Source organism: Photobacterium sp. DNB22_13_2 (genome assembly GCF_052873915.1).
Window position 1 is genome coordinate 1 of sequence record NZ_JBNNXU010000032.1, and the last position, 50273, is coordinate 50273.

The 50273-nt window shown below is 46.7% G+C and carries 37 protein-coding genes and 1 pseudogene; 23 read left to right on the forward strand and 15 right to left on the reverse strand.

Annotation, left to right across the window (positions count from 1 at the left end; translation table 11 throughout):
• Together ACVA58_RS26215 and melB are read left to right on the forward strand one after the other, a co-directional pair.
• A pseudogene (locus tag ACVA58_RS26215) lies at window positions 1-973 on the forward strand (glycoside hydrolase family 36 protein); the annotation flags it as partial.
• A 60-nt stretch (window positions 974-1033) separates the two neighbouring features.
• Window positions 1034-2386 (forward strand): melibiose:sodium transporter MelB, encoded by a 1353-nt coding sequence (melB, locus tag ACVA58_RS26220; RefSeq protein WP_446513197.1) that lies wholly within the window; start codon window positions 1034-1036, stop codon window positions 2384-2386.
• Window positions 2387-2515: 129 nt separating this feature from the next.
• Here the strand turns inward: melB and ACVA58_RS26225 are convergent, their stop codons facing one another.
• From ACVA58_RS26225 to ACVA58_RS26235, 3 genes are all read right to left on the reverse strand, one after another.
• Window positions 2516-4786: a heparinase II/III domain-containing protein gene (locus ACVA58_RS26225; protein ID WP_446513198.1), complete on the reverse strand. Its 2271-nt coding sequence runs from the start codon at window positions 4784-4786 to the stop codon at window positions 2516-2518.
• 1 nt (window position 4787) lies between these two features.
• Complete coding sequence (locus ACVA58_RS26230; RefSeq protein ID WP_446513199.1) at window positions 4788-5339, reverse strand: acyltransferase; 552 nt, start codon at window positions 5337-5339, stop codon at window positions 4788-4790.
• Between the two features lie 73 nt (window positions 5340-5412).
• Entirely contained in the window at window positions 5413-7194 is a 1782-nt protein-coding gene (locus ACVA58_RS26235) for a sodium:solute symporter family transporter (RefSeq protein WP_446513200.1), read from the reverse strand.
• A gap of 200 nt (window positions 7195-7394) precedes the next feature.
• Between ACVA58_RS26235 and ACVA58_RS26240 the strand changes: the two genes are divergently transcribed.
• From ACVA58_RS26240 to ACVA58_RS26275, 8 genes are all read left to right on the forward strand, one after another.
• Complete coding sequence (locus ACVA58_RS26240) at window positions 7395-8306, forward strand: LysR family transcriptional regulator (RefSeq protein ID WP_446513201.1); 912 nt, start codon at window positions 7395-7397, stop codon at window positions 8304-8306.
• 202 nt (window positions 8307-8508) lie between these two features.
• Window positions 8509-10056, forward strand: a complete 1548-nt coding sequence (gene gmtY / locus ACVA58_RS26245) for a gamma-mobile-trio recombinase GmtY (protein ID WP_446513202.1) — start codon at window positions 8509-8511, stop codon at window positions 10054-10056.
• Entirely contained in the window at window positions 10057-12867 is a 2811-nt protein-coding gene (gene gmtZ / locus ACVA58_RS26250) for a gamma-mobile-trio integrase GmtZ (RefSeq protein WP_446513203.1), read from the forward strand.
• Between the two features lies 1 nt (window position 12868).
• A complete protein-coding gene (gmtX, locus tag ACVA58_RS26255) occupies window positions 12869-13549 on the forward strand; it encodes a gamma-mobile-trio protein GmtX (protein ID WP_446513204.1) in 681 nt (226 codons plus the stop codon).
• Entirely contained in the window at window positions 13542-13988 is a 447-nt protein-coding gene (locus ACVA58_RS26260; protein WP_446513205.1) for a VPA1267 family protein, read from the forward strand. The genes gmtX and ACVA58_RS26260 overlap by 8 nt, the downstream gene beginning before the upstream one ends.
• A complete protein-coding gene (locus ACVA58_RS26265; protein WP_446513206.1) occupies window positions 13985-16186 on the forward strand; it encodes an ATP-dependent DNA helicase in 2202 nt (733 codons plus the stop codon). Before ACVA58_RS26260 ends, ACVA58_RS26265 begins: the two co-directional genes overlap by 4 nt.
• A gap of 334 nt (window positions 16187-16520) precedes the next feature.
• Entirely contained in the window at window positions 16521-16862 is a 342-nt protein-coding gene (locus ACVA58_RS26270) for a hypothetical protein (protein ID WP_446513207.1), read from the forward strand.
• Window positions 16863-17350: 488 nt separating this feature from the next.
• Window positions 17351-19747, forward strand: a complete 2397-nt coding sequence (locus ACVA58_RS26275; RefSeq protein ID WP_446513208.1) for a hypothetical protein — start codon at window positions 17351-17353, stop codon at window positions 19745-19747.
• Between the two features lie 690 nt (window positions 19748-20437).
• Here the strand turns inward: ACVA58_RS26275 and ACVA58_RS26280 are convergent.
• Window positions 20438-21889: a sugar porter family MFS transporter gene (locus ACVA58_RS26280; protein WP_446513209.1), complete on the reverse strand. Its 1452-nt coding sequence runs from the start codon at window positions 21887-21889 to the stop codon at window positions 20438-20440.
• 574 nt (window positions 21890-22463) lie between these two features.
• Here ACVA58_RS26280 and iolE point away from each other — a divergent pair.
• The 7 genes from iolE (at window position 22464) to ACVA58_RS26315 (ending at window position 30535) form a co-directional block, all read left to right on the forward strand.
• A complete protein-coding gene (gene iolE / locus ACVA58_RS26285) occupies window positions 22464-23357 on the forward strand; it encodes a myo-inosose-2 dehydratase (protein ID WP_428649963.1) in 894 nt (297 codons plus the stop codon).
• Window positions 23358-23466: 109 nt separating this feature from the next.
• Window positions 23467-25338 (forward strand): 3D-(3,5/4)-trihydroxycyclohexane-1,2-dione acylhydrolase (decyclizing), encoded by a 1872-nt coding sequence (gene iolD / locus ACVA58_RS26290; RefSeq protein WP_446513210.1) that lies wholly within the window; start codon window positions 23467-23469, stop codon window positions 25336-25338.
• Window positions 25339-25486: 148 nt separating this feature from the next.
• On the forward strand, window positions 25487-26662 hold the full coding sequence (locus ACVA58_RS26295; RefSeq protein ID WP_446513211.1) for a Gfo/Idh/MocA family protein: 1176 nt from the start codon (window positions 25487-25489) through the stop codon (window positions 26660-26662).
• Window positions 26663-26674: 12 nt separating this feature from the next.
• On the forward strand, window positions 26675-27670 hold the full coding sequence (gene iolC / locus ACVA58_RS26300) for a 5-dehydro-2-deoxygluconokinase (protein WP_446513212.1): 996 nt from the start codon (window positions 26675-26677) through the stop codon (window positions 27668-27670).
• 187 nt (window positions 27671-27857) lie between these two features.
• On the forward strand, window positions 27858-28727 hold the full coding sequence (locus ACVA58_RS26305) for a 5-deoxy-glucuronate isomerase (RefSeq protein WP_446513213.1): 870 nt from the start codon (window positions 27858-27860) through the stop codon (window positions 28725-28727).
• A 17-nt stretch (window positions 28728-28744) separates the two neighbouring features.
• On the forward strand, window positions 28745-29572 hold the full coding sequence (locus ACVA58_RS26310; RefSeq protein WP_446513214.1) for a class II fructose-bisphosphate aldolase: 828 nt from the start codon (window positions 28745-28747) through the stop codon (window positions 29570-29572).
• Between the two features lie 69 nt (window positions 29573-29641).
• Window positions 29642-30535, forward strand: coding sequence for a MurR/RpiR family transcriptional regulator (locus ACVA58_RS26315; protein WP_446513215.1), 894 nt, complete (start codon window positions 29642-29644; stop codon window positions 30533-30535).
• Window positions 30536-30742: 207 nt separating this feature from the next.
• Here the strand turns inward: ACVA58_RS26315 and ACVA58_RS26320 are convergent, their stop codons facing one another.
• From ACVA58_RS26320 to ACVA58_RS26345, 6 genes are read right to left on the reverse strand one after another with little or no spacing between them, the layout of a single operon-like run.
• Entirely contained in the window at window positions 30743-31489 is a 747-nt protein-coding gene (locus tag ACVA58_RS26320; RefSeq protein WP_446513216.1) for a PHP domain-containing protein, read from the reverse strand.
• Between the two features lie 38 nt (window positions 31490-31527).
• Window positions 31528-32262, reverse strand: coding sequence for a nucleoside/nucleotide kinase family protein (locus tag ACVA58_RS26325; RefSeq protein WP_446513217.1), 735 nt, complete (start codon window positions 32260-32262; stop codon window positions 31528-31530).
• Between the two features lie 9 nt (window positions 32263-32271).
• The gene (locus ACVA58_RS26330) at window positions 32272-32790 is read right to left on the reverse strand and encodes an MltR family transcriptional regulator (protein WP_446513232.1); all 519 of its coding nucleotides are present in this window, start codon (window positions 32788-32790) and stop codon (window positions 32272-32274) included.
• Between the two features lie 58 nt (window positions 32791-32848).
• Window positions 32849-34120: a zinc-binding dehydrogenase gene (locus ACVA58_RS26335; protein WP_446513218.1), complete on the reverse strand. Its 1272-nt coding sequence runs from the start codon at window positions 34118-34120 to the stop codon at window positions 32849-32851.
• Window positions 34121-34165: 45 nt separating this feature from the next.
• Complete coding sequence (locus ACVA58_RS26340; RefSeq protein WP_446513219.1) at window positions 34166-35587, reverse strand: PTS mannitol transporter subunit IICB; 1422 nt, start codon at window positions 35585-35587, stop codon at window positions 34166-34168.
• A gap of 13 nt (window positions 35588-35600) precedes the next feature.
• A complete protein-coding gene (locus ACVA58_RS26345) occupies window positions 35601-36044 on the reverse strand; it encodes a PTS sugar transporter subunit IIA (protein ID WP_446513220.1) in 444 nt (147 codons plus the stop codon).
• A 795-nt stretch (window positions 36045-36839) separates the two neighbouring features.
• On the opposite strand from ACVA58_RS26345, the gene ACVA58_RS26350 reads away from it, so the two are divergent.
• Window positions 36840-38105 (forward strand): RidA family protein, encoded by a 1266-nt coding sequence (locus ACVA58_RS26350; protein WP_446513221.1) that lies wholly within the window; start codon window positions 36840-36842, stop codon window positions 38103-38105.
• 160 nt (window positions 38106-38265) lie between these two features.
• Here the strand turns inward: ACVA58_RS26350 and ACVA58_RS26355 are convergent, their stop codons facing one another.
• On the reverse strand, window positions 38266-39576 hold the full coding sequence (locus tag ACVA58_RS26355) for an anaerobic C4-dicarboxylate transporter family protein (RefSeq protein WP_446513222.1): 1311 nt from the start codon (window positions 39574-39576) through the stop codon (window positions 38266-38268).
• Window positions 39573-40460: an alpha/beta fold hydrolase gene (locus tag ACVA58_RS26360; RefSeq protein WP_446513223.1), complete on the reverse strand. Its 888-nt coding sequence runs from the start codon at window positions 40458-40460 to the stop codon at window positions 39573-39575. The genes ACVA58_RS26355 and ACVA58_RS26360 overlap by 4 nt, the downstream gene beginning before the upstream one ends.
• Window positions 40461-40596: 136 nt before the next feature.
• Between ACVA58_RS26360 and ACVA58_RS26365 the strand changes: the two genes are divergently transcribed.
• The 3 genes from ACVA58_RS26365 (at window position 40597) to leuD (ending at window position 43631) form a co-directional block, all read left to right on the forward strand.
• Window positions 40597-41517 carry a LysR substrate-binding domain-containing protein gene (locus tag ACVA58_RS26365; RefSeq protein WP_446513224.1) on the forward strand — a complete coding sequence of 307 codons (921 nt, stop codon included), beginning with the start codon at window positions 40597-40599 and terminating at the stop codon, window positions 41515-41517.
• 99 nt (window positions 41518-41616) lie between these two features.
• A complete protein-coding gene (gene leuC / locus ACVA58_RS26370; protein WP_446513225.1) occupies window positions 41617-43020 on the forward strand; it encodes a 3-isopropylmalate dehydratase large subunit in 1404 nt (467 codons plus the stop codon).
• Window positions 43021-43022: 2 nt separating this feature from the next.
• The gene (leuD, locus tag ACVA58_RS26375; RefSeq protein ID WP_446513226.1) at window positions 43023-43631 is read left to right on the forward strand and encodes a 3-isopropylmalate dehydratase small subunit; all 609 of its coding nucleotides are present in this window, start codon (window positions 43023-43025) and stop codon (window positions 43629-43631) included.
• 94 nt (window positions 43632-43725) lie between these two features.
• Here leuD and ACVA58_RS26380 read toward each other — a convergent pair whose 3' ends face one another.
• Window positions 43726-44580 carry a patatin-like phospholipase family protein gene (locus tag ACVA58_RS26380; protein WP_446513227.1) on the reverse strand — a complete coding sequence of 285 codons (855 nt, stop codon included), beginning with the start codon at window positions 44578-44580 and terminating at the stop codon, window positions 43726-43728.
• A 448-nt stretch (window positions 44581-45028) separates the two neighbouring features.
• Between ACVA58_RS26380 and ACVA58_RS26385 the strand changes: the two genes are divergently transcribed.
• Entirely contained in the window at window positions 45029-46618 is a 1590-nt protein-coding gene (locus ACVA58_RS26385) for an ATP-binding cassette domain-containing protein (protein ID WP_446513228.1), read from the forward strand.
• A 67-nt stretch (window positions 46619-46685) separates the two neighbouring features.
• On the opposite strand, the gene ACVA58_RS26390 is transcribed toward ACVA58_RS26385, so the two are convergent.
• A complete protein-coding gene (locus ACVA58_RS26390) occupies window positions 46686-47186 on the reverse strand; it encodes an N-acetyltransferase family protein (RefSeq protein ID WP_446513229.1) in 501 nt (166 codons plus the stop codon).
• Between the two features lie 32 nt (window positions 47187-47218).
• Entirely contained in the window at window positions 47219-48325 is a 1107-nt protein-coding gene (locus ACVA58_RS26395; RefSeq protein ID WP_446513230.1) for an aminotransferase class I/II-fold pyridoxal phosphate-dependent enzyme, read from the reverse strand.
• Window positions 48326-48553: 228 nt separating this feature from the next.
• Between ACVA58_RS26395 and ACVA58_RS26400 the strand changes: the two genes are divergently transcribed.
• Window positions 48554-49939 (forward strand): serine hydrolase domain-containing protein, encoded by a 1386-nt coding sequence (locus ACVA58_RS26400; protein WP_446513231.1) that lies wholly within the window; start codon window positions 48554-48556, stop codon window positions 49937-49939.
• The last annotated feature ends 334 nt before the right edge of the window (window positions 49940-50273 follow it).

Sequence of the window (50273 nt, forward strand, 5' to 3'; positions counted from 1 at the left end):
GAATACATTAGCGCAAACCAACCCCGTTATCGCAATTTTTACCCTTGCAATAACGAGGCGGACCATACATTTTTATAGCGAGCAGAACCAAACTGGCACATTGGATCCAAGGTACCCGAAAGTCCGTGAATTTTTGGTCGGGACTTATACACGCTTGGTGCGGAAATATAACCTTGATGGGCTGAAATTGGACTTTATTGATGAGTTCGACATGAGTCTTGCCACAGGGAAAGCGCTAGAGCCTGATCCATTACGGGATACCGAATCATTGCCCGAAGCGGTAGACCAGTTGATGATGGCTGTCCGAGAGGCGTTGTTGGCAATCAAGCCGGATATTTTAATTGAATTTCGCCAGCGTTATATTGGTTCGATGATCCGCAAGTATGGCAATATTTTCCGTGTACACGATTGCCCTCATGACTCCATTACCAACAGAGCGGGGATCATGGATTTAAGGCTGTTCTCTGGTAGTACCGCGGTTCATTCCGATATGTTTATTTGGTCAGAGACGGATACCGTTGAAAGTGCCAGTTTGCAATTTATTAATACGCTATTTTCAGTACCTCAAATATCACCTAACTTACTCACCCTGCCGGATAAGCACTTAACAATGAGCAGGCATTGGCTTTCGTTTTGGAATGAACATAAAGATATTTTATTGAATGGTGAACTTAACTCCTGTTACCCGGAAATGCACTATCCCATTATTGACTCACGACTCGGTAAAGAAAAGCTTATCACGGTTCATGCTGCGATGGTGTGTGATGTATTTAATCACCAAGAAGAAAATATAACAGTGGTGAATGGCACAATGAACCATTCAGTATTTATTAAATCTGATGAGAATATTATTGCCAATATTACTGTGTTCAACTGTATCGGACAAAAAATTAACGAAATTCCGCAACAAGATTTGATTGGAGTCAGTGAAATTCCAGTCCCTCAATCAGGGTATATAAAAATTAAAAAATAAACATCTAACTACAGCAACCTCTAGTATCCAACAATAATAGGTAACGCTATGATTAATGCTATGAGTAATAAAGTAAACTTAGGTACAAAGATAAGTTTTGGTCTGGGTGGTTTTGGTAAAGACTTCGGGCTAAACGTGATTAATGTCTTTCTGTTTTTCTATTATACCGATGTCGTCGGTGTTTCCGCAGCCTTTATCGGAACCGTGTTTTTGATTGCCCGAGTATGGGATACCGTCAATGACCCTATGATGGGATATATTGTTGCCAAAACAAAAACACGATGGGGACGCTATAAGCCCTGGATTCTGATCGGTAACATCTTAAATGCCGTGTGTATAATCGCTTTGTTCTCAGCACATCAGTTGGAAGGTATGACCCAACTGATCTTCATTGCCGTTACCTATATTGCATGGGGCATGACCTACACAATGTTGGATGCACCGTTCTGGTCGTTAGTACCCACTATCACCCTTAATAAGTCAGAGCGAGAAGGCTTAATGCCTTACCCTCGACTTTTTGCAACAGGGGCGAGTTACTTAGCGGGTGGTGCCGGTGTGTATGCGGTCAATTACTTAGGCAATGGAGACCAAGGCCAGGGGTATATGTTATTTGGCGTTATCGCCGCTGTCTTGGCTATTGTCAGCGCAGTGATCACTTGTGTCTGGACTAAACAGAATTTTGAAGAAGATCCGGAAGCTGCTAGCAAGTTTGATTTGAAAAGTGCTCGCACCGCTATATTTAAAAATGACCAGTTTCTCGCACTGATAGTCATGGCACTGTTTTATAATGTGGCCGTGAATTTAATGAATGGCCTTAACCTCTATTTTTTCCAGTATGTACTTGGTGACTCGAAGCTGTTTTCTATTTCAATGTTGTGGGCCGGGATCTTTGGTGTGGCCTCACTCGTTGTATTTAAGCCTCTCGTAAGAAAATTCGGTCGTAAACGTTTATTTAATTGCTCACTGCTTATGCCGTTAATGGCGGCAGTCACTTTGTATATTACGGCTAATTTCGCCCCGACATCCACTGTGTTGGTCGGTTTGGCTGGTGTATTTAATGGTTTATCGTCTGCATTATATTGGTTGATAGTACTCGTCATGGTGGCTGATACGGTTGACTATGGTGACGATAAACATAATGTTCGTTCTGAAAGTGTGTTGTATTCGGTGAATACCCTTGTTAGCAAATGTTCGGGTGCGCTGACAGGCTTCCTTGTGGGGGTATCATTAACCTTAATCGGGTATGTACCGAATCAAATGCAAACGGAAGCGACAACAATGGGCTTACAAATTATATATTTAGCCCCTGCTTTGTTATGCATCGCCTCTTACTATATCTATAACAAAATGTACTTGTTGAACGACGATGAACTGGATCGTATTCAAAATAACTTAGAGCTAAAATATAGCTAAAATAGATTCTGAACAGGTATCAATGCTAAAACCCCACCGGATGAAAATCCGGTGGGGTTTGCTTTATCGCAATCTAACTATTAACTATTAACTATTAACTATTAACTATTAACTATTACGGCTCACATCTCACCCGACAGCGACTTTTTCAGCTGTCTGCTGAATATCAACACTGTCATTGTTAAGGTCAATCACGATTGTTTCTTGGTTGGCAAAAATCGTGAGGGTCTGATCTGTTCCAAGCTGATAGGCGATTGGCTGTTTCTCACAGCACGACACTATCAGGTGTTCTTTTTGTTCAGGCAGCGACCATTCAAGGTGGTACATGTGCTCGTTGGCATCCGATACCACTTGCTCATCATGTGATTTATCATCGTCGTAGCCATATGACAATTCAGGGCTGATGCGATCATGGCTTGGTAAACCAACGTGGTAGTCGGTACCTTGTCCTGCAAGGTTAATGTGGTTACCTTCAACGAGCGCATCAAGTGGGGAGTGCAATCGCCACTGCACTGCTTGGGGCTTGCCCAGCGAGATTTGATCACAAATCAACAGCCCTTTACCAGTTTGCATGACAACAGTACGGGTGAAGTGATCGGTCTCTTCATAAGCATGGCTCAGTTCGAGTTGAACCAGTGACCAATCAGCTCCTTGTTCTTGCCGCAGTACCTTGGCTGTCGCCGCTTCGTTATCCAAGATTTGGCCTTTGCCTCCCACTTCTGTGCCGCTCTCTTTGTTATCAACAAAGAGCGGTAAATTATGGGCTTGGGTCGTGCGGGTCCATTGGCTGTGGTGACCACTGCCAAACCGGTAGCCGTAGCTGCCACTTGGGGTGAGGATGCTCTCACCTTTATCAAACAAAGCGATGTTACCCTGATCGGCATGGCGGTGTGAGCTGTTACCGAATTGGCTTGCTCGGTAGTACAGCGCTAGCCCTTCGGTTTGGGCTTTGCCTAGGCCGGCAAAGGGGTAATATTGGTTGTAAACGGTTTCTTCTTGGCATTCTGTTTTGGCGCAAGTCGTCTTTTCAGACACCGCGGCGTCTTTAGCGAATACCAGCTGTTTAACGGTTGGGACGACATCAAGTAAATGCAGGTGGAACACGTCGATCTTCGACTCCAGCTGTTGGCTGGCTTTACGGGCGTACTCGTCACCGAAACGCTGAGCGTAGATCCGTAAAGGGTTCTGGGCAAAAAAGCCCGGCCATTCCTTGCCATCACGTTTGCACCAGAAACCATCACCGAACGGGTGGATCTCTTGCTCGGGTGCGACAAAGTCCATCGCAAATTGGCAGTAGTTTTTGTAAAACGGGTGCTCATAGAAAGAGAATCCGCTGATCCGCTCTACTGACAGGAAGAAGGGGTGATGCCACTTGCTATACGACGATGAATAGAAAGGACCTTCAGCCCAGCTGCCATCTTCGCCACCGTAAAAAGGCAGTACACTTTGGTAAATCATCAAAGCGTAGTTCAGCCACCGCTCACATACTTGCTCATCATATTCTTTGTGCAGTGCCAAGGCGGCTACGCCAAGGTATGCGGGTAGACGAGAAGTGTGTGAGTGGCCAGGGAACTGCTTGAATTGATCTTGCTCCAAACGTTCTTCCATTTGGTAGGCAATGCGCACCAGCATCGGTCTGATGAAGTCTTTTTCACTTTCAGTCAGCAGTGGTGCCAGCCAGTGGTAGGCAAGAAACAGGTTACGAGCCAGAGACAAGCCAACTTCGTCGCCCCAAGTGCACGGACGCAGCAGTGAGGCCGGGCCTTCAGGACTCCACTCTGCTAATCGCAGCAGGAGTTGCACGGCTAACTCACCACTTTCTTCCTCGCCCCAGATTTTGTAGAGCAGGGTAAGCGCCATCAAGTCGCGATCAATCCAGTTTCGAACATTGGCAATGGCGGTACGTTTACCTTCTTCTTGGCCTCGACGGTAATGTGTCGGGTAAGAAATCGTATCGAGTTCGACCAGTGTTGCCGTACTCTTAAACGTTTCATAAGCTTGTGTAGACGCATCGCGCACTGCAGCAAGATCATGGTCAAAATACATTAGGAATTGATCATGTCGGGCGCATTGTTCAAACAATTCCTTGGCACTAGGAGGTAAGTATTTTTCTGTTTGGCCGTCGATGGCAAATGTCATCCACTGCGATGTTTCATTGTTGATGTCCTGTACTCGCCAGCGATATTGACCAGAAGAAAGCATGAAAGGCAGGCGAAATGGTGAACTGACGTTTTCCCAGCGCCATTGTAGCTGTTTTTCAACATGTTCAAGCTCGATACTGTACACGGCGGTATAGTCAAGCTGTGGCCAGTTAAAGCTTGGCGGGTTGACCTGTGCTGGTTTGTTTTGCTCAGGAGTGACAAACTTTTGAAAATCATGAGTTCGGCGTAGAGACAGCATATTACACCTCCTTGTTATACCAAATGTATTCGCCACTTTTGGGGTTGATTTCCCCTATTTGCTCGGCCGGAGATCCCGCGACGATGGCGTAAGGTACGACGTTGCGGGTCACGACGGCATTGGCACATACCAAGGCGGCTTTGCCAACGTTGACTCCGGGGGTAATGACGACACCAGAAGTCAACCAAACACCATCTTCGATCACCACTTTGCCTTTTTCCAGACAGGTCCGGGCACTGAAATGGTCTGTTGCCGGATCGAATAGGTGGTTGGAGGCTACGATCGAAACATGCGGCCCAATCAATACATTCTCACCAATCGTGACATCGCCGTTGATGTAACTGTAAAGACCGACATAAGCGTTTTTGGCAGGTTGGTTGTCGCCAATACGGACAATGGCTCCCGGAGCAATACGTACCCCTTCGTTGTGGAACCCGAGGATTTGGGCTCGGGTATTGTCATCCTCGAAATTATTGCTTTGGGTGGTATAGAGCGTGAATTTTTTGAATTCCTCTTCGCTCAACTCGCCACCGAATCTTTGTTGTACTGACATGTTTGTCTCCCCAAAAGAGATAGGAGCAAGGCTGCTCCTATCCCAAGTCACTCAAAATAAAAATTAATATTACTTAGTTCGTTGCCAGCTCGGCATCGATGGCTTCATTCAACTTGCGTTTGGAGCGAAGCAGTAAGAAACCGATAAAGCCAACAATTGACGCGACAACAATGAACAACGCACGGCCCCACAGTGGGTTAGGAACTAGGGCCAATGAGGCCAAGAATAGCGATGCAGTCAGTAGCATCTTGCCTAGCATGTCGTGCTGTTTGTTATCCATTACAATGCTAGCTTCGGTGTCTTCAACCACGACTTCAGTATCGACATTGTTGAAGAACTTGTTGATTTCAGCTGCACGTTCAGGTGATGGCTCTTTGTAGAAGAAGCGAGACAGTACGAAGAATGGCAACGTAATCGACATGTGACCGATAACACCCAGAGTAACTGACTTCATTTCAGCAAATTCACGAGCACTGATTGGTGCATCTAGGCCCAGTACAGCTTCGATAGTCTGTGGCGTGATAACGAAGGCAATGATGGCAGAAACACACATACCGACCAAAATTGTGCCCCAGCCAGCCCAGTCAGGCGTTTTGCGGATGAAGAAACACATGATGGAAGGAATAAGCACCGGGAAGCCAACTAGCGTACCGACCAACATCATCAGGTCAAACAGGCCGAACTCTTTTAGAGATGTCAGGAACAGGCCTGTGATGATGATCACCACACCGAATACCGCAGTTAGGATCTTACTGGCAAGCATCAGGTGTTTTTCAGAGAAATCTTTACAGAAGTATGGTTCGTACACACTTTTCAGGATAATACCGGCGTTACGGTTCAGTGCTGAATCCATTGATGACATGGTTGCAGCAAACATTGCCGCTAACATTAAGCCAACCATACCAACAGGCATTTCACGGCTTACGAAGATGTAGTAGGTTGCATCGGCAACCTTGTCGCCTAGACCGTCCAAGCCCCAAGTTGTCACATCTGGGTAGTTACCCGCGACAAACCATGCCGGCAGGAACCAAATCATTGGGCCCAGGATCATTAGGAAACAAGCTAACAGAGCTGCCTTACGGGCGTTTTTAGTATCTTTTGAGGCGATAAAGCGGTAAGAGTCGACCATGTTGTTGGTGCTAAAGAACTGCTTGATAAAGATACAGATAAACCAGCCGACAAACAGGTGGGTGTAGCTGTAGCCGTCACCAATTAGTTGCTGGGTAGGCAGACCCACTTCCATTAGGTTACCCACACCGCCAGACTTCCAAATCGCCACCATGGCTGCGACGAATGTCATTACAGTGATAATGATCATCTGCATGAAATCTGAGGCGATAACCGCCCAACTACCGCCAACCAATGACATGAACAGTACGACCAGACCGGCACCGATAATGGTTTGTTCTAGAGGAACACCGACGACCGCACTGGTAAATACCGCTAAACCGTTTAGCCAGATAGCAGCTTGAAGTACGCTGAGTGGTACGTTAGCCCAAGTGAAGACCTGCTCGTTCACTTTACCCAAACGTAGCCTTACGCCCTGAAGTGGGCTGATCACACGCATTTGACGCGCTTTAGCAGCAAAGAAAAGGTAGTTACAGAAGTAGCCGAGGGCATTGGCAATAAACACCACACCCACTGACATGCCGCTTGTTAGCGCTTTACCCATCAGGCCGGTAAAGGTCATGGCGCTAAGTGCCATCATGAACGCACTGGAGCCAACCATCCACCATAGCATGCGGCCTCCCCCACGGAAGTATTCGCTGGTGTTAGAGGCCGCCGAGCGAAATACCCAGCCAAGGCTCATAAGAAAGATGAAGTACACGAGAACGACAAGAATATCTATATCCATATCTGTAGGTTCCTATTGTGATAGGGCGAAGGTGTTATAAGACAAAATTGAGATGTCTCATCCCTTTTGTTGTTTTGGTTTAAGTAACCATGCGTGAAAAAGCATGGGACTTGATACACGTTTCACTATAGAGATCCTTACCAATCGGTGGAAATGATATTAATGTATAACAATAATACAAATGACGAATGGACAGTTGGATGGATATAAAAACACTCAGAACTTTCATAACCGTGGCAAAGTTAAAGAACTTTTCAGCTGCCGCGAGGGAGCTGCATACGGTGCAGCCGACGGTCTCGCGCCATGTTTCTGAATTGGAGAATGAACTGGGTGTAAAGCTGTTCCAACGGACAACTCACCAGGTCGATCTTACTCACGCTGGCGAATTGTTATTGCCTGAGGCGCTGAATATTATTGCCAATGATCAGCGGGTAAAATCGCTGGTGGGGCAAACGACAGAGCAAGGGGAATGCCAGATCAATATCGGCTATCTGGCGACTGCTTGTTCATTCTTTTTACCGACGTTATTGAGCCGGTTTACGGCGTCGAACCCTAATACCCATACCAACCTCTATGAAATGGCCGCCGATGAGCAGTATCAGGCGTTAATCGAGAATAAGATTGATATCGCCTTTTCCCGTCGACAGCCTAAATTGGACGGTAAGCAGTTTATGGTGGAAAAGATATACTCAGACAGATTGATGGCTATTCTGCCGTTGAACCACCCACTGGCAGAGCGTAAAGAGCTGTCTTTGAGCGAGCTGCGCAATGAGCGCTTTATCTTGTTTCAGCCCCATGAGTGGACCGAGATGTACGAGCATATTCTGCTACTTTGTCAGGAGAATGGCTTTTCACCCAATGTTACCTGCCATCCAGAGAATATGCGCCATTTGGTGACATCGGTATCTTCAGGGCTGGGGATTTCTATCGCACCGAAGTGTATTAAATTTATTGCTCAGGATAACTGTGTCTGTATCCCTATTACAGAAGTGAACCTGGTGTTGCCTCTGTATATGTATTACAAGCGGCAGGGGGGAGCGCCTCAACTGTCGGAGCTGGTGAGAGCGTGCTTGAACAAAGCGCCAGATATTCAGCTGATGCTACAAAGCTAAATGTTTGGTGTTTGGTCGGGGGCCAATACTTACAGATGTGCAGGTGCATAGACATAAAAAACAGGCTTACCTCTCGTTATCCCCCCCGGAAAAAAGTGTGTACTTTGATATAAAACCCCTTAACTGGGGTTTTTATTTGTTTATTTTCCACGCTGGACTATACATATATTGTATGAACTATATGTATTACTAGAAGGTGGAGATGGTAACAGTTCGAGCTAGAGCTAAGGTGCAAGAGGACAACACTGGGGTTAAAACCGAAACATACATTTTGCTCACCGAGCAAGGTGAGATACCTATGTTGACTGATTACATTCTTAAGCTGCAAGGAGAAGGCGCGAGCAAATCCACGCTTGCTAGGTTGTTGCAAGCTACATCAAAACTCATGGCTTACATGGATGTGAACAAGGATGTGTTTAACGATCCAGAGTTACTATTTCAGACTTTTGCCTCTCGATTATACACAGGCACCATTGGTGAGGATGGGCTTGACCCGTCAGGTTTATATTGGATGCCAGCGTCAACGCATCAGGTGAACCTGTTGGTCTCTTCCCTAACGAAGTTGACGGACTACCTAGCGAAGAAACATGGCGCTAAGTGCATGAATCCCCTGCAGGACGCGACTCCTCATGAAGAACGCCTGAACTACGCGGCTTGGTACAGAAAAACACAATATGACTTTCTCGGGCACATTGAAGATAAAAGCCTGAATGAAACAACGAAGAAAGTTCGCACCGTCAAAGGCCGCGCTCGACTGAAACCGTCGGATAACGCTGCCAAACGCTTCCCTAGACAGCATTTTGATGATTTCTTCTTTGCCATCGGTGAGTCGAAAGATGTAAGGGTCTCACTGAGGAATGAGATGATAATAACCCTTATGGAAGGGGGCGGGCTTCGGCATAGTGAAGCGATTAACCTTTGGGTAACGGATGTGTTAGACGACCCCGACGACCCTGAAAACTGCATTGTTCGAATTTATGATGAGCAGGATGGTAAAGCCCCCCACAGCTTCAAATCTAAAGGGGGGCAAACGAACAGGGCAAGCTACCTGAAAGAAAAATATGGCCGTATACCGCGTAAGAATATGATCGGCAATGAGCACGTTGGGCAAAAATGGACAAAACCATGTAACGGCACAGACAATTTTATACAGGTTTACTGGTTCCCTGCTGAGGCTGGCAGAGTGTTCAAAAAACTCTGGCAGCAATACATCCCTTACCGCGCCGACATGGTATCCGACAATAAGCGCCACCCCTATGCCTTTGTTTCATTTGGCAAAGATAAGAGGTATTACGGCTCGCCAATGCGAATCAAGGCGTTTGAAAGCGCCTATGAAAAAGGCTTAAGGCGTATCGGGCTAGAGCCAAATAAAGATGAAGGACTCGACCCCCATGGTCACCGCCACGCTTATGGTTACAACCTTTCCGACTCACGCTTAGACCCCTTTATTATCCGAAAAGCATTGCACCACGCCAATATCGAATCGCAATTGGTGTACACAGAGCCTTCGCCAGTCGATGTTACCAAAGCAATGAATGTCGCCTCAAAGCAGTTGCAACAACGCCACGAGCCTGACGAACTAGCCGTCAAAAAGTGCGTTGAGTCTGCATCGCAAGCCCTACTCGAAGACAAGAAAACAAGCAAAACACCCAATTGGCAATCACTCACTGAATATGGGTTTCAGGACATTGACCCGCAAGGGTTATTTACAGGTAAGCACCCCAAACTCAGCCGTAAGCGAGATAACTAAATGGCAAAAAAAATAACCCGTGACGGGCGCTCAACTGATGATACGTTTATGTGGCTTGTAAATGCTCACGGCAAACAGTGGCAGCAATGGGCAGACTTTGCGAGGGGGTGGTTTTCTACATTGGAATCAAACCAGTACCAAAGAAGTGCACTTATGCATTTCTTTGAGACCTATCTCACCTCACATGTACCCTATGCCGCAGACCCGCCATTGTTTTTCAGTGGGAATAATGGTCATATTTGCTCCTCTGAAGAGTTCATAAAGGTAATAGTAGACAAGGGTGTCAATGCAGCCAAAGAGAAGTACAACAACAGCATCGTTGATTTTATTGACTGGGTGATTAAGCATCACTTCAGCATTGAGCATGATAGCGGCCAACCGAAAGTGATGTTTATGAACCCTTTTGAGAAAGTTAAATCTCCCGGTGGCAAACCAGAGACCGTACGCACTCCGTTGCCTTACCGATACGTGCTTGATTTGCGCAATATCCTTTGCCCAGAACTTGATGAGGGTGAATTAGCGCAGCGTAAAAAAGTCGCAAGCGACAAAGCCACAGAGCAACTCAATAAACTTCAGCAAACGCATGAAAGGCTGCAAACCAAACTAGCAAGTGCGACCACCAACCAGTTGAAGAGTAAACTCACTAAGCAAGTGGCTGAGAGTGAGCATGCAGTTACGCTCAAAAACGCCGAAATTCACTCTATTGAGTCGCTGCCATCATATCGCTTTACCCACTTCTCTGATTGGGAATGGGCATCCGAGGCTGAGTTTGGTCGTAACATGTGGATTGAAGTCGATAGCGATTATGTTAAAACCCATCAATCCGACCCTGACTTTTTGTGGCGCAGTAAAACGGTTATGCGAAATATCAAAGGTAAGGGAAATCAAGATGTGCTTATTTACCAACACTGGTCGCCCGTTTGCGCCATGCTTGCGTTTATCAAGCTACATTTGCCGCTGCGCACATACCAGATACGTATGCTCGATTCTGGCGAAGCAGATACGCATAGATATGAGGGCGGTGCTTGGCTGCCCAATAAAAAACATGACTTCAAGCTAGGGTCGGCGAGAAACCCTTTCAGTAAAGGGGTGTTTACCCGAATTTATGACAGCTATGAAAGCACCTATTTAACAGGCTTGTATATCAACTCCAACAAAACAGCCGACCAAAATAAAGACGAATTTGACCGGGGATATACCATCCCATGGCAAAATGAAGAGGTGCTTTACTGGCTTGAAAAGCTGAGAAACTGGCAAGAGAAATACAACCCGATTCCAAAGCCCACCTCCTGTCTGGGTTTGAAAGCGAAACACACAGGCATAAAGAAAACACAAATGCAATTAAATGCAATGGGAAGTATTTGTTTCTTGTTCCGTGACGCTTCTGCAAAAGGCTCAGACAAACAAAAACCGTTGAATAGAACCACGCTTTCGACATTTTGGTATCAATTATTGCTTGAGCTGGAAAATCAGTTAGCAGCCAAAGGCATTACGCTAAAAGATGGAGGTAAGCTCAAATTAGTGCAGGATTACCCTGAGGGTACGAGTCTGGCTTACTTGGTATCCACTTCTTTCCCTCCTCACTCCATTCGTGTATCCCTCATTACCGCCTACACAATGGAAACAGATTTACCCCTGCCTGTCATTTCGAAGCTCTTGGCGGGACATGCTCGACTTTTGATGACCATCTACTACAACAAAATAACGCCCAGTGTGATGCGAGATGTGATGGATGGGACTCACACTAATCTGCTTGAAAACGCAGGGGAGCAGACCCGCTTGTTCCTTCGCAACCAAAGCTTGGAGCAGATTGAGTGCAAGATGGTCTACCACGATAACGAAGGCACATTGAGTGCCTTGACCAAGCAGTTACCCGTGGGATGGTCGAACCGCCCTTGTGGGCTGTGCTTGGTAGGCGGCAACACCACGAAAATGGACATAGACGCACCGCCCAGTGGCTGTTGGAATGGCGGTGTTCTACTTGTCGATAATACAAATAGTCATAACAGACTCTACGAATCCCTCCCTCCCCATAGCTGTACCCGCTGCCGCTGGTTGGTCACTAACGCCTTATATTTGCCAGCCTTAATCGCCCACAACAACCGTTTGAGCTATCAGGTTCATGATGCCGCAAACCTTGCGGTCGAACTGGAAGGTGAGTTGAGGGAGCTGAAGGATGAACTCACCGACGCCCTAGAGAGTGATGCGGTTTTCACAAAACACGCTGAAATGGAACTCATGGAAAACCGTGTGGAGCAGCAGAATGCGTTAGCCAACGAGCTTGTCAAGGACTACATCGGGACATTCAAACTGATTCAGCGCATTGTGGATATTGAAAACCAACGCCAAGACGGCGATAACAGCGATAAGTTGGTGGCGCTGGGTGACCAAGATGATGTTGAAATCGCGCTTCAATTTATGGAAACCGACTCTGAGCTATTCCACCTCTCGCTGCTTAGCCACGATGCCGAAGTCTACCCAGCCTTGATGGATGATTTAGTGAAATTGCCCGCACTGCCCCGCCAAGCAAAAACACTCAGTCGCTTCTTGGTCAAGAAAGGTTACGAGCCTGTGTTTCTTGAAATGGACGATAAGACCTCTGCTATCGCCGCGAATGCCCTCATGCGTGAAATGGCAAAGATTGCCGACCCTGATAACTTGTTGGAAGGTATGCGCAAAGCCGCGACTTACCTTGAATCAGGCCAATACCTTGAGGAAAACGGGTTGCTGGAGAAAGGGGTTGCAGGGCTTATAAAGAGCAGCGACACCATTCAATCCAAACTGCTGAAAGACCTAATAGGAGTGAGGTGACATGGCGAATGAAATCGACCCTGACATCCTCGCTGAAAGCCTAAAGGAAGGTAAGTCAGTGCGGATGCAGAACTCTATCGACAAGCTCAACACCATGCTGAGCGAATACTATGAAAGTGGTGAGCGGGACTTTTCTGTCACCACCATTGGCAGGGTGTCGCAGGATAACGGTGGTGTGGGTTACCCGTCGATTCGTGCAACGAAAAACAAGCACTTTCGTGACCTGATAGCGGCATGGGCCGCCAAGGCCGATACCACCATGAAAAAGCCGCCGGTCCCCCATGCCGAATCCCGCAGGGAGCCGAAGGACAACGACCTGCTAAAGCAGATTGATGATCCAGTCCTTCGTGCATGGATGGGACAGATTATTGCTGAGCGGAACCGCTTCAGGAATGAACTCAATATCCTGAAAAGCCAGACGGAGTTTGTGATAGACCGTAGGCCAGTCCGGCAGTTTGATAACCAGGCACCGGATAACCCTGTTGAGGTGCTGCCCCCTATCACATTGACAGAAATGGAGAAGATGGCGCTAAAGGCACTGTTCGATACGGAGCGCCTAGAAGAGAACGGTTGGGAGATTCATGAAAATGGCCGAGTAATGGCAACCGAGTACGATACGGAGGTACTTCCACGCCCATTCGCCAAGGTCATCAAAAAGGTACTGGGAGAGTCTGATGAGTAAAGCTAAGGGTGAGGCATTCGTTAACACGTTCTTGGTGTGGGCTGAGACCCAGTCTAAGGCTGATATTGAGGCGATAACCTATGGTGGGCGGCTTAATCGCACTGATTTGCAAGCGGCGATTGGGTGCTCTGGCAATGCCTTGAAACCCAAAACCGGAAACAAGCAGTTACTCCAAGAAATTGAAAAGTTCGAAAATAAACTAAGGAAGGACAAGTGGCTCCCCCCGCTTAGTGATAAAGGCAAGGCGAAGCAAGAAAGTCATACACCTAAACGCTATGACAGCTCAGAAAGTGAAGTCGTTAGACTGAAAACCCGGAATAATGAGCTGGAAAGACGGCTGATGGAAGCAGAAGCGAAGGTGGAAGACCTTAAAAAAGAGAATAAGAAATTCAAGGAATTGTCCCATTACATTGCCGAGATGGGAGTGATGCCACGATGATGCAATTGAAGGAAGAGTCATTCAGGGTAACCAGCATTCCATTGCATTTACGTGATGTGGTGGTGCTGCTAGGTGTGCCGCTCAAGCGGGATAGCTACCGAATCAATAACGGTAAATACATGGTCAGCGTCAAGATGAACCCCAAAATGCTGCCTGTTACTCCCGCTATCGGTCAACACTGGGACATCGAAGGCCAGTGTGAGGTTAAATCACTGGCCGTCGGCGACTTTGATATGCAGGAACACGCTTTTTTGTCCCCAGGTAAAATCACCTGCACGCTTCCTGACACACAAGAAGCACTGGTGCGCTTCATTGCCTCTCAAACGACCTTTAAGGGAATCGGTGAATCTAAGGCTAGGGAGTTATGGACAACATTTGGTAAGAAGCTCTACACGCTCGTAGAGGAGGACACAGAGGCCAACCGTGAGGAGTTAAGGGCCGTTTTAACCGAGACCTCGATTTCAGCGCTGTATGAGGGATTCGACAAGTACGCAAACCTCAAAAGTGCCAACTGGATGACAAAGCATGGCATTCCACAGGACATTCAAGCGAGATTATTTAAACACCACGGCAAGGAGTCCGTTAACGCTATAAAATCCGACCCGTACAGGCTAATGACATTCGGCTTGTCTTTTGCTGATACCGATGAATTGGCATGCGATAAGTTCTTTGTGTTGCCCGTCGATACCCGCAGGTTGGTTGCAGCGTCTGAAGCCGCCATCATGAGAACAATGGATGGCGGCCATACCTGCGCCTATCAGAACGATTTGCGTTACGGGTTAAGCAAGTATCTCAAAGAGGCTGAGTTGATAAAGCTTGCATTGAAGGTCAGTTTTGATGAGTGCCGCTGGATTTACCATGAGGCATCAAAAGCTTACCAATCAACTGCCATGTGCCTGATGGAGAATACGGTCACTGAACGTTTCGCTACGCTTGCGGTTAACAATGACTTATATGATGAAGCCGTTAATGATGCTTATGTGAAAGCCATTCATGGATTGCCGTACCCACTGACCCAGAAGCAAGAGCAAGGTATCATGAGTGCCTTAGACAACAGTATTGCCACCATTACAGGTGGTGCGGGAACAGGTAAAACAACGGTTTTACGCACTGCTTTGAAGGCTTTCAAGAGCCTCGGATACCACATCCATGCATTGGCACTATCCGGGCGGGCAGCGAAGCGTTTGCATGAAAGTATCGGTATGGAAACCAGCACCATAGCAGGATTTTTACGAAAAGGTGAGGAGCAGTCACCGGATGAAAAACACCTCGTGGTCATTGATGAGGCGTCGATGGTTGACTTGCCGACCATGTTCCGCATCGTGACATCCATCCCCCCTGAAACGCGCATCCTTCTGGTTGGCGACCCTAACCAACTCCCCCCAATAGGTGTAGGGCGAATCCTATTTGATGTGATTGATTCAGGCGTTATCGTTAATACAACCCTTGATATTGTAAAGCGCCAAGAAGGCTCAACAGGCATTCCAGAATATTCAAAAAGCATCAATGACGGTGAAGTCCCCGCCCATTTAACAACAGGCAACATTACATTCCACCAAGCATCGTCTAAAGAAACAATGCTTGAAATTGCGACGACGTTATTTGCCCTAAAGCCTGACGAATCCAGAGTGGTTGCACCCACAAAAGTGCTGGTCAAAGAGTCGAATGCCAGCATACAAGCTGAGGTAAATCCTGATGGAGCCCGTATGCTATTTCAGTTGGGGATCGAGTATTTTAATCATGAGCTAAAACAGAATGACAGGGTTATTTTTATCAGGAATAACTATGACCTAGGTATTCAGAACGGGTCGTTAGGCCAGCTCATTTCGGTCACTCAGGATGGCGATACGTTAGGTGAGGTTCGTACCGATGAAGGCCACATAGTACCGATTGACCGTAACTTGATTGATGATGTGAACTTGGGGTATTCGATGACCTTGCATAAAGCCCAAGGCTCCCAGTTCCCCCGAATCATTATTATCGTGCCGAAATCCCGGTTAGTGGACAGGGCTTGGTTGTATACCGCTGTGACAAGGGCGGAGAATGAGGTGCATATCATTGGTGATGAAGACGTGATCCGCGAAGTGATTGAGGCTCCATCACACACTTCCACTCGGAACACCATGATGGCTAAGTTGATTGAGTCTAAAGTCGTAGAAAAGCTGAAGGGCTGTCAAGTTGACTCGGTGAATGCCTAGCGAGTAGTGAGCTGCGCGAACGTCAAGCCGAAGGCGAACGAGTGGCTGAACCTAGTCTGCTTTACAGCATATCCTTTGATAGCCTACTGGGTAGGTGTGGGCACAGGATGTGCCAACGCCTTACCAAGCCCTGTGGCAGAGCCATAAGCGAGTACCAAATGAAAAAAAGACTCTGCTGTTACGTGTTGCTGGCCAATTGCAGTTCAGGAGGGGTAACACAGTTCTGCCCCATTCTGTTTTAGTTAGAGTTATCAATAGTAACTTCTCAGGCTGTTAGTTATGATAGAAATCAATCTATATGCTTGTATGCAAAAAAGTAAAATAGAAAATGTATATGTTAAGAAAGCTTTGGAATGTAATTAGTCAATTTTTTTCCCAAAAAAATGAACCTGACATTAAATCCGATATAGCGCTAACTACTAAGCTAGATGAACCTCACACTGGCCATACTTCGCCCAATTGTATGCGAGCGCTAAATGTTCTTGGTAAGGACTTCCTTGATGTTTACGAAAAAGAGCACAGCATAATTCTTTCGCACAAAACCTTTGGGGATGGCCCTGTACTAGAGGTGCGTGAGGCTGGGAATGCGGTTTATCTTGATGTTGATATAGATGGCGAGATACTAACCTTTAAGTCTTCGTCTTTGTCCGATAAATTCTTTAATGGGCCTTCGTAACTCATACGGTTGCTGATAAATATAATAGCTACAAAACATTCACTGAGAAAAAGCGACGAATTCAAGAAGAATATCGTCAAGCATTCCAGCGTGAGGCTGAACTTGATGAATTTCATGGCTGCTCTGTACTATCCAAAGGTAATCGCTGGAAGAAGTATGGTAATGATACTTCACATACCTACTCTCAAACGAAGGGTGGAGGCAAAGGCCTGCATCATTAGCAAGTAATTTACCTCCCAGATTCGAATTAACATGGCTAGCTTATTGCTACCACAAACCTTCATGTAACTGATCTCGTTGTACAATTCTAAAGTTAGGCTTTTAATACTTCAAACAATATCGAAATACGGTATTCAATGGCGCTATATGAGAATAGATTACGAAACTCGTATAAGTGGATTGTTTGGCAGAAATGCTTGCTTACAATGTTTTTTTCTCAATAAAAGAAAGCAATGGTAATTTCCAGCTCCTTTTTTTGAGTAGTAAAAATGAAAAACATTAAATTATTCACGCTAGCTATGCTTTTAGCTGGATGTAATAGCGGTGGCGGCTCTGCTCCTGAGCAACCACCAGAACCACCGCCTGAGTTACCGCCTGTCGTTATTCCGCCTCCCGAGGCAGATCATTGTGTTAACATCGAAGACAGAGGCTCTCTCTGTATACCAACCGAATTAAAGGCCGCGTCTGGCTCTCGTGTGGGTATCGAGGTCGAGTCTTTTTTGGACGATGGATTAAGCCTACATTGGCACCTTAATAGTGATGTTGAAGATGTGCGATTACCGATTATCCAATATTCAGAAAACCACGCTTCATTTGTCAGTCCTGCTATTTCGTCAGATAACCTTGAAATAGACGCTGTCATTTCCGTTATGGACAATGAAACGCTTATTCAAGCACTGCAAATTCCTGTGAATATAACCTCGTCGGGAGAGTTACCCTATTTAAGCGGCCCTAATATTGCCACCCAATTGGAAGAAGGGTTAGTGTATGTTGAATGGCTACCCGCTACCTTTGATAGCCAAGTATTGGATACCGTCACCTATTCACTCCATGTTGCCAAACAGTCATCACCTTGGGTACTTGAAGGGGTATATCAAACGCACAACCTCTCTTATGCGTTTCCAGCAGATGCAGATACCGACTATGTCCTTTTCCTCACCGCTCAGATGGAGGATGGTACTGAAGTTGCTTCGGCGGAGTTGGAATACCAAACGTCTCACACCGCGCCAACACTCTTAGATATCGCTGAAAAAAGTGCAGTCAGTCGCTTAGACAATCTCCCTGAGCCGGAAGAAGCCTTAGGTGAGCTGGTCGCTTTTGGTGACGAGCTCTATGTCGTCCGTGAAAAAGAGGATCACCCAGGCAAGCTATACTACGCACCCGCCATGCTCAGTGAGATCTTCTCAGAAGACAACCCACTGGTGATTTCAACCACGACAGAATGGTTACCGGAAGACGCGGAAGCCGCTTTGAGAGCCTATTCAGCGTCACCTAATTTCTATCAGAATGGTGAAGGCTTGCTGTCGCTAGCGTTTCCTGACGAGTATCCCAATCTCAATATGTGTGTAGATAAAAAATCGGACGCATATGAAATCAGCTTATGTATTAAAAACCACCTATCTACATTGCGATGCGACATGAGCAATAACTTGGGTGGCGGCTCTATGATGAAAAACACCTGTAGTCACAATTTTTCTGCAGAGCTTTCAGCAAAATTCGCCGCAAAAGCTGAACTACCTCTCTATTTCGAGCGCATCGGTCATTGGGGCTATAATCTCGGTAACGCGCCGGGTGTGGTCGGTCGTACCATTAAGCGATTTTTTAAAGACAGTGCTGCATTGGAATTCAAAGCAAGGCCAGGTTTCGAACTCTATTTTGATCCACAGATGGAGATCAGCCTGACCGCAACACAACAAGCCGTCGCGCAGGTAACCACTGAAGTGAAGGTGATGCGTTCCAAGTTTCTTACACCCGTCGCTTACCCTTCCAGCTCCGTTAACGTCTTCATTGAGGAGCCGCTCAAAATTGTAGTTAAGGGAGTGAGTCCAACTGGGCTTATATTGCCATTTTTCCCGATTGAGATTCATACAGGTTTCACTGCTGGTCTATTCCCAGAAATTAACCTGTTTGGCTTAAAAGGGGAGGGAACCGCTGGCTACAATACCGATATTCACCGCAAGTCTGTCGGATTAAGAATTAAAGATCGCAAGTTACTGGGTGGCTTTGATACAGCGGTTGGCGGCAAGGTCACGGGGGCGTTGCTGACCGAGCTTAAACTCAACAGCCAAAAAAACACCCATATCTCTGGCGGTACTTGGGCTAAATTTGGCTTTGAGTACGAACGTCCTTTCTTTCCCGTGACGTTTTATGAACTTCCTTCCCGCTTACCCGTTGATGAGTCGTTGAAGTTCCTGTGTCATGATCAAAACAAATATGCCCCACAATTTGTTGGTGACACTGAGATTGAGTACCCGCGGAATATCCCAGAGTACGGGAACCTCTATCTGGGCAACAAATATAGCTCGGCACTGAGTGAGATTGCCCAGTGGACTTTCGGAGATAATGTGACTGTGGTCGACTCCCAACTGATCACCAATGCCCCTCAGTATCCTTCTTATGCGACGCATTCAGGTTCGTCACTCAGTCATGCGCTCTATTTAGACAATGAGTTCATGCCTGTTGAAGAGCACATGCAGTCTTACTTCAAGATGGAGTACAACCCTGACAGTTTCTTTAGTCGTTTATACCGCTTTAGCCATGTATCAGAGCGCGTTGGCATGCGCAGAAGTGAGCCCTTTTCGCCAAACTGTCATTCTGACTACAATGAAAAGCATATTGAAACTAACCGCTTTGACTGGGAGTTGGAAGACTATGCTTGGTACTAAAATGTAGAGCAAGTATCTACATTGGCAAAACTGCTATATTCTTTAAGCGCCTCACTATTCCACGGGGTGCTTTTCCTTCTTGGGCTTGGAATATTCTTACGATTTCCTATCCTCAGTGAAAATGACCACTAGCCCGTACATCATATTTCTTTCTGTGCCTTTAGCTGAAATTTTGTATGACGCTTGGCGTAAATAAAGTAGTGATTGTCTTCAGATGGAGGATTGATTTTTTCTTAAACAAGAATCGAGCCGATAAATTCGGAGGCTCGATTCTGACATGCTAGAAAAGCAACTTGTCATATAAAGACTAATACCAACACTGTAGAAAATATTAATGAGGCTATGAAGGTTATGTCCAGCTTCGTGCTAGGACTCATCCTGGCAAACTTGTAGGTCATTACCAGTGTGAACCTGACTAGCTCATTATGACGTGGCTAGTTCTGTGAATAGTGATTTTACTTGGCGTTGTGAGGCCAGTAACACGTCACTACAGCAGAATCAAAATACACACTGACAGTACATAGTGAACATCAGTGTGTATTTTATACTTTGTTGGGTTTGATCCTTGCTAAGAGTGATGCCACCCACCCACCCAACTTTTCAGTACATGGTTTTTAGGCGGTACTCCGAGAGGTAAGCCTGTTTGTTCTTCCAAATGTGGAGCAGTTGGAATTTGGTAGAGAAAATAGATTAAGCGTTTGCTTGGGCTTCAGTAGCAGCTGGTGCTGGTACTTTTTTGCCAAGTTTCTTGGCCATCACTTCTTCCATTTTCTCCAGGCTGACACCTTTGGTTTCTGGAACGAATTTGACCACAACAAACATACAAATCAGTGACAGGATGGCGAACAACCAGAAGCTGAATGCACCGTTGAAATGCTCTCTTAGGAAGGCATTGTCATTCAGCATTGGGAACGACTGGGTGACGATGAAACCGGTGAACCACTGTGCACCCACCGCGATAGACATTGCACGGGAGCGGATGCTGTTCGGGAAGATTTCCGAAATCATGGTCCAGCATGCACAACCCCACGATGTCGCGTAAGAAACAACGTATAGACATAGTGCGAACAATGCCGCGTAGCCTTCAGTGCCAGTGTAAAGTACATAACCGACAACCGTCATACCCACTGCACAGCCGAAGGTACCGTATTTCATCAGTGGCAAACGACCGACTTTATCGATGAGGTACATACCTAGCGCGTTACCGAGGATGAAGACAATACCGACGAAGGTGGTCTGGAATAGGGCGTTTTCAGTACTACCGGTAATTGGTCTTAGGATTTCCGGCGTGTAGTACATAATCACGTTGATACCGGTTAGCTGCTGGGCGGCAGCAACGAAGGTACCGATCACCAAGATTGCAAACAGAAGTGGTGAACGCAGGCTGACTTGCTTCTTGCCTGGTGCATTTGAATCTGCCAGTGATGCTTGGATCTCGCCGATCAACTGATCAGCATGATTAGGGTTTGAAATACGTGATAGGGTGTCTTTAGCCTCATCGACTTTTCCTTTCAGTACCAGCCAACGTGGTGATTCAGGGATAAGGAACAACAGGCCAGCAAACAGTGCGGCTGGAAGCACTTCTGAGCCCAGCATCCAGCGCCAGCCCATATCAACCAACCAAGTTTCACTCATGCCTTTGGCAATCAGGTAGTTAACGTAGAACACCCCTGTTTGACCGATAACAGCAGATTGTTGGAACATACTGACGGCACGGCCTCGGAAGTCTTTCGGTGCCACTTCAGACATGTACATTGGTGAAACGACACAGGCTAAGCCAACCGCGATACCACCAACGATGCGAAGCATGACATAGAAAGTAAAGGTGGTGGCCAGTGCCGAGCCGATGGCGGAAATCATGAAGAGGATGGCAGCCATGAAGAGGGTTTTACGACGGCCATATTTAAGAGCGGACCAACCAGCGCTGACGGCACCGATAATACTACCTAGAACAACACTTGATACTGCCCAGCCAGTTTGTGCAGAGGTTAACCCGAAGTGCTCTCTGATAGGACCAATAGCGCCAGAAATAACAGCGGTATCATAACCTAATAAAATACCCCCTAGGGCTGCGATACAACAAATTCGAATAATGTAAGCAAAATTATGTTTTCGGGCCTCGGCCGCGGTTGTGGGTGACATGTGTTGCTCCTTGATTTTTTTCCCTTCTCTCACTCAACCATCGAATAAGCATGAGCTGGGTAGCGGTCCGATACGCCTATTACTGTAGGGCATAGGTATCGGCTATTTTATTTCACCCTTTTATCTGTAGTTGTTATATGTTGCTTTGAAAATATTTTTTCATAAGGTGATGGTTTTATCATATGGACATCATTTGCTCTCGGCTATACCCAAAGTGACTTTTTATTCGTAAATGATATCTGGATCAAATTAAGAAAAATATTTTTCAAAATAAATAATAGCTCCAAGTGTTTGTTTTTATTTTGTTTTATCGGTTTGTGATCTTGCTCAAAAAATCGCCTCAGACCGCGTGGTTGCTGGGTTTTTTCTATTTTTATCGAAATGCTGCAATGCTTTTCAGTGATCGAAAAATATTTTTCATTTTGTTTTTTTTGGTTATAGTGATTCCCAAGTTAAGCGAACGGTGAAGAGAGCGAAGTTCTTTACTTGGATATCAAAAAAGCATAATCCAGAGAACAGTCAAATCACCTCATCACGTTAAATTTTTTATTTAAGTTATTGTTGGAGAACAAACATGAGCAATGTGCAATACGGAATCAGCCCACTGACTTGGACTAACGATGATATGCCAGAATTGGGTGGTGAGATCCCATTGGAAACATGTTTGAGTGAGATGGCAGAAGCGGGCTTTACCGGTACTGAACTCGGTACTAAATACCCACGTGAGCCAGAAGTACTTATCCCTCTTCTAGAAAAACACGGCCTGGTTCTAGCGTCTGGCTGGTACAGCGGCAACCTGATGACGCTAACCGCGGACGAAGAAATTGCAGCTATGCAGGAGCACATCAAACTGCTGAAAGCGGCGGGTTGTAAAGCGATGGTATTTGGTGAAGTGAGCAACACAGTTCACGGCGACATCAACACCCCTCTATCTCAGCGCGTTATCCTGACTATGGATGAGTGGAAAGCTTACTGTGAGAAGCTAACGACTGTTTCTGAGTACCTACTAAACGAGCATGACATCAAGCTGTCTTTCCACCACCACGTGGGCACCATCTGTGAAACAGAAGACGACATCAACCTGATGATGGAGCTCACTGGCGACGCAGTTCACCTAACGCTGGACACTGGTCACATCACATATGGCGGCGGTAACCCTGTCACCATGATCAAGCGCTGGGGCCACCGTATCGGTCACATGCACTTTAAAGACCTACGCCTAGACGTTATGAAGGCCGCTCGCGATGCAGACAAGTCATTCCTTAACGCAGTTCTTGATGGTGTATTTACCGTTCCTGGTACTGGCGATGTTGATTATGACGACGTATTCGCTGCACTAAAAGAGCGCGACTACAAAGGCTGGCTATTGGTTGAAGCCGAGCAGGATCCTGCTAAAGCGCACCCACTAACGTTCGCAAAAACAGCTTTTGAGAACATCAATGGCTACGCGAACAAGTACGGTCTGTAATAAAGAACCCTTGGGGGTATTGACCCCCTAAAGTATCCCCGGCTGCACCAACTGGGAGGTGGAGCTGGGGTCGGGATACCCCATCGGGTACTGAATATTGAGGAAGACAATGAATACTGTACGCCTGACTGTTGCTGAAGCGCTTGCCAAGTATCTTGCAGCACAAATGATTGAAATTGATGGAAAGAAAGAACAACTTTTTGGTGCCGCCTTTGCGATTTTCGGTCACGGTAATGTGACGTGCTTTGGCCAGCAGCTAAAGAATATTGAAGATAAAATCCCAACCTGGCGCGGTCAGAATGAACAGTCGATGGCAACAGCAGCCATTGCATACGCGAAGGCTAATCAGCGTCGTCGTATTGGTATTGCAACCAGCTCAATTGGCCCAGGTGCGACCAACATGGTAACTGCTGCGGGTATCGCGCACACTAACCGTCTACCTCTTCTACTTATCTCTGGTGATGCTTATGTTAGCCGTCTGCCAGACCCAGTTTTACAACAGCCGGAGAACTTCGAAGATCCGTCTGTGACTTCAAATGATGCATTCAAGCCGCTAACGCGCTACTGGGACCGCGTGCTATCACCAACCCAGCTAATGCACACATTGCCGCAAGCACTAGATACTATGTTAGACCCAGCAACCTGTGGTCCGGTATTCCTAGGTTTGCCGCAAGATATCCAAGGTGTGGCTTACGACTTCCCTGAAGTTTTCTTTGCTGAAAAACTGCATCGTATCCGCCGTCCAGAGCCTGAAATGATTGTTCTGGAAGAAGCGAAAGAGATCCTGCTAAAGGCGAAGAAGCCGTTGATCATCTCTGGTGGTGGTGTTCACTACTCGCTAGCGACTGACGAGCTAGCAGCCTTCGCAGGTAAGCACAATATTCCAGTGGTCGAGACCATTGCTGGTCGTGCCACAATGCTACAAGACAACCCATTGAACGCAGGCCCAATCGGTGTAACGGGTTCAGATTCTGCTAATCACATGGCTAACGAAGCGGATGTGGTACTGGCTATTGGTACGCGTTTGCAAGATTTTACCACTGGCTCTTGGACAGTATTCAAGAACCCAGATATGAAGCTGGTCAGTATCAACGTAGCCAAGTTCGATGCCATCAAGCACATGTCTTATCCAGTACTGGGTGATGCGAAAAGCTCAATGACCAAGCTATCCACTCTACTAGGAGATTGGCGTTCGGGTGATGAGTGGTCGGCAAAAGCCAAAGCAGAAGCCGATGAGTGGAAAGCACTGGTTCATCGCCGTACCCACCCACAAGAAGGCGATTTGCTACCAGGTATGTCTTCATACGCGGAAGTGATCGGCAAGCTGAACAAGTCGATGGAAAAAGGCGACACCGTACTGACCGCTGCGGGTGGTCTACCGGCTGAGCTTTCTATGAACTGGCAGAACTACCAGATTGGTAAGTTCGATATCGATTTTGGCTACTCATGCATGGGCTACGAAATTGCTGGTGGCTGGGGCGCAAAAGTTGCCAACCCAGACAACGACGTTGTGGTACTTGTGGGTGATGGTTCATACCTTATCCAGAACTCAGATATCTACTCTTCAGTTCTGACTGGCCACAAGATGATTGTGGTGGTGTGTGACAACGGCGGCTTCGCGGTTATCAACAAACTACAGAACAACACTGGTAACGAGTCATTCAACAACTTACTTGAAGACTGCCGCCGCCCAGATGGCGAACTGGCTCGCGTCGATTTCGCTAAGCACGCAGAAGCACAAGGTGCAATTTCCGAGAAACTGACGTCTGTTGACGAGTTTGATGCTGCCTTTGCCCGCGCTAAAGAAGCGGACCGCACTTATGTGATTGTGGTTGATATCGACCCAGTATCCCCTGCGGCATGGTCCAAGTGTGATTGCTGGTGGGAAGTGGGTTTACCAGAAGTGACTCGCAACGAAGAGACTGCGAAGAAAGTCGCTGACTGGGAAGAAGGCCGAGCTGCGCAACGTCGTGGTGTATAGGGCTGAGGCTTTCAAGACCATAGCGTCTAAGCGATAACGAATTCCGAACTTTTAAACTTTAATATTTCCAATAATTTACCCGCAGGTATCACAGACAGCCTAGCTACATAAGCTTAAGGAGGCCGTGATACCTGCCAAGGAGTGAACCATGTTTAATGAAGAACGTCATTTTGACCAACCAATCCGCTGGGCAATGGTAGGTGGTGGCCGTGGTAGCCAGATCGGTTACTCGCACCGCAACGCAGCACAGCGTGATGGTCTGTTCAAATTGGTTGCCGGTGCTTTCGATCTAGACCCTGCTCGTTGCCGTGATTTCGGTGAAAACCTAGGCCTAGAAGGTGACCGTTGCTACGCCAACTACCAAGAGATGTTCGAGCAAGAAGCACAGCGTGAAGACGGTATCCAAGCTGTCTCTATCGCAACACCGAACTCAACGCACTATGCAATCTGTAAAGCAGCGCTAGAAGCAAACCTGCACGTAGTTTGTGAAAAGCCAATCACTTTCACGACTGAAGAAGCCGAAGAGCTAAAAGAAATTGCAGCGAAAAACAACCGTGTTATCGGTGTGATGTATGGCTACAGCGGTTTCCCAATGGTTCAGCAGGCGCGTGAAATGGTTCAGCGTGGCGACCTAGGTGAAATCCGCGTTATCAACATGCAGTTTGCCCACGGCTTCCATAACGAAGAGTACGAACTGAACGATCCAGGCTTGAAGTGGCGTGTAAGCCCAGAGGTTTCTGGCCCAACGTATGTACTGGGTGATATCGGTACTCACGCGTTCTACCTATGCGAAGTCATGACTGGCCTTGAAGTTGACCGTCTATCTTGCATGCGTCAGAGCTTCATCAAGTCGCGTACTCCACTAGAAGATAATGCTCATGTAATGATGGAATTCAAAGGTGGCGCAGTCGGTACCCTTTGGGCATCCGCGGTTAACTCAGGCTCTATGCACCAGCAGAAGATCCGCATCGTCGGATCTAAAGCGTCTATCGAATGGTGGGATGAGCAACCAAACCAACTTCGCTACGAAGTACAAGGTGAGGCATCTCGCGTTCTTGAGCGTGGCATGGGCTATCTACACCAAGATGCACCGGGTGTGGCATCTAACCGTGTTGGCGGTGGCCACGCAGAAGGTTACTTCGAGTCTTGGGCAAACCTATACCACCGCTTTGCGCTGGCGTTTGATGCGGCAGACCGCGACGACCAAGCTGAGCTAGCCGGTATCTGGTTCCCAGGTATCGATGCGGGTATTGAAGGTGTACGCCTTTGTGAGAAATGTGTTGAGTCTGCAGATCAAAATGCGGCTTGGGTAGATTACGAGTAATAGGAACGGACCATGACAAAGATTGCACTTCAGCAAGACCGCAAGCTGGATGCCATCGTGTTGGGACGTGCGGGCGTAGATTTATACGCCCGTGAATCAAACACGGACATGGCTGATATTTCAGGCTTCAACAAATTCGTCGGTGGCTCGGCTGCCAACATCGCAGTAGCGGTGAGCAAACTTGGCGGCAAGGTCGGGTTTATCGGGTGTGTCGCTGATGATGCATTCGGTGGCTACGTGAAGCAGTACATGTCAGGCCAGGGTATCAATCTTGACGGCATGATGACAGATAACTCGGGCTCGCGCACATCAGTGGCGTTTACCGAGATGAAGCCAAGTGACTGTACGGTATTGATTTACCGTAACAAAGCGTCTGATTTGACCATCAAACCAGAGCAAGTAGACCCAGAGTACATCGCAAGCTCGAAAGTACTGGTTGTAACGGGTACCGCGCTTTCTGAAAGCCCGAGTCGTGAAGCAACACTGATTGCCATGGAGCATGCGCGCCGCAGCAACACGTTAGTCGTATTGGATGTTGATTACCGTCCATATTCATGGCGTACCGATGTCGACGCTTCCATCTATTACGGCATTGCAGCAGGCCTATCGGATATCGTTATCGGTAACCGCGAAGAATTCGACATGATGGAAACCGTGTTGGCACCGGGTAATACCGATGATGATGCAACGGCTGATCGCTTCCTTCGAGCAAACACCCAGGTTGTGGTGGTTAAAGCCGGTGAGTTCGGTTCAAAAGTGTACTGCCGAGATGGTCATAAATTCCAACAAGGTATCTTCCGCGTGGATGTTCAGAAGCCATTTGGCTCTGGCGATTCATTTGCAGGCGGCTTGATCTGGACGCTGGTTAACGGTGGCGAACTGGAAGACGGCGTGAAGCACGGCTCGGCAGCCGCAGCGATTAACGTTAGTGGTAACAGCTGTACCGAAGCGATGCCAACCAAAGAACAACTGTTTGACTTTATTGAGACCAGAGAACAAGGCCTTTAACTGTCGCTATTAGCGTCAAGTGAAAGCGTATTTTGGTCAGCCGGGTCAGTACCACTGGATTTTCAGTCTTCCATCGGTACACACCATCGAGACCCGGCTTTTTTATTCCCTAAAAAATAAAACAACATAATTACAAGGCTGTACTGATCAATGGGCAAGGTTGATCAGGCAGTGAGGAGAGAGAACCATGGGTAAGCATATCCCGCCGTTTGATAATAAAAACCAGCCAATTGTTGATGTGAACGATGAAGTCACACCATTGTGTTATTTCAACCAAGTTCATCTTTCACAAGGCGAGCAGCACCAGCACGTTGTAGAAGGTTACGAGTCCGTGATCGTACTCGCTGGTGGTACCTGCTCAATTACCGTGACCAACGGCGAGAAAACCGAGGTATTCGACAATATTGGTCAGCGTAAGTCAGTGTGGGAAGGTAACCCAGAGTCTGTTTATGTGCCGCTTGGCTACAGCGCAGAAATTGAGTGTGTGAGCGATACTGCCGATGTGATGATTGCAGGTGGCAAATTCGAAGAATCACTAGAGCCCTTCTGCAGCCGTCAAGATCAAGTCGATATCGTGCAATACGGCTCTGATGACACCAAAACCCACCGTAAGATCAAGCATGTACTTGGCCAATCCAATTCTGACAAGCGCGGCCGCCTACTGGTTAGCGAGTTGTTTACGGTTGGTGCGGGTGGCTGGTCTGGTTTCCCTCCTCACAAGCATGATGAAGACCGTGTTAAGCCGGACGGTAGCAAAGAGACGCTGTACGAAGAAGTGTACCAGTTCCGTTTCAACCCAGGTTTTGGTTTCGGTGCCCAGTTCCTGTATGAGCATGAAGATGACTTTGGCCCGGTTTACCACGTTCGCACAGGCTCTGTGATTGCCATCGATAAAGGCTATCACCCAAGTGTCGCGGCACCGGGCTATGAGATGTACTACTTCACTATTATCGTTGGCAAAACCGAGAAGTCGCTTATCCAGCACTTTGACCCGCATCACGAATACCAAGTAGAGACGATCCCTGGCATCAAGGACATGATCGCCAAGTTCAAATAACACGGAGGCTTACCAATATGCTCGTTAATTTAAAAGATCTTTTGCCTGAAGCTGCGGCTTCTGATTATTCAGTCCCTTGTTTTAATGTGTTTGGCTATGAAGATGCACGTGCTGTCGTTGAAGCAGCAGAAGCCGTTAACAAGCCCGTGATCTTGGCTTGCAACAAAGATGTTGCCGATTTTTACGGGGTAGAAACCGCTGCGGCAATGTTGCTTCCGTTGGCAAAAAATAGTTCAGTGCCAGTGTGTCTACATTTGGATCATACCTACGAAGAAGAGATCGTCTTCAAGGCGTTAAAGGCGGGTTTTAGCTCTGTTATGTTTGATGGTTCTCAGCTATCGCTTGAAGAGAACATCGCCCGTACTCGTGCCGTGGCTGATGTTGCCCACGCACTGGGTGCTTCGGTAGAAGGTGAGATTGGCTCGGTACCTTATGACGAAGGCCGTGACCATATCAAATCTATCTATACCGAAGCCGAAGAAGCTGCGCGTTTTGCCACTGAAAGTGGTGCGGATTGTGTTGCTGTCTCAGTCGGCAACGTGCACCGTTTGACCGAGCCTACATGCACCATTGATTTTGGTCGCTTGGACAAGATCGCCAGCATGGTCGATATCCCGCTGGTTATCCACGGTACCAGTGGTATCCGCGATGAAGATATGGAAGTACTAAAGCGTACTCGTGTATCAAAATTCAACATCGGCACCTGTTTGCGCCAAGCGCTGGGTAATAACCTGCGTGGTTTCATGAATGAAGAGCCTGAGAAATTTGATCGGATCTACTTTATGCAAAAGGCGATGCCTTTTGTGAAGGAAGAAGCAATTCGAAACTTCAAACTGCTGTCGTAAAAACTGTCGTAATTAATTTGGCCCTGTTAATCGCAGGGCATTTTTTTCAGCGCGGGAGAGTATGAACGTATGGAAGTAGCCGAACGTGTAGCCACGGGTCAGGACACTGCTGGCCTTGACACTAATGCTCTAGGAACTAAGGGTCTAGGCACCACAGAGCTCGATACATTGAAGGATCAAATCGTTAGGCGCTATGATGATTTGAGTCCGCGTCTTCAGCAGGTTGCAGATTTTGTGATGGCGCAACCTATGCTGGTGGCCGTTGAAACTATGGTCACCATTGCCCAGCAAGCCAATGTGCCTTTGTCTACCCTCAGTCGTTTCTCCAGCGCAATGGGATTTTCAGGGTTTAGCTCGATGCAGGCCGTCTTTCGCAATCACTACTTCAATCGTCCGCGCGATTACAAAGAACGGGTACGAAAAGCAAGAAACGAAGCCAAGTTTGGCCCTGATTCTGCGGCGGCTATTTTCCATGATTTCGGCGCTGCAAATATTGAGGCGATGGAGCAACTGCAAATATCCGTATCGCCACAAAAACTCGATAGGGCAGTCAGTTTACTGGAAGATGCTGATACCATTTATATCCAGGGCATGCGGCGGGCCTACCCTGTGGCATTCTACCTCTGGTATGCCTTGATGAAGTCCAACAACAACGTGGTGCTGATTGACGATAACGGTGGGATGCTATCGCCACTGACGCGTTTGATGAGTGAAAAAGACGTACTGGTTACTTTTACATTCAGCCCTTATGCGCCAGAAACCACCGAGGTGATTGAACTGGCGCACCAAAAGAATGTACCGATTGTTGCCATTACCGATAATCAGATGATGGAACAAGGCAGTAAAATGGATGTGTGCTTTGAAGTGCAAGAGGGCGACAACTTGGGCTTCCGCTCATTGAGTTGCTCGGTGTATCTTGCCCAGACGATGGCAGTAAGCTTGATGTGCAAAGATACCAAATAGAGCCTCGCCTGAGGCTCTATTTTTAAGGTAATCGTCCCAAAAACTGATATCCGTATTTACCGGTGTAACTTTCCATTTTACTGGGTAAATACTAATCAATATTTCGTAAAATCAAATAAAATGCCGACATGATGTCGGCATTTTTGTGGATTATGAGGTTTGGTTCTGGGTGATTGATTAATGGTAATTACAGCCTGTTTCGTTCAATCAGTACAAAGCTGCAAACTCTGTGATTTCCGGTTTGCCGCGAAGCAGCAGGAAGTTGAGGAAGCGACTGGTTGATGTCGTCAGGATTTGCTCTTCATTGACACCGTGCTTTTCCAGTAGGGCGATGGCGAGATCTAATCGGGCAATTTCTTCACTAAAATGGGCATCGGATCCGGTCGTGAAATACACGCCGATGTGTTTGCCAATATCAACAATTTTGCTGCAACGAACGTCGCTGCCTTTGCGGCTCTTACCGGTAAGCGACGTGTTGTTGACCTCAATCGCCACGTTGTGCTCCTTGGCACAAGTTAGCACCTGCTCGATGTCGAACGGATAATTGGGGTTACCCAAGTGTCCCAGTACATCGACTCGACCACTCTTGATAACATTAACCAGTGCTGCGGTATGTTCGGCTTCTGTCGCTGGCTTGAACACCGGCTCATGGAAACTCGTGATAACCCAATCAAGGTGTTGGTCTGTCGAGGGCGGCAGGTCGATTTCACCATTGACATTTAGGGTATTGGCTTCGACCCCACGAAGGATCCCGACATCATGCAAGAAGCGGGGTAGGATCCGTTGGTTATTAAAATGCCAATAGTGAGGAGCGCCTGGCATTTCCGGGGCATGGTCGGTGGTGCAAAGCAATTTCAGTTTTTTGCTTTTCGCGGCCTGGGCATTTTCGATAATGGTGCTGTAAGCATGTCCACTGGCAATAGTATGGGTGTGGCTATCAATCACGATATTCATAGTGATCTCCTAGTTCGGGTCCTTCAGAGGTGGACAGCTTATTGGATTTCAAATGAACCGTCGCGGTTCATAAATATATTTAAATCAGCCTTGATGGATTGGTTGAGGACTTTGTCGACATTCACTGCATCGGATTGATGGTAAAACGCTAACGCATCTTCCGGTGAAGTGCCGCCTCTTATTTTCCGGTTAACCAAACGCTCTTGAAGAAACTCTGGTTGAGTGTCGATAAAGACGGTGAAGTCAGCGAGGTTATGCAGTCCTTGCCAAACCGGTTCATCCAGTAATAACCAATTGCCTTCGACAACGACAATATTACGCGTGACATCAATGGCGTCATCCACTGGATCATGAAGGTTTCTGTCGTAATAAGGCCACTTAGGATCTTTCACTTTTAGCTGTTTAAGCTTGTCGATCAGCTCAGTTAGATTAAATGTTTCGTAACAGCCTTTAATACTGCGCAGAGAGATAGCCTCGCCATTGCGCTCTATGGTGTTGTTGTCGAGAATGTCATTGGGGTAGTGGAAGCCGTCAAAAGGTAATACCTGCAAAGGCTCTAGATGTTCGTCTTGCTCTGACAAATGTTCCCAAAAGGCGGCAAGAGTGGATTTGCCACTTCCTGGAGGTGCGCTGAGAAAAATAACGATGCGTTGCTGGGTTTCGTGATAGAGGCGGGAGAATTTCTCAACTAGGGGTTTATGAATGGTATCGACATCTTTGTCAGGAAATACAGCTTCGGTTTCAAATCCACTGATATTCAAGTTTACTTTCATCTTGAAGCCTCATTGCTTTATCTCTCTTTCGATATTTTCAATTAACAGCTCACATGACAGGTTAAGGACTGTTTTGATCAGAGATTCGTATCTCATCTGTGAAAAGGCTTCGAAAGAAGAAAACTTTAGTTTGTTTATTGACTCAAGGTAAAAGCCGTCCTGCTGGGATGAGAGCACTGCTTGGCTTTTTATGAAGTCGTAAACCACATCATCACCGAAAGAGACTTTGTCTGAAGTAGTGACGACATAGTCTAAGGTCTGATTGTACAAGCCAATATCTGCATAGGTTTCTAATGAAATTTTACCCATTGCAAACATCAGTTTAGATACGACATCAGTGGTTTCCAACGGGCCATCTTCCCGTAATAGTGGTTCCACAGCATACTCCATCACTAGCTCGTCTTGGACAAAGACTTTTGGGAGTAATGCTTTTAACTTGAGGTTGATTATTTTGTTCGAAATCTGAAGAAACGAAGTCGCGTTATCGCATTCTTCTAATTTCTTAAGTAATTCATGTTCACGTGACACCGTTTGTGACCTCTTCATCGTGTGGCAGCGCAAAGGCTACCACACAATTTCGTTGTATCTAAACGACTAAGCTCACGTCATAAAATTCTAGTAACGCTTTTTCTGCATCCACGTTCCATACATAGTTGTTGGCTTTTAGAATGGCGTCCAACTCGGCGAAGAACGGGTCTTGCTCGGCAAGCGATATAAAGTCATCAATGGCAGTGAGTGGCAGATCAATATGCGGGTAAATTAATTTCTTACCGCCAGGGATCTCCAGCTGATTCAAAATCGTATGCGGCGCTGCCTGCAAGCCACCTACGTGGGTGATCATAAATGACGGGTTGATCAAATGGTCAGATGATAGGTCGAGTGATTCGATCATATCACCCGTTGAACCACCTGAGGTGCCCACAATATGGGTTGCTTCGTAGTGCACGTTGTAGAAGTTGAATGGCACTTTGAATTTCTTGTCCGTAGGGCCTGCAAAGAAGTTCAGGCATCCATCATTGCCTAAAAGCTCATCAGCTTGTTCCAGTACCTGCGATACCGCGGCATAAACCATCACATCGTCGTAGCCTTGGTCACCATTGAGTGATTTTAGGTAAGTGACAGGATCGTCAATTTTCGCGGTGTTCACGTAGTGAAGCTCAATGCCTTGCTCTTTCGCAGCGCTCACTGGGATCAGGCTTTCAGCGCGGTCAAGGCGGTCTTGATCAATGTCGGTTACCACGATGATTCTTGGTTTCACTGGGCCATTAATCGCGTAATCAATGGCACCGATACCCATTGGGCCTGCACATGCTAGTAGCGCCAATGAACCGTCTTCTTTAATGCCCATTTGATGTTCGTAGACAAATTGCGTGGTGTGGTAGCTGGCGTGGTAAGCACCGATGATGCAGGACATTGGCTCAGCCAAAGAGGCATCGGCAAAGTATTCACCCTTATAAGGCAATACACAGCCCAAATCGATAGCGATTTTCGGAATGATTGAGTAGGTGGCGTTACCACCGAAAGTCTCGTAGCTGTAACCGGCAGAATAGCCTGATGGAAGGCCCATTGCTGGTTGCAGGACAAAGGACTCACCAGCAGTGAACTTGTCTTTTAGGTTATCACCCACTTCAACAATGATGCCAGCGTATTCGTGGCCGGTCATCACCGGTACTTCTTCGATATTTTCTGGAACTCGTTTGTGTGTGCTACCAAGCAAAGCCGCTTTGTAAGTTGATAGGCAAATGCTATTTGAGATGTTCTTAACAAGAAGTTCGTCTGCTGAAATGGTTGGTAATTCGAATGTTCTCAGTTGAACATCCTTCTCGCCACAGATAACCGCTGCTGTTGTTTGTACCATGATTTCTCTCCTGAGTGGGGCGGATAACCGCCCCATACTGCATTGTTAGGCTGGTTGCTCTGTCGCGACCATCTGTTGTTCGATAGTTACCATCAGCTCATCAAGAGCAGGGTCGTGAAGGAAGTTTTTGATTGTGATGACCGGTAGTCCTGTCGCGTTTACCGCTCGGCTTTCCAGACTTTCATGGGTGACAACGATATCGGCGTCACTTGGGACTTTCTCGATAGCGAAGTTCTTCACTTCAATATCGATACCCGCCTTGGTTAGTTTGCGTTTGAAGGTTGAGGCCCCCATCGCACTGGATCCCATTCCCGCATCACATGCGAAGGCAACAAATTGAATCGGTTTTGCTTCTGTAGACATTGTTGTCGTTGCGGGTTTAACTGCACCTTCTGCTTTCATATCTTTCATGTCAGTGACAGATTGCTCAAATTCGGTTTCTTTCTCTTCTGACTTGCTCATCTTCAGAATCGCACTGGCGACTAGGAAGGAAACGACTGTTGCTGAAACCACACCTGCAATTGTTGCGATGAAGCTGCCTTTTGGTGTTAGTGCCAAGTAAGAGAAGATAGAGCCTGGGCTAGGACCCGCTACCAAACCTGCATCTAGTAGGTTGAATGTTGCGATACCTGTTGCTGCACCGGCAATCATCGCCACAATCATAATTGGCTTCATCAGTACGTATGGGAAGTAAAGCTCGTGGATACCGCCAAAGAAATGGATGATGATGGCACTTGGTGCTGAGCGTTTACTTAGGCCTTGGCCAAATTTTGCGTAAGCCAGTAACATGCCAAGACCTGGACCTGGGTTAGATGCCACCATAAAGAAAATAGATTTGCCGGTTTCTGCTGCCGCTTGTAGACCCAGTGGGTAGTAGATACCTTGGTCAATGGCATTGTTAAGGAACAGTACTTTGGCGGGTTCGTTGATGATAGCCAGTAGCGGTAAGAAGCCGGTCGCAACAAGTGCTTCAATGCCCGATTTCACGAACAGGTTAGCGGCTGTTACTGCTGGGCCAACAATCTCGTAGGCGAACAAGCACAGGATCATGCCTACGATACCGAGTGAGAAGTTGTTCACCACCATCTCGAAGCCCGAAGGTATACGGTGCTGGATACGTTTATCCATTTGCACGATAACCCATGCGCTCAATGGACCCATGATCATCGCACCGACGAACATTGGGATATCTGCGCCGACGATAACACCCATGGTACCAATGGCACCGGCAACGGCGCCGCGCTTATCACCAATGATTTGACCCCCCGTGTAACCAATCAATAGGGGTAGTAAGTAAGTGATCATTGGGCCAACAAGTTCACCAAAGGCTTCGTTTGGCATCCAACCGGTTGGAATAAAGAGTGCTGTAATGAAACCCCAGGCGATGAAGGCCCCGATATTGGGTAGCACCATGGCGGTCAAGTGACCCCCAAAGGCTTGGACATTGGCTCGCATATTTGTTTTCACGTTATGTTCCTTCTTAGTATGCTTTTATAATCTCGAGCACTTGTTCTTTAGAAGATGCTTGGGAGAGTTTTTCGATGCTCTCTTCGTCCACAAACATTTCGCTCAAGGCTTGAATCACTTCAATGTGGGTATCTGAGTCTTTTGCTGCTAGAGTAATAAGGATATTGGCCGGACCGAGTTCAGAGCCAAAATCAACAGGTGATGGGAATACATGAATACCAAGGCCTGTCTTCAATACCCCTGTTTCTGGTCTTGCATGGGGCATTGCTAGGCCAGGACATAAAACGTAGTAAGGGCCATTTTCTTTAGTCGATTGAATGATGGCATCTGCATATTGATTTGATACGTAGCCACGTTGCTCAAGGTAATTAGTTGTTTTTCTTACTGCTTCTTGCCATTGGTAATTGCCATCGTTGATGACATCCACTAAATCGTGATCAATTAACTCGTATAGCATGTCTTTAACCTTGTTATTCGTTTGTTGGGGTTATTATCGATACAAGCGGATTCAATAAGCAAATGGCCGATTTTTGTGATTTAGATCTGGTTAATTTGGGTGTCAAGCGGGTTTTTATTTGTTAGCTCTCAAATTAACAAGGTAATTAAATTTCATTCTTTTTCTAAATTACAAAGCAATAGGTAAAATTAGAACATGATCAAATTAATGGGAATTTAATTTATTTTACTTAATGTGATTGATGTCTATTTTTGCTGATTGCATGGGTTAAAATCATGAGGTAGATCGATTTGTTTTTTGCCGGATTTTAGAAGCTTTCAACGGCTTTCATATCCCGTTTACCTAAGGTTCAGCAAGATAATTCCGGCCTGTAACTTAATGACGATTTCAGTGAAATTTCTGTACTCAATATGACTAATGGCACACGTTCAGCACCCATATAGCACAGTGGAAGCGGAGTCTCGCTGAGCCATGCACCTTGAGGTAACTTGAGTATATAGGTTTATATTAAATTAAATTTAATTTATATTTGTATAATAATTAAATTTATTTTCTTTAAAAAAATTACATTATATCTGCGTTATTAATGAAACTTTAGATCGTCTATCGATTATTGATATAAAATTATATAGTCTGTATGAAATTAATCTCTACAAGTGCTATTTATGCTCTAAATATGATCTCTTAGCTCTTCAGTTTTTATCTTTATCGTTGAAGTTAAAGCTTTTTGTATTCAAATATCAGGGCGTGAGATAAATAGCTATTTCTGTATTATATACAAGGATAATAATCGACATGACTGGCAGTATCATTAAAGTCTCAAGAAATACTGAGAATGCACCTCAATGCGCCCTATCAACACAAACTGTCGCTTTCTCACACTATAATAATATTTCGGCTCAATTACCGGTTGACCCTCAAACGGGTGACATAGTTACCGGTGATGTAAAAGCGCAAGTAACCCAATGTCTAAGTAATATTAAAGCGATTGTTGAAAGTATCGACCACGTGATGGATGATGTGGTTAAAATCAATGTGTTTCTTAAGAACATCGCAGACATTGATGCTGTAGATGAAGTTTACCGTACTTTCTTCCAGAACCACCTGCCTACCCGTAGCACTGTCGAGGTTACCGCATTACCATTGAGTGATGCATTGGTACAGGTCGATGCGCTGATTTCAAATGGTGAAGGGACAGCCCCACAAGCGACTTGTGACCTAATTAAACTGGCCAATAATACCGAGAATGCTCCAATCAGTGCGGTATCGACACAGACTGTTGCCTTCTCTCACTACAACAATATTTCAGCGCAGTTACCGATTGACCCTACAATCGGTGAATTAGTTGCTGGTGGCGTGAAAGAGCAGGCACGGCAGTGTCTAACAAACATCAAGGCAATCCTAGAAAGCATCGATGTGCCATTCGATGACATCGTGAAGATCAATATTTTCCTTAAAGATCTGGCCGATATCGACGCGGTCAACGAAGTCTATTCTACTTTCTTCCCTGATTCTGCGATTGCTCGAGCGGTTGCCTATGTGCCTGCGCGGACAACAGTTGCAGCATCTGCGCTACCTTTGGATGCACTGGTACAAATTGATGCGGTCGTATCGCACGGTGACGGTACGCCACCACAAGAAGTTGAAGACCGTCATGGCATTGTGATCCGAGCACACAATACGGATGCTGCGCCACAGAGTGCGCTTCATAGCCAAACGGTGGCTTTCTCTCACTACAACCACATTGCCGCTCAACTTCCCGTTGATGTGAAAACCAACGAGATCGTTGCAGGTGGCGTGAAAGAGCAAGCTGAGCAGTGCCTGAGCAATATCAAGGCGATTGTCGAAAGTGTCGGTCACGTAATGGATGACATTGTTAAAGTGAACATCCAGCTTAAAGATGTGGCAGATCTTGATGCGGTCAATGACGTGTACACAGCGTTTTTTGAGAGTGATTTACCGGCAAGAACCGTTGTTGGTGTGTCTGCGATTGCTATGGATGCGCTGGTACAAATTGATGCCGTTGTATCTAACGCTGAAGGTACACTGCCAAAGGCATGATGTCGGCATTTTTTACGAAAAAAAGAGAGCAGGTTGCTGCGTGTGAGCCGGTTTAGTATTTAATTTGTAATTCTAAGATGAAATAAAGAGAAGGCATGTATTTTTCCATGCTTTCTCTTTTTTGTGCTGGTGTTGGTGGCTAAGCTCTTCCTAGCTCTGCTTAAGTTGCAATGAATATGTTCGCTAGCAAGAAGCCGAACGGTACTGCAACTATCACACCGGATAGGCCCGGAAGAAGGAATGGGTGGTTGAAGAATTTAGACCCATTCCACCTTTTGCTTTCATATGAGCCAGTATCATCGGTTGATATTGCAAAGGCTGAGGTTGGGTAGATATTGGTTACATACATCGCACTCATGGCGACAAAGCTACCGACAATGAACTCCGGTGAAATACCCATGCTGCCGGCAATGGGCACCAGCAGGGCGCTGGTTGCGCCATGGCTGAACAGAGCCGCACTGGTTAACCAGAAAATAAAGGCCAACAGCATTGGGTAGGCTTCCAGCCAGATCCCAGCCTGAGCTTTAATTTCCGGTATATGGGCACCGATAATTGTGCCGCTCAACCAAGCGATACCGAGGATAACGATAAGTGACTCGGCACCATCGGCAAGAACACTGGCTTTCTTGATACTTTTGAGATCAACTTTACAGGCGAAGGCCGTGATAAGTGCAGAGACAAACATGGTGATAACGATCAGATCCCGTGAACCTAAACCGTGGCCAATCACCTTCTTGAACATCAGCATCACAACGATGAAGATAACAGAGGCCAGGAAAATCATTACTGAACGTTTGGCTTCAGGCGCATCAGGCGTGTTGTTTTCCACCAAATTAGGTTGTTCTATCAAGCCTTGTTCCAAGCGCTGTTGATAGATCGGGTCATTGAGCAGGTCCTCTCCTTGTCTGACAGCGACAAAGGTCGCCACGCAGGCTGCAACAAATCCAGCCGGAATGATCACGGCAAGCACAGATCCAAAGCTGACTCCCATTTGTTCTACCACAACCCACATTGCAGCAGTGGCTGCTGAGATAGGCGACGCAGTAATTGCAACCTGACAGGCCACAACGGAGGCTGTTAATGGCTGGCTAGGGCGTACATTGGTTGATTTCGCGACCTGTTGAATAACATTAAGGATAGACAGGGTCGTGTATTGAGTGCCTGAAAGTACCGTTAAGGTAAATGTAGTGAGTGGGGCAAGGGTATTGATGTATTTGGGATTATTGCGAAGCAATCGTTCAGCAACTTTGACCATGTAATCTAGGCCGCCGGCACGTTGCATTACTGCAAGGGCTAATATGACAGAGAGGATGATAAGCAAAACGGATATTGGCATTTTGCCAGGCTCGAGGCCAAAACCGAAGACGGCGATAGCCATACCCACGCCACCTGCTAGGCCGACGCCGATTCCACCCAAGCGGGCTGCAAGGATAACGGTGCTCACTAAGAGCAAGAGATGAAGATAAATCATGCCGGTGCCCCCACGAAGAAGCGGTTAACTTCGTCCATCAAAAGATGGGGAACATCTTCTGGAATATAGTGACCGGACGGTAAGCTGTGGCCATCAACATCATTTGCGACGAGCTTCCATTCTGCCAATACATCGAATACTTTGCCCACGGTGCCAGTTGCGCCCCAGAACACCTTGAGAGGGCACGTAACTTTATTCCCTCTATCAATATCTTCTTGGTCATGTTCGAGGTCGATAGTCGCTGCCGCTCGGTAGTCTTCACATATCCCCCGCGCTGCGCCTTCAAGTTTGAGGCAGCGGGCATATTCACTGACTGCTTCCTTGGTGAATGGCCCCATCCCTGAACTACGAGCGCCGATAACGCTTTTTAGGTACTGATCAGGATCGGATTCAATCAAAGATTCTGGAAGCGGGTAAGGGCGGATGAGGAAGAACCAGTGCCAATATGCTCTGGCAAATTGCTGGTTGGTTTGTTGGTACATTGAAAGGGTTGGCGCGATATCAAGCAACATCATGCGTTCTACGCATTGGGCATGGTCCAGAGCGAGTCGGTGGGCGACACGTGCTCCTCTGTCATGGGCAATGATTGAAAATTGATTGAAGCCTAACTGCTTCATCAGCTCAACCATATCCTTTGCCATCATTCGTTTTGAATAGATAACATGCTCGGGATCTGACTCAGGTTTGTCGCTATCCCCATAGCCACGCAGGTCGGCGGCGATGACCGTAAAATTGTCTGCCAGTTGGTCAGCAACCTTATGCCAGATGAAATGGGTTTGAGGGTGTCCATGTAACAACAGAAGGGCTGGTCCCTGACCACCTATTCGGTACTTAATGTGAACCCCGTTAACAAAAAGAGATGCCTCTTTGTATCTGGAAAACATATCCTTATACTCCTAGAAATTGTTCCACTGAATTTGATTGCTGTCAGCCGGGCTGTTTTGTGTTTTGAGTTATCGCTCGAACTATTGGCTTGATTTCACTATATACACAGTAAAAGTATGGATAAATAAGCAAATTATGGCTTCATCAAACACACTTCGTAAACAATTCCCGCTTCCTGAAGACTTACGTGTATTTTTAACGGTGATCCGAAAAGAAAGCTTTGTGGCAGCTGCCGATGACTTGGGACAGTCTCCTGCCTATGTCAGCAAGCGCATTCAAATTCTGGAAAAAACCTTGGGGACAAAGCTCTTTCATCGCTCTACCCGCAAAATCGGCCTAACCGAAGACGGCATCCATGCCCAGCGATGGGCTACGCAGATTATCGAGGATATGGATAACTTTATCGATGACCTATCTCAAGTCAGCCAGACTGCCCGGGGAACTCTGAATATTTGCAGTACATTTGGTTTTGGCCGTAATCATGTTTCCAAGGCGATCTCCAAGTTAGCGGCTAATTTTCCGGAGCTCGCAATCAGGCTTGAAGTGACTGATAGGGCAGTAAATTTGATTGATGAAGGGTTTGATTTAGAGATCCTAGTAGGGGATGATTTGCCCCAGCAGCACATCAGCAAGCCCCTGCTGAGTAACCAACGTATTCTTTGTGCCAGCCCGGACTACCTGAAATCCAGAGGCCCATTGGCATCATTGGATGACCTTTCTAACCACGACTGCCTGGTGATCAAAGAGCGCAGTACCCCCTTTGGTATATGGCACCTCAGCGACGGCTCCCAGGAACACTCAGTAAAAATACAAGCCCCACTCTCTTCAAACAGCGGGGAAATTGTATTGCAGTGGGCCTTGGATGGCAGAGGTATCGTCCTCCGCTCGAAATGGGATGTACAAAAATACCTTGAAAGTGGGGAGCTGATACAGGTCCTGCCACAATATTCCCAAAGTGCTAATATATGGGCGGTATATCCAACCCGATTATCCCATTCAGCTAAATTACGTGTGTGTGTTGAAGCTTTGCAGGCGTACCTCCAAGAACAGGCTTAAATTCACGATATGTGTTTTATACAAACACATTACGCTCGTTGATTCACAGCTTAGCTTTAATAAGCTAGTTCTCACCGACCAAGCAAAAGAGAACTGGCTATGGCTGAACCGAAGAACCTTTATGAGAAGCTGATTGGCTCTCATACCGTTTGTAACCTCGATGATAATGGGCATGTTCTGCTTTATATCGATAAGCAGGTAATCAATGAATATACCAGCCCACAGGCCTTTAGCGGCTTGCGGGAAGCGAACAGGCAGGTATACCGCCCTGAGACTCACCTATGCGTGGTTGATCACGTCAACCCGACGGCACCCGAACGCAATGATGCCATGCCGGATGAAGGTGGCCAGGCACAGGTAGATTACTTCCGGCAGAACTGTAAGGATTTTGGTATTGAATTGTTCGATGTCCTGGATGAACGACAGGGTATAGAGCATGTTGTTATGCCTGAACAAGGCTTAGTATTGCCTGGTATGGTGATAGCTGCCGGAGATAGCCATACCACGACCTATGGCGCGCTTGGGGCGTTTGGTTTTGGTATAGGTACCTCTGAAATTGAGCATCTTCTTGCAACCCAGACACTGATCTACAAAAAACTCAAAACAATGCGAGTGAATGTGGTCGGTCAGTTAGCTAAGCATGTTACTTCTAAAGATATTGTCATGGAGCTGGTGCGGAAAATCGGTGCCGCCGGTGCAACAGGCTATGCCCTTGAGTTTAGCGGCGAAGCCATTTCGGCCTTGAGTGTCGAAGCCCGGATGACTATCTGCAATATGGCCGTTGAAGCGGGTGCCCGTGGGGCTTATATGGCTCCTGATGAGAAAGTGTTTGCGTACCTTAAAGATAAGCCTCGCTCACCGAAAGGCGAGCTGTGGGAGCAAGCCCTTGAGCACTGGCAAACCCTGAAAACCGACGAGGGTGCCAAATTTGATCAGGAAATTGTGATTGATGCTAATCTCCTGGAGCCAATGGTGAGCTGGGGGACGAGCCCAGATCAAGCTATCCCGGTATCCCAGATGATTCCAACATCCGAACTGGCCAGTGAGGCCGACAAGCGTTCTTTGGATTACATGGGGTTGGACAACAGTCAGCCCATTGCCGGTGTTTCTATCAGCCATGCCTTTATTGGTTCCTGTACCAATGCTCGTATTGAAGACTTGCGCAATGTTGCTGAGGTGGTAGGCAAAAGGAAAGTTGCCGAGCATGTAAGAGCAATTGTCGTTCCGGGGTCCACCTTAGTGAGAAAGCAGGCCGAGCAGGAAGGCATTGCCCAAATTCTACAAGATGCCGGATTTGAGTGGCGCCAGTCTGGTTGCTCAATGTGCTTGGCAATGAATGACGATGTGCTAGAGCCTGGCGATCGCTGTGCATCAAGTACCAACCGGAACTTCGAAGGACGCCAGGGAGCGGGAGCCAGAACACACCTAATGAGCCCAACTATGGTTGCTGCGAGTGCCATTGCTGGAAAAATTGTCGATATTCGTGACTATGAGGAGGCTTAACAATGGAGAAGTTTGTATTGGAAACCGGCGTTGCTGCTCCGTACCTATCTCATAATGTTGATACGGATGTCATTATGCCCAAGCAGTTCTTGAAGCGTATAGACCGTGCTGGGTTGGCTGAAGGAGTCTTGTTTGATCAGCGCTTTCTAAACAGTGGCGTGCCAAACCCAGAGTTTATTTTGAACCAGCCTAGTTGGAGCCAATCCCGTTTCTTGGTCGTTGGCGATAACTTCGGTTGCGGTTCAAGCCGCGAGTATGCGGTGTGGGGAATCCAACAGTTAGGCATTAGAGCCATTATCGGGACCAGCTTTGCCGGTATTTTTTACGATAACTGCCAGCGAAATGGAGTACTGTTGATTTCTCTAACAGCTGCAGAGCGGGATTTATTGGGTGAAATTGTCTCTCATCCTGAAACCAATGAGCTGGTTATTGACCTTGAGTCGCAAACTATCAAGGCACAGACAGATATCGAAATTGGTTTTGATATTGATTCGCTGAAGAAAAAAGCGTTGATAAAAGGGTTGGATACTATTGGCTCGACACTAGAAAAGCAGCGATTAATCAAAGGCTTTGAGCATCAGCATTTAGCGGCTAATCCCTGGCTGAAATAAGAGCGGTAACAACAAAGTTAGCATGAAAAAACAAAGGGCCAGACGATGACATCTGGCCCTTTGTTATATTTCGTTGTTGGGCTTCTTCCGGGTATCAACCTGTCAGGTTTTCCAGGAAAGACTTCTTGCTAAGGGATTTTTTGAGCTCTTCCATCCACTCAGCCCCTTCGCCCGAGAAGTATTCTTGTGTGGTTTCGTAACCTAACTCATAAAGCGCTTTCAGGCTGTCATTGTTGACGTTGAAGGCTCCCCATTTATCAATGCCTTCCGGCGAAAGGCTGATATCAGGCAGCTTGATGCTTTTCAATAAGTGGGCTGAGCTATAGATTTCAAATACCCGGTCGAGCACATCAAAAGCATCGGAGAACTCATGATTGGCTTTATGCTCTAATGGGCTTAAGTACATTCCAAGGTGGGCACGACACTGGTCGTGGATGAGATCGGTCGGATAATTATTAGTGATACCACCGTCAGCAAACAGCTTATCGCCAATTTTTACTGGGGTAAACATGCCCGGATAGGCGGCAGAGGCTAGAAGGGGCTGAATGAGCTCCCCTTCCTTGAACACGACTTGTTGCGCGGTATTGAGATCAGTGGCCGCCACATAGAGCGGGATGTCGAGGGCATCGAAGCTATCTCGTTTTATCCAACCGTGGAAATGACGGTTGAGCTTTTCGGCATTGATCAATCCCAGTTTGTTGAAAGAGAAGCTGCTGGCTTTAAACATTTGGCTTTCGACGAAGAAAGAAAGGATATTCTCTGGATTATGACCGGCGGCATAAAGCGCACCGACAAGCGCGCCACCGCTAGCACCTGAAATAATATCAGGCTTTACGTCCTGCTCGTCGAGGTACTTAAGCATACCGATTTGCGCCATGCATTTCGCACCACCGCCGGAGAGGGTTAGTCCGAATTTATAGGGTTTTGAGTTGAAGAATGATGCCGGCAAAATCTCTATCCTTTACTAGCCTGGTTCATGAGATTCAATATATCACTATCCTAGCAGCCTTCATGACGATATTGTGTTAAATAACGTATCCGCTTAAATGGGGAGGAGTGCTTGCATCGATGGAGGCCTTGACTTGCGCTTTTGTTAACCAGTATCATCGTCGCATCATATCTAAAGAGTTCAACGCCATAATGAAGTACTAACATCCTGAAATCCAATTTTGAAAAAATCATTTGGACTCTAGGGGTTAGCGGGCGTTGCTTCGTCATTTCTATCTTGCAGAAAATATAACGATTATTATTACTCGGCTTGCTGTTAGTTAATTATGTTGGCTAATGACTGCGCGCTAAAATTTATTTTAATCGTTCCTAAGTAACGGCTATGCCAATCTATCTTTGATAGGTAAGGCACAACCCCTTTTACTGATTGACGTAAAGGGAGGTATTTTATGCCTGCATCATTTACACCTGTTTTACTTACACAAAAACTGTCATTCCAGCTCGATTCAGGGGAATGGCTATTAGAAGATATCAACTTCAGCCTTAATCATCGTTTAACTGGGCTAGTCGGTCGTAACGGAGTAGGGAAGTCGGTATTCTTTTCGCTGCTGCTAGGAAAGCTGGCTCCGACACGAGGTCATGTTACCCGCCAAGCTAAGGTTGATCATTACTCTCAGTTACCTTCTGAATTGTTGGGAACAGAGTTGAGCATCGCACATTACTTAGGTGTCAGCGAAAAAATATCGGCGTTAAAAGCCATAGAGTTGGGTAGCTGTGATCTCAAGAATTTCGAGGTGATCGGAGAGGATTGGGATGTAGAAACTCGAACCAAACAGTTATTAACTTCGTTAAGAATCGCCCCCGATCTTGATGCATATTGTCATACGCTGAGCGGTGGTCAGATGGCACTGTTACAGCTCCATCAGTTGTTTTATTCTGAGGCGGACATATTGCTACTCGATGAGCCGTCTAATCATTTAGACGGTCAAGGTCGGCAATGGCTGATTGAGAAGATGCAACAATTCGAAGGCCAGATATTGCTGATCAGTCATGATAGAGCCCTGTTACGGCATGTTGAAGGGATCTATCAGCTAACCAGCTTAGGTCTCCGCTTTTTTAAAGGTAATTATGATGATTACTTTGAGCAGTCTACAACACAGTCCGAGGCGCTAGACAAGCAGGTATCATCGCTCAAATCTGAGCAAAAGAGGCTGGAGCGCCAAGCACAGACGAATAAAGAAAAGGCACAGCAGCGGGAGGCGCAAGGTAACCGATTAAGAAAGTCGGGGAGCCAACCTAAGATCTTGCTGGATGCAATGAAAGATAAAGCAGGGCAAAGCCGTTCAGCCGCGGTGACGAACCAGCAGAACTTAATGGACCTCAATCAAGCCAAGCTCAATACTCTGACAAAGCAAAAAGAAATCTTAAAACCTCAGGCGATGTACCTCCAGCAATCAACGCAAACTAAGAAAAACACCTTGCTGAGCGTTGAAGACTGCCAGTTGGGTTTTGGCTCAAAAGCCTCTATTTCATTTAGTCTGTCCCAGACCGAGCGGTGTTATTTACAAGGGGCGAATGGATGTGGCAAATCAACACTGTTGAAAGCGATTCATGGCGAACATTCAAACTTTCGCGGGGAGATCAAGTCACGGGTGCCGACTGTCTATCTGGATCAGCATTTTGGCTTGTTGGAACTAGACGATTCTATGTTGGAGAGCTTGGTGAAGCACAGCCGGGGGCTGACCGAGAGTGATGCACGTATCTTGCTAGCCGGTATCGGTTTTCGTCGTGACTCCGTTTACCGAAGCGTTGGAAATCTCAGCGGCGGCGAAAAAATGAAGCTATCCGTGTTGCTGGTCAGTCATCAATCGCACACTCCGCTACTGTTGCTTGATGAGCCAGACAATCATTTGGACATCGACTCAAAACACTTACTAGCAATGGCGCTGAAAGCCTATAAGGGAGCGTTCCTTTTAGTCAGCCATGATGAAGATTTTGTGGCTGAGGTCGGTATTAACAAACGTATTTTTTTGAAATAAAGAAAACATAATAAATATGCCGACAATTTGTCGGCATTTTTTATTTAGGTTTGCGCTCAACAGCGAGCTACAGAAATTTCTCGATCAGGATCTCATCGACATACGCGCCGCGCACTTTGGCGTGTTTTTTTGCGGTGCCGATCACTTCAAAGCCCTGATTTAGATAAGTTGCTAGCGCTCTTTCATTATCGCTGCGCACGTAGGCAAACAGCTTTTCGTAGCCTTTTGCTTTCGCGATTTCACATGTCGCCTCGAACAAACGCTTGGCAACGCCTTGGCGGCGGAAACTGCCATCGACAAACGTACCGATAATGCCGACATGGTCGAACACTCGGGTATAGTCGGCAAAAGGCTCAACAGCCTGAAAACCGGCAATCTTACCGCTTTCGTCATGCTGAGCAACCGTTAGGATCCCCCTTTCAGGGAAACTACGGATGAAGACTTCTTCCTCTTCGACGGTGAAGGTCGTGTCCAATACGGTGTATAAACCTTCCTCGACAATAGGGTTAAGGACATTGGCAATACCTTCTGCATCGCGAATGGCAGCCTGTCGAACATTAAAGCGCATTTTACTTTCTCATTGTGATTTTTAAGAGCATCTTAACGCATGCAATGGTGTGCTTGCATGCTGTTTTTGAGCCTTAATGACAGCTGATGCAGATCCCTATCGTTACCCACAATCCGCAGTCGTGCATACTCTTCATTCATTGTTGGGTTGGTGATTTTGAAATGCTGGCCAGAGCACGATAGTATGCCGAGCTGCCTTAACATGTCGGCCATATTAACTCCTTGTTTGTGTACCAATAGGATCGGTGTTTGCTCTGAGGTAGGCACAATGCTGAAGTTATAGCTATGGAGGACATCCATTATCGCACGCTTGAAAGCGATAGTTTTTGCTTGGTTTATTGCCACAAAATTAGCAGCTGTTGGTAACACATGGCAGGCTATTTTCAGAGCCGGTAGCGACGGGGTAAACACGGTGACTGCTGCCTGCAAATAGGGCGTGAGTATGGGCGATGAGACAATATAACCAAGGCGCAGCCCAGCCAATCCTAACCCTTTAGAAAAAGTCCTCAAGACCATCAGGTGGCTGTAATGTTGGCACTCTTTCACCATGGATTGGTCTTCAGTTAAGAACTCGCCGTAAGCCTCATCGATAATCAGCAAGCTACCGGCTTCCTCACACACATGGCACAAAGACAGTAAGTGCTCTTTGTCGTAAATCCGTCCTGTTGGGTTATTGGGATTATCGATATATACCAAGGTCGGTTTCTCGCGCAGGATCGTATTTTCTAACGCCCCAAACAAATCATTATCACTGTTGAACTCAAACATATTGAGTGCTTGGTATTTGCCGCCTGTTAGCAGGAATTCCGATACCCCTTCAACAAACTGCGGGCCGATACCAATCATTGTTTTTTGCTGGTGGGCGATGAGCTTGTTGAAGATCAGCTCCAACCCACCCAGCGAGCCGGTTGTGAACGTGAGGTCATCACTGTTGACGCCTAGGTACTTGCCAACGAGATGGCTCAATTGCGCGAGGTTGCTAAAGCTGTAGTAGTCATTGATTTCATCTAGGATCTCAAGCATTTGATCTGGAGAGATCTCCGGCGATCCAAAGGGATTAGATCCTAGTGCACAGTCAATGGTGTAAATCGGGGTGACATACGAAGCCTGATCGTTTTCCAACTCAGGGTTTAATTTCACGTTCAACGTCCTTGATGATCTTTTGCAATATCGAATTTTTAGATGACCACTTTTATCTCCCAATAAATAGGTCAATTGGCGACAAATGGATAGCCAATCGTAGTTAGTGTTTCTGGTGACTCCATTGGTAAATAGTTCTGTCGCGAAATGACCTATTTGCGGTTGTGGGCTAGGGGTAATATTTGGGCAGAAATTCAAACAAACTTCAGTAATACGGAGCAACTCAGTATGAAATTAAAAACCGTTGCACTAATTCTGGCGCTAGCCACCTCAATGAATGCCACCGCTGCGACGGTTGCTGATATGCCGGAAGCAATGAAAGAGGCACTCAAAGTGCCAGGAGCCGATGTCACTTTTGATGTTGAGCGAGCCAAGCAGCCTTTTAGCCCGCAATTTGCCAGCGAAGCCCAGCAAGCTTTCAATAATTTCCACCTGCAGATGGGCGGAGACCACGCGGTTTACTACAACGGTCATATGACCGAGGTGTTGCACTCGGCAGTGTCTCGTCCGAACGAAGACTACAAGCCTTTGGCACGTAATATTAATAACCGCCTTGGCGATCTCAAGGTGCAAACTGGTCAAGGTGTGCTCTCGTTGGATGAGTACATGGAAAACCCCATGTTCCGTACCCAAGCCATGATCATGGTTCACAAAGGTAAGGTCGTCTATGAGGCTTATCCGGGCATGAACCCGCATGACCGCCACATTTGGTACTCATCAGCAAAAACCACTGTCGGTCTTGTTATGGCCAAACTGGTTCAAGAGGGCAAGGTTGATATCGCCAAGGTTGTTCCTGATTACATTCCTGAGTTAAAGGGAAGTGCTTGGGATGATATTACTGTTGAAAGCGTGCTCAATATGGCGACAGGGCTGGATAACGAAGAAACCCTTGAGTCGATTCTGAGTCCAGACTCTCCGGTGGTGCGATACTTTGCTGCCATCCTTGGTTCACCACGGGCATCTACAGGTAAATATGAAGACTGGCTGACGGACGTAGCGGTTGATCAGAAAAAATTAGAAGGTGAAACGCAGGGGGATGTGTTCCGCTATGCCTCCATCAATACCAGCATTTTGACTCAGATTATCGAGAACGTTGAAGGTAAGACATGGGCCAAAATTTTTGAGGATAAAGTGTGGTCGAAAATGTATGCGAGGGAGCCTGCGGTATTTGGTTTAGCTCCTAACGGGCACGCTCTAGCACTTGGCTTGCTGCAAACCACGCCGGAGGACATGGTTCGTTTCGCTACGCTATTTACACCTAGTTGGAAGGCAGTTGCCGCCGAGCAAGTCGTGACGCCAGAGCTGCTTGAGATAATTCGTGGTGAAGTTGATCCAAAGCGTTATATAGGTACTGCCAAAGAGGCTTCATCGGTCTCTTCTTTCCAAGATAAAGCACAGGGTAACGCGTTCCAGTTCGATTATATCTACGATGATGGTGCAATCGCCAAAAGCGGTAATATGAACCAGATGATCTATATGGATCCAGAACGTGACTTTGCTGCGATTGTCGTATCAACCAGCCCTTACCACTCTGGTTATGGTGAAACCAAAGCCCCAGCTTATATGCGGCTGGCAGCTAAGTACCTAAACGGTGAGTTGTTTATTACTCAGTAGCAGAGAAAGACATAGAATAAGAGCACTGGTTAGGGTGATGTTATCTCCAGTGCTCAATTGTTTTGTATAGAAACAGATTTTACAGAATCCGTTTATTTACTAAATGTCTCACTTGATATCTGAAATTTGGTATATACCCAAGTTACCTCAAGGTGCAGGACTCAGAGGGTTGTCAGCGCCTTCAATCCAAGGCGAAGATTTGCAGGAATGGCATTCCCTTTCAAAAAGCTTCAACGAAGGAGTGAATGGGCTGACATCCTCCCGAAGGGCGAGTTTTCTAAGCTTCTATACTGCGTTATTGTTTCTTGATTTAGAGCCACTAGATCTTCAAAAT

What these genes read in the sequence shown, in the direction of transcription:
- ACVA58_RS26305 (WP_446513213.1), top strand. Translation starts at nt 27,858, where the DNA reads ATGGGTAAGCATATCCCGCCGTTTGATAATAAAAACCAGCCAATTGTT.
- ACVA58_RS26230 (WP_446513199.1), bottom strand. Translation starts at nt 5,339, where the DNA reads ATGTCAGTACAACAAAGATTCGGTGGCGAGTTGAGCGAAGAGGAATTC.
- leuC (WP_446513225.1), top strand. Translation starts at nt 41,617, where the DNA reads ATGGCTGAACCGAAGAACCTTTATGAGAAGCTGATTGGCTCTCATACC.
- ACVA58_RS26325 (WP_446513217.1), bottom strand. Translation starts at nt 32,262, where the DNA reads ATGAAAGTAAACTTGAATATCAGTGGATTTGAAACCGAAGCTGTATTT.
- ACVA58_RS26315 (WP_446513215.1), top strand. Translation starts at nt 29,642, where the DNA reads ATGGAAGTAGCCGAACGTGTAGCCACGGGTCAGGACACTGCTGGCCTT.
- ACVA58_RS26310 (WP_446513214.1), top strand. Translation starts at nt 28,745, where the DNA reads ATGCTCGTTAATTTAAAAGATCTTTTGCCTGAAGCTGCGGCTTCTGAT.
- leuD (WP_446513226.1), top strand. Translation starts at nt 43,023, where the DNA reads ATGGAGAAGTTTGTATTGGAAACCGGCGTTGCTGCTCCGTACCTATCT.
- ACVA58_RS26280 (WP_446513209.1), bottom strand. Translation starts at nt 21,889, where the DNA reads ATGTCACCCACAACCGCGGCCGAGGCCCGAAAACATAATTTTGCTTAC.
- gmtY (WP_446513202.1), top strand. Translation starts at nt 8,509, where the DNA reads ATGGTAACAGTTCGAGCTAGAGCTAAGGTGCAAGAGGACAACACTGGG.
- iolD (WP_446513210.1), top strand. Translation starts at nt 23,467, where the DNA reads ATGAATACTGTACGCCTGACTGTTGCTGAAGCGCTTGCCAAGTATCTT.
- ACVA58_RS26390 (WP_446513229.1), bottom strand. Translation starts at nt 47,186, where the DNA reads ATGCGCTTTAATGTTCGACAGGCTGCCATTCGCGATGCAGAAGGTATT.
- ACVA58_RS26345 (WP_446513220.1), bottom strand. Translation starts at nt 36,044, where the DNA reads ATGCTATACGAGTTAATTGATCACGATTTAGTGGATGTCATCAACGAT.
- ACVA58_RS26360 (WP_446513223.1), bottom strand. Translation starts at nt 40,460, where the DNA reads ATGTTTTCCAGATACAAAGAGGCATCTCTTTTTGTTAACGGGGTTCAC.
- ACVA58_RS26320 (WP_446513216.1), bottom strand. Translation starts at nt 31,489, where the DNA reads ATGAATATCGTGATTGATAGCCACACCCATACTATTGCCAGTGGACAT.
- ACVA58_RS26355 (WP_446513222.1), bottom strand. Translation starts at nt 39,576, where the DNA reads ATGATTTATCTTCATCTCTTGCTCTTAGTGAGCACCGTTATCCTTGCA.
- ACVA58_RS26235 (WP_446513200.1), bottom strand. Translation starts at nt 7,194, where the DNA reads ATGGATATAGATATTCTTGTCGTTCTCGTGTACTTCATCTTTCTTATG.
- ACVA58_RS26385 (WP_446513228.1), top strand. Translation starts at nt 45,029, where the DNA reads ATGCCTGCATCATTTACACCTGTTTTACTTACACAAAAACTGTCATTC.
- ACVA58_RS26400 (WP_446513231.1), top strand. Translation starts at nt 48,554, where the DNA reads ATGAAATTAAAAACCGTTGCACTAATTCTGGCGCTAGCCACCTCAATG.
- ACVA58_RS26260 (WP_446513205.1), top strand. Translation starts at nt 13,542, where the DNA reads ATGAGTAAAGCTAAGGGTGAGGCATTCGTTAACACGTTCTTGGTGTGG.
- ACVA58_RS26270 (WP_446513207.1), top strand. Translation starts at nt 16,521, where the DNA reads ATGTTAAGAAAGCTTTGGAATGTAATTAGTCAATTTTTTTCCCAAAAA.
- ACVA58_RS26335 (WP_446513218.1), bottom strand. Translation starts at nt 34,120, where the DNA reads ATGGTACAAACAACAGCAGCGGTTATCTGTGGCGAGAAGGATGTTCAA.
- ACVA58_RS26225 (WP_446513198.1), bottom strand. Translation starts at nt 4,786, where the DNA reads ATGCTGTCTCTACGCCGAACTCATGATTTTCAAAAGTTTGTCACTCCT.
- ACVA58_RS26265 (WP_446513206.1), top strand. Translation starts at nt 13,985, where the DNA reads ATGATGCAATTGAAGGAAGAGTCATTCAGGGTAACCAGCATTCCATTG.
- ACVA58_RS26275 (WP_446513208.1), top strand. Translation starts at nt 17,351, where the DNA reads ATGAAAAACATTAAATTATTCACGCTAGCTATGCTTTTAGCTGGATGT.
- gmtZ (WP_446513203.1), top strand. Translation starts at nt 10,057, where the DNA reads ATGGCAAAAAAAATAACCCGTGACGGGCGCTCAACTGATGATACGTTT.
- ACVA58_RS26350 (WP_446513221.1), top strand. Translation starts at nt 36,840, where the DNA reads ATGACTGGCAGTATCATTAAAGTCTCAAGAAATACTGAGAATGCACCT.
- ACVA58_RS26295 (WP_446513211.1), top strand. Translation starts at nt 25,487, where the DNA reads ATGTTTAATGAAGAACGTCATTTTGACCAACCAATCCGCTGGGCAATG.
- ACVA58_RS26240 (WP_446513201.1), top strand. Translation starts at nt 7,395, where the DNA reads ATGGATATAAAAACACTCAGAACTTTCATAACCGTGGCAAAGTTAAAG.
- iolE (WP_428649963.1), top strand. Translation starts at nt 22,464, where the DNA reads ATGAGCAATGTGCAATACGGAATCAGCCCACTGACTTGGACTAACGAT.
- iolC (WP_446513212.1), top strand. Translation starts at nt 26,675, where the DNA reads ATGACAAAGATTGCACTTCAGCAAGACCGCAAGCTGGATGCCATCGTG.
- gmtX (WP_446513204.1), top strand. Translation starts at nt 12,869, where the DNA reads ATGGCGAATGAAATCGACCCTGACATCCTCGCTGAAAGCCTAAAGGAA.
- ACVA58_RS26365 (WP_446513224.1), top strand. Translation starts at nt 40,597, where the DNA reads ATGGCTTCATCAAACACACTTCGTAAACAATTCCCGCTTCCTGAAGAC.
- melB (WP_446513197.1), top strand. Translation starts at nt 1,034, where the DNA reads ATGAGTAATAAAGTAAACTTAGGTACAAAGATAAGTTTTGGTCTGGGT.